The sequence below is a fragment of the Mesorhizobium sp. CA5 genome, assembly GCF_020165105.1.
In the GTDB taxonomy this organism is placed as follows: domain Bacteria; phylum Pseudomonadota; class Alphaproteobacteria; order Rhizobiales; family Rhizobiaceae; genus Mesorhizobium.
The window spans coordinates 1-57671 of record NZ_JAIUHJ010000029.1 but is presented as its reverse complement, the minus strand read 5'-3'; the positions used below and the strand labels follow the sequence as shown (position 1 = coordinate 57671).

Annotated in this window: 38 protein-coding genes and 1 pseudogene (1 of these 39 running past the window's edge); 25 read left to right on the top strand and 14 right to left on the bottom strand. The window is 61.5% G+C overall.

From position 1 onward, the window contains the following. The 3 genes in view from LB529_RS26915 to LB529_RS26905 are tightly spaced (at most 1 nt apart) and all read left to right on the top strand, a layout consistent with a single transcriptional unit that may run on beyond the window. On the top strand, nt 1-246 hold the 3' end of the coding sequence (locus tag LB529_RS26915; protein WP_095765770.1) for a glycosyltransferase family protein. Its footprint begins 969 nt before the window's first position; 246 of the gene's 1215 nt are visible here — the last part of the coding sequence; the start codon falls outside the window, past its left edge; it ends in the stop codon at nt 244-246. A gap of 1 nt (nt 247) precedes the next feature. After that, nucleotides 248-1492: a glycosyltransferase gene (locus LB529_RS26910; RefSeq protein WP_224523651.1), complete on the top strand. Its 1245-nt coding sequence runs from the start codon at nt 248-250 to the stop codon at nt 1490-1492. Next, nucleotides 1489-2637: a glycosyltransferase family protein gene (locus tag LB529_RS26905; RefSeq protein ID WP_224712785.1), complete on the top strand. Its 1149-nt coding sequence runs from the start codon at nt 1489-1491 to the stop codon at nt 2635-2637. Before LB529_RS26910 ends, LB529_RS26905 begins: the two co-directional genes overlap by 4 nt. Nucleotides 2638-2784: 147 nt before the next feature. On the opposite strand, the gene LB529_RS26900 is transcribed toward LB529_RS26905, so the two are convergent. After that, a complete protein-coding gene (locus LB529_RS26900; protein WP_411962587.1) occupies nt 2785-3459 on the bottom strand; it encodes a class I SAM-dependent methyltransferase in 675 nt (224 codons plus the stop codon). Nucleotides 3460-3618: 159 nt separating this feature from the next. Between LB529_RS26900 and LB529_RS26895 the strand changes: the two genes are divergently transcribed. The 3 genes from LB529_RS26895 to LB529_RS26885 all read left to right on the top strand — a co-directional run bounded on the left by LB529_RS26895 (nt 3619) and on the right by LB529_RS26885 (nt 7957). Then, complete coding sequence (locus LB529_RS26895; RefSeq protein ID WP_224712784.1) at nt 3619-6333, top strand: ABC transporter transmembrane domain-containing protein; 2715 nt, start codon at nt 3619-3621, stop codon at nt 6331-6333. A gap of 187 nt (nt 6334-6520) precedes the next feature. Beyond that, complete coding sequence (locus LB529_RS26890) at nt 6521-6970, top strand: cyclic nucleotide-binding domain-containing protein (RefSeq protein WP_095765767.1); 450 nt, start codon at nt 6521-6523, stop codon at nt 6968-6970. Between the two features lie 132 nt (nt 6971-7102). Next, nucleotides 7103-7957, top strand: coding sequence for an MBL fold metallo-hydrolase (locus LB529_RS26885; RefSeq protein WP_140846255.1), 855 nt, complete (start codon nt 7103-7105; stop codon nt 7955-7957). 1 nt (nt 7958) lies between these two features. Here the strand turns inward: LB529_RS26885 and LB529_RS26880 are convergent, their stop codons facing one another. Both LB529_RS26880 and LB529_RS26875 read right to left on the bottom strand, forming a co-directional pair. After that, a complete protein-coding gene (locus LB529_RS26880) occupies nt 7959-8723 on the bottom strand; it encodes a polysaccharide deacetylase family protein (protein ID WP_224712783.1) in 765 nt (254 codons plus the stop codon). After that, the gene (locus tag LB529_RS26875) at nt 8720-9808 is read right to left on the bottom strand and encodes a glycosyltransferase family 4 protein (protein WP_224712782.1); all 1089 of its coding nucleotides are present in this window, start codon (nt 9806-9808) and stop codon (nt 8720-8722) included. The genes LB529_RS26880 and LB529_RS26875 overlap by 4 nt, the downstream gene beginning before the upstream one ends. Before the next feature lie 75 nt (nt 9809-9883). Here LB529_RS26875 and LB529_RS26870 point away from each other — a divergent pair, with 75 nt between their 5' ends. The 8 genes from LB529_RS26870 to LB529_RS26835 all read left to right on the top strand — a co-directional run bounded on the left by LB529_RS26870 (nt 9884) and on the right by LB529_RS26835 (nt 20873). After that, the gene (locus LB529_RS26870) at nt 9884-11062 is read left to right on the top strand and encodes a DUF3095 domain-containing protein (RefSeq protein ID WP_224712781.1); all 1179 of its coding nucleotides are present in this window, start codon (nt 9884-9886) and stop codon (nt 11060-11062) included. A gap of 114 nt (nt 11063-11176) precedes the next feature. Next, nucleotides 11177-12520, top strand: coding sequence for a nucleotide sugar dehydrogenase (locus LB529_RS26865; protein WP_140846259.1), 1344 nt, complete (start codon nt 11177-11179; stop codon nt 12518-12520). Nucleotides 12521-12786: 266 nt separating this feature from the next. Beyond that, on the top strand, nt 12787-14127 hold the full coding sequence (locus LB529_RS26860) for an adenylate/guanylate cyclase domain-containing protein (RefSeq protein ID WP_095765761.1): 1341 nt from the start codon (nt 12787-12789) through the stop codon (nt 14125-14127). Between the two features lie 147 nt (nt 14128-14274). Further along, nucleotides 14275-16170, top strand: coding sequence for an ABC transporter ATP-binding protein (locus LB529_RS26855; RefSeq protein ID WP_224712780.1), 1896 nt, complete (start codon nt 14275-14277; stop codon nt 16168-16170). Further along, complete coding sequence (locus LB529_RS26850) at nt 16167-18065, top strand: ABC transporter substrate-binding protein (RefSeq protein ID WP_224607076.1); 1899 nt, start codon at nt 16167-16169, stop codon at nt 18063-18065. The genes LB529_RS26855 and LB529_RS26850 overlap by 4 nt, the downstream gene beginning before the upstream one ends. A 2-nt stretch (nt 18066-18067) precedes the next feature. Further along, entirely contained in the window at nt 18068-19066 is a 999-nt protein-coding gene (locus tag LB529_RS26845; protein WP_095765758.1) for an ABC transporter permease, read from the top strand. Next, nucleotides 19063-20244 (top strand): ABC transporter permease, encoded by a 1182-nt coding sequence (locus LB529_RS26840; RefSeq protein WP_224712779.1) that lies wholly within the window; start codon nt 19063-19065, stop codon nt 20242-20244. The genes LB529_RS26845 and LB529_RS26840 overlap by 4 nt, the downstream gene beginning before the upstream one ends. A 149-nt stretch (nt 20245-20393) precedes the next feature. Continuing rightward, complete coding sequence (locus tag LB529_RS26835; RefSeq protein ID WP_140846271.1) at nt 20394-20873, top strand: class I SAM-dependent methyltransferase; 480 nt, start codon at nt 20394-20396, stop codon at nt 20871-20873. Nucleotides 20874-20904: 31 nt separating this feature from the next. Here the strand turns inward: LB529_RS26835 and LB529_RS26830 are convergent, their stop codons facing one another. Further along, complete coding sequence (locus tag LB529_RS26830) at nt 20905-22320, bottom strand: adenylate/guanylate cyclase domain-containing protein (protein WP_224631129.1); 1416 nt, start codon at nt 22318-22320, stop codon at nt 20905-20907. Nucleotides 22321-22350: 30 nt separating this feature from the next. Here LB529_RS26830 and LB529_RS26825 point away from each other — a divergent pair, with 30 nt between their 5' ends. From LB529_RS26825 to LB529_RS26815, 3 genes are all read left to right on the top strand, one after another. Then, nucleotides 22351-23334: a hypothetical protein gene (locus LB529_RS26825; RefSeq protein WP_224712778.1), complete on the top strand. Its 984-nt coding sequence runs from the start codon at nt 22351-22353 to the stop codon at nt 23332-23334. 74 nt (nt 23335-23408) lie between these two features. Then, nucleotides 23409-23933 carry a GNAT family N-acetyltransferase gene (locus LB529_RS26820; RefSeq protein ID WP_224712777.1) on the top strand — a complete coding sequence of 175 codons (525 nt, stop codon included), beginning with the start codon at nt 23409-23411 and terminating at the stop codon, nt 23931-23933. Between the two features lie 195 nt (nt 23934-24128). Then, nucleotides 24129-25514 (top strand): hypothetical protein, encoded by a 1386-nt coding sequence (locus LB529_RS26815; protein ID WP_224712776.1) that lies wholly within the window; start codon nt 24129-24131, stop codon nt 25512-25514. A gap of 10 nt (nt 25515-25524) precedes the next feature. On the opposite strand, the gene LB529_RS26810 is transcribed toward LB529_RS26815, so the two are convergent. Continuing rightward, the gene (locus LB529_RS26810) at nt 25525-27297 is read right to left on the bottom strand and encodes an adenylate/guanylate cyclase domain-containing protein (RefSeq protein ID WP_224712775.1); all 1773 of its coding nucleotides are present in this window, start codon (nt 27295-27297) and stop codon (nt 25525-25527) included. A 242-nt stretch (nt 27298-27539) separates the two neighbouring features. On the opposite strand from LB529_RS26810, the gene LB529_RS26805 reads away from it, so the two are divergent. Both LB529_RS26805 and LB529_RS26800 read left to right on the top strand, forming a co-directional pair. Further along, nucleotides 27540-30839 carry an adenylate/guanylate cyclase domain-containing protein gene (locus tag LB529_RS26805; RefSeq protein ID WP_224712774.1) on the top strand — a complete coding sequence of 1100 codons (3300 nt, stop codon included), beginning with the start codon at nt 27540-27542 and terminating at the stop codon, nt 30837-30839. Nucleotides 30840-30857: 18 nt separating this feature from the next. Further along, complete coding sequence (locus tag LB529_RS26800) at nt 30858-31538, top strand: redoxin domain-containing protein (RefSeq protein ID WP_224607096.1); 681 nt, start codon at nt 30858-30860, stop codon at nt 31536-31538. 60 nt (nt 31539-31598) lie between these two features. Here LB529_RS26800 and LB529_RS26795 read toward each other — a convergent pair whose 3' ends face one another. Further along, nucleotides 31599-34496: a glycosyltransferase gene (locus LB529_RS26795; RefSeq protein WP_411962586.1), complete on the bottom strand. Its 2898-nt coding sequence runs from the start codon at nt 34494-34496 to the stop codon at nt 31599-31601. Nucleotides 34497-34502: 6 nt separating this feature from the next. After that, nucleotides 34503-34721, bottom strand: coding sequence for a glycosyltransferase family 2 protein (locus tag LB529_RS26790; RefSeq protein ID WP_140846269.1), 219 nt, complete (start codon nt 34719-34721; stop codon nt 34503-34505). Between the two features lie 179 nt (nt 34722-34900). On the opposite strand from LB529_RS26790, the gene LB529_RS26785 reads away from it, so the two are divergent. Then, nucleotides 34901-37186, top strand: coding sequence for a mechanosensitive ion channel family protein (locus LB529_RS26785; RefSeq protein WP_224712772.1), 2286 nt, complete (start codon nt 34901-34903; stop codon nt 37184-37186). A gap of 190 nt (nt 37187-37376) precedes the next feature. Here LB529_RS26785 and LB529_RS26780 read toward each other — a convergent pair whose 3' ends face one another. From LB529_RS26780 to LB529_RS26760, 5 genes are all read right to left on the bottom strand, one after another. Continuing rightward, complete coding sequence (locus LB529_RS26780) at nt 37377-37679, bottom strand: hypothetical protein (protein WP_263482398.1); 303 nt, start codon at nt 37677-37679, stop codon at nt 37377-37379. Between the two features lie 41 nt (nt 37680-37720). Continuing rightward, complete coding sequence (locus tag LB529_RS26775; RefSeq protein ID WP_224523679.1) at nt 37721-38089, bottom strand: phage integrase N-terminal SAM-like domain-containing protein; 369 nt, start codon at nt 38087-38089, stop codon at nt 37721-37723. Between the two features lie 480 nt (nt 38090-38569). Beyond that, nucleotides 38570-39505: a helix-turn-helix domain-containing protein gene (locus tag LB529_RS29165; RefSeq protein WP_224712771.1), complete on the bottom strand. Its 936-nt coding sequence runs from the start codon at nt 39503-39505 to the stop codon at nt 38570-38572. A gap of 196 nt (nt 39506-39701) precedes the next feature. Then, nucleotides 39702-40349 (bottom strand): response regulator, encoded by a 648-nt coding sequence (locus LB529_RS26765; protein ID WP_095765745.1) that lies wholly within the window; start codon nt 40347-40349, stop codon nt 39702-39704. 5 nt (nt 40350-40354) lie between these two features. Next, nucleotides 40355-42037 carry a histidine kinase gene (locus LB529_RS26760; RefSeq protein WP_224712770.1) on the bottom strand — a complete coding sequence of 561 codons (1683 nt, stop codon included), beginning with the start codon at nt 42035-42037 and terminating at the stop codon, nt 40355-40357. Nucleotides 42038-42279: 242 nt separating this feature from the next. Between LB529_RS26760 and LB529_RS26755 the strand changes: the two are divergent. The 3 genes and pseudogenes from LB529_RS26755 to LB529_RS26745 all read left to right on the top strand — a co-directional run bounded on the left by LB529_RS26755 (nt 42280) and on the right by LB529_RS26745 (nt 44739). Beyond that, nucleotides 42280-43195 (top strand): annotated as a pseudogene (locus LB529_RS26755) (alpha/beta fold hydrolase). A 111-nt stretch (nt 43196-43306) separates the two neighbouring features. Next, the gene (locus LB529_RS26750; RefSeq protein WP_318012139.1) at nt 43307-43849 is read left to right on the top strand and encodes a hydrolase; all 543 of its coding nucleotides are present in this window, start codon (nt 43307-43309) and stop codon (nt 43847-43849) included. A 47-nt stretch (nt 43850-43896) separates the two neighbouring features. After that, the gene (locus tag LB529_RS26745) at nt 43897-44739 is read left to right on the top strand and encodes an alpha/beta hydrolase (protein ID WP_224712769.1); all 843 of its coding nucleotides are present in this window, start codon (nt 43897-43899) and stop codon (nt 44737-44739) included. Here LB529_RS26745 and LB529_RS29160 read toward each other — a convergent pair. Beyond that, nucleotides 44711-44905 carry an HWE histidine kinase domain-containing protein gene (locus LB529_RS29160; protein ID WP_318012583.1) on the bottom strand — a complete coding sequence of 65 codons (195 nt, stop codon included), beginning with the start codon at nt 44903-44905 and terminating at the stop codon, nt 44711-44713. The genes LB529_RS26745 and LB529_RS29160 overlap by 29 nt on opposite strands. 346 nt (nt 44906-45251) lie before the next feature. Continuing rightward, the gene (locus tag LB529_RS26735; protein WP_224712768.1) at nt 45252-46301 is read right to left on the bottom strand and encodes a LysR family transcriptional regulator; all 1050 of its coding nucleotides are present in this window, start codon (nt 46299-46301) and stop codon (nt 45252-45254) included. A 672-nt stretch (nt 46302-46973) separates the two neighbouring features. On the opposite strand from LB529_RS26735, the gene LB529_RS26730 reads away from it, so the two are divergent. Further along, nucleotides 46974-47609: a helix-turn-helix domain-containing protein gene (locus LB529_RS26730; RefSeq protein WP_224545078.1), complete on the top strand. Its 636-nt coding sequence runs from the start codon at nt 46974-46976 to the stop codon at nt 47607-47609. Nucleotides 47610-47844: 235 nt separating this feature from the next. Beyond that, on the top strand, nt 47845-57671 hold a 9827-nt coding region (locus LB529_RS26725), incomplete at its 3' end, for an autotransporter-associated beta strand repeat-containing protein (RefSeq protein WP_224712767.1).

The following is a 57671-nucleotide window of genomic DNA, read 5'->3' as shown; positions in this document are numbered from 1 at the left end:
CAGGAACAACTGATCCGCGCTCGGCGCGCAGCCGAACTCGGCCTCATCGAGATGCTTTTGCCGGACGAAGCCAAGGATTCCCAGCGGTTTGCCGATGCACTGGTGGCGCTACCGGACCGGCCCCGCCCATCCCAGAGCAATCCGCATCTGAGGCTGGAAGGGCTGCCTCATATTTCCGAAATCGTTGCAGAACTGCTCGATCGGCGGGCCAGCCCTCACCTTTCGGTCATTGAGGGAATGAGCTGAGTTGCAACGTCGCAAGATCGTCGTGGTTCTGAAGGGCTATCCGCGGCTGTCGGAAACCTTCATCGCGCAGGAACTGCTCGGTCTGGAGCGCGCGGGATTCGACCTGATACTCGTCGCGCTCAGGCGGCCGACCGACGCAAAACGCCACCCCGTGCATGACGAGATCAAAGCGCCCGTCCATTATCTGCCGGAATATCTGCATCACGAGCCGCTGCGCGTGGTTCGCTCGCTGTTTGCCTATCTGCTGCGGCCGGGGTTCTGGCGCGCGCTCGGATCGCTGGCTGCCGATATCCCCCGCGACTTTACGCGCAATCGCGTGCGCCGCTTCGGGCAAGCGCTCGTGCTGGCGGCCGAATGGCCGCAAGACGCGGGATGGCTGCATGCACATTTCGCGCACACGCCGGCCTCGGTGACGCGCTATGCCAGCCTGCTTCGTAGTCTGCCCTGGAGCTGCTCAGCCCATGCCAAGGACATCTGGACTTCGGCGGACTGGGATCTGGCCGGCAAGCTTTCCTCGGCGCGCTGGACGGTCACTTGCACGAAAACCGGCTTCGACCGTCTGAACGAACTCGCCAATGGCAACTCGTCCGTGCATCTGAGCTACCATGGGCTCGACCTTGATCGCTTCGGCAGTTTCGGCGAGGCGCGAAAACAGCGGGACGGCTCGGCGCCGGACGAACCGGTCATCATTCTGAGCGTCGGGCGCGCCGTTGCAAAGAAAGGTTACGATACCTTGCTGGAGGCCCTTGCCCTCTTGCCTGGCGATTTGGCGTGGCGTTTCGAGCATATCGGCGGCGGCGAGGAACTGGAACGGCTCAAGGCGCTGGCGCAAAAGCTCGGACTGGATGGACGCGTCTCCTGGAAGGGCGCGCTTGCGCAAGAGGAGGTGCTTGAGCACTACCGGTTCGCCGACATCTTCGCCCTGGCCTGCAGGATCACCGCAAATGGCGACCGGGACGGTCTGCCGAATGTCCTGGTGGAGGCGGCCAGCCAGCGGCTTGCCTGCGTGTCGACCGATATTTCCGGCGTGCCGGAGCTTTTATCGCCGGATGAAACCGGGCTGCTGGTTCCGACGGAAAACCCAATTGCCCTGGCAGAGGCGCTGGAGCGCCTGATCCGTGATCCCGTGCTGCGCGCCCGCCTCGGCGACGCCGCGGAGCAGTGCGTGCGCTGCAATTTCGACCATATGGCTAGCATTGGACAGCTCAAGGAACTGTTCGAGCGGGAGTGGCGGGCCGCCGAATGAAGCGACTGCGCGCTTTCTTCTATGTCCAGCACCTCCTCGGTATCGGCCATCTCGCGCGCGCCAGCCGCATTGCGGCGGCGCTGGTCGATGACGGGTTTGACGTAACCGTGGTGACTGGCGGAGCGTCGATCGCGGGGTTTCCAGGACTGGGTGTAAAATCTGTGTCCCTGCCACCCGTCACCTCCGGTGATGAAGGATTTTCCGGACTTGTCGACCTGCAGGGCAAACCCATCGACGATGATTTCAAGAAACGGCGTTCAGGAATGCTGCTGCAGGCATTCCTGGATTGCAGGCCTGATATCGTCATTGTCGAGGCGTTTCCATTTGGACGCCGGCAGATGCGTTTCGAACTCTTGCCGCTGATCGAGGCCATCGACGCGACGTCGCCCAGGCCGCTGCTGGTGACGTCCGTCCGTGATATCCTTCAGGAGCGCGTCAAGCCGGGCCGAAATGAGGAAACGGTTGATCTCATCAACAGGCATTTCGACCTTGTCATGGTCCACGGCGATCCGGCTTTCGCAACCATCGACAAGACATTTCCGCTGGCTGGGGCAATCAGGGCCGAGGTCACCTACACAGGGCTCGTTGCCGCGCCGCCATCGCCCGCGGCCACCGAGCGCTTCGACATTCTGGTGTCGGTTGGCGGCGGGGCTGCCGGAAGGGGCCTTGTCGGTTCCACCATCGCAGCGGCGCGGAATGCCAACAATGGCTGGAAATGGTGTTTGATCACCGGCCCCAACCTGCCGAAAGACGAGTTTGACGCGATCGCACGCGATGCCACGCCGGGCCTGTCCATCTTCCGCTTCCGCGAGGATTTTGCCAGCCTGCTGACCGGCGCCCGCCTGTCGGTCTCGCAAGCGGGTTACAACACGGTCTGCGATGTCCTGCGCGCGGGTTGTCGCTCCCTGCTCGTGCCGTTTGCAGCCGGCGGGGAAACCGAACAAACAGTTCGCGCCCTGATGCTCGAAGAACTCGGGCTTGCAACGGTGCTCATGGAAAAGGACCTGACGCCTGAAGGTTTGGCGCAGGCGATCGAACAGGCGCTTGTGGCACCGAGGCCGTCAGCGCATTGTCTCGATCTGGAAGGGGCGCGTCACTCGGCGCAAATCCTGTGCGAGCGGCATCGAACACGGTCCCTAAAATGAGGCCCGGTCTCGGAATAGGACATGATCAAGCAGATGGCGGGGCCTAAAGCGCGTCGCGCTGAACCGGATTCAGGCGCCGCGCTTTAAGTCTTTGTTTTGATGCATGTCGTTGTCCTAAAACCGCTACGCGCTTTTGGGCGAAATGCATCAAACAGTTCCAATTAGCATGAAGCGCGAATAATTTTTTGTCGGTAGTTCGCCAGAGAATCGTATCTCCCGCAGCGCCGCCATTGCTTCGAGAGCTGCAAGTGAAGCCACGCAGTTGATGTGCGTCGGCTCGCTGAAATAGTCATTTGATTGCAGCAGTACATTCGTGCCCCGCGGAAGCAGGGCAAGCCAGGCACGCAGATCGGCTATGTGCTCGCAGCTCGTATTGACTATCAGATCGGACGGCCCGGCCGCATAGTCGAGTGCGTACATATCTGCTGTTAGCGCCCGGAACCGGCCGCCGGCTTCCCGGTTGAGGGTCCGGGCAACTGGCGCGACTTCGGGATCGATGTCGATGCTATCGACTGCCGCAATATCGAAGCGGGGGTCGTTGAAAAGCATTGCCGGCAATATGCCGTACCATCCGCCCAGAACCCATATGCGCCCGAAGCGCCCGCCGCAGCTTTCGAACAGCCTGTCGAGCGCCCACATCTTGCAGGCCACCTGCTTGTGGTTGAAGGCGTTGGCGATGTCGGCCTTCGGATGTTTGGCGATGACGCGCGCCAGCCCTGCCACGAGAGGGTGGTTGACATAGGCAGCAATTCCCCGCGTGAGGTCCAAGGCCTGCTCGTGCCCGTTCATGCCGGCATTGCGCGGTTGCGTGACATCCATCATATTCGCCTTGTACGTTGGGATTTCGGGCGACACAACGCAATCTTGCCCCGCCAAGCCGCCTCGCAGGCTTCGAACATGTCGCCGGTGATGATTGCCGATGCGCCGTCCACCAGCTGATGCTTTTACTTTGTTCTTTAAACTGAAGGTCCACAGTCGCATATGGAACCCAGCCTGGCTCGCTATATCTGGACCCACACCAAGAAGCAGCAGCTCTGGATATTGGTTATCGTCTTGCTTTCGATGATCCCGTATTTCATGTCCTTTGACCTGCCGAAGTTGATTGTCAACGGCCCGATCCAAGGTCGCGGCTTCGAGCAGCCGGGCGCGACCCAGCCATTCATGAGGCTACACTATAACCTGCCGTTCATCGGAGAGGTCCAGTTCTTTCCTGGCTTTCAGCTCGACCGCACGACGACGCTGCTTGCCCTGAGCCTTGTGTTCCTCCTGCTGGTCATCATCAACGGCCTGTTCAAATTCTACATCAACACCTACAAGGGCCGCCTCGGTGAACGGATGCTGCGCCGTATCCGCTTCGAACTGGTCGATCGTGTGCTGCGGTTTCCGCCGCGTTATTTCAAGCGCGTGAAATCCGCCGAGGTGGCAACCATGGTGAAGGACGAGGTGGAGCCGCTGGGCGGTTTCATCGGCGATGCTTTCCTGCAGCCGGTGCTGCTCGGCGGCCAGGCGGTGACGGCCATGCTGTTCATCGTGGTCCAGAACTTCTGGCTCGGAATGATCGCCGCCGTGATCGTCTTGATCCAGATCGTGCTGATCCCGCGAATGCGGCGGCGGCTGATCGTGCTCGGGCGCAAACGGCAGTTGACGGCGCGCGCGCTATCGGGCCGCGTCGGCGAAATCGTCGACGGCATCGGCGCGGTTCACGTCCATGATACGTCAAACTACGAGCGCGCCGACATAGCTGCCCGGCTCGGGCTCATCTTCAAGATCCGCTTCGATCTTTACCAATGGAAATTCATGGTGAAGTTCCTCAACAATTTTCTCGCGCAGATCACGCCCTTTCTGTTCTACATGGTCGGCGGGTATCTGGTCATTCAGGGGCGGTTGGACGTCGGTCAGCTCGTGGCCGTGATCGGCGCCTACAAGGACCTGCCCGGACCGATGAAGGAACTGATCGACTGGGATCAGGACCGGCAGGATGTCCAGGTCAAATACCAGCAGGTCGTCGAACAATTCACCGTTGAGGGTCTCATTGCGCCGCGAATCGGGGCACTGACGATCGACGATCCCGGTCCGATGACCAACCCCCTGTCGGCGATCGGTCTGTCCATGGCAGACGATGGCGGTGCAATGCTCCTCGACCGTATCTCTCTCCAGGTCAAGCCCGGTGAGACGGTGGCGCTGGTCAGCACCTCAACAGGTGGAGCGGAGGCGCTTGCAGAGGCCTTCGCGCGGCTGAACTGGCCGGAAAGCGGAAAGGTCGCTTCGGGTGCCGACGACCTGCTTGAACTCCCCGAAGCAGTGACCGGCCGGCGCATGTCCTATGCCTCGTCGGACGTTTTCCTGTTCCAGGCAAGCCTCCGCGACAATCTGCTCTACGGGTTGAAGCATGCGCCGCTGACATCGGTGACTTATGACGGTGCCGCGGCGGACCAGCACCGCTGGAACATCCACGAGGCGCGCCGGTCGGGCAACCCAGACCTTGATATCCACAGCGACTGGATCGACTACGCTTCCGTCGGCGCTACGGGCCCGCACGACCTCTTTGAAGCCGTGCGCCAGGTGCTCGACGCGGTTCTTCTGTCGCGCGACATTCTGGATCTAGGCTTGCGTTCTTCGGCCGACCTCACGCGTCACACGGAGCTTGCCGGGCGGATCGTCGAACTGCGTGCGGCGCTGCGAACCCGGCTGGAACACGAAGGATTGAACGGACTGGTGGTTCCTTTCGAACCGGGCGCCTACAATAAGGAAGCAACGATCGGCCAGAACCTGCTCTTCGGCGCTGCCGCCGGCCCGGAGCTGGCCGACAGGGCTCTGGCGGCAAATCCCTATTTTGCTTCCGTGCTGAGGCAAGCCGGCCTCGATCGCACGCTCTACGAAATGGGCTTGGAGATCGCCGAACAAGCGATCGAGCTGTTTGCCGATCTGCCGCCCGATCACCAGTTCTTCCAGCAGCTCGCCTTCATGAGCGCCGAGGAGATACCCGCCTACGAAACCTTGCTGCAACGGCTCAAGAACCGTCCCTACGAGACGGTCTCGGAGAACGACCGCGCCATGATCGTCACGCTGAGCTTTGCCTATATCGAGCCACGGCATCGCTTCGGCCTGCTCAGCGACGAATTGATGAACAAGATCGTCGCCGCACGCAACCGGTTCTATGAAGGCCTGCCGCCCGAGCTGCAAAATGCGGTCGAACGCTACGATCCTGCCAAATACATTGCCGCGGCTACGGTCATGGACAATGTCCTGTTCGGGCGTCTGGGTAGCAACCATCCCGACGCGCCGGACCGCATACGCTCCATCGTCTATGACATTCTTGATGAATTGGGGCTTTATGCCGAACTGCTGGATGTCGGTTTGGACTTCAACGTCGGCGCAGGCGGCAGGCGGCTGACCGCTGGGCAGCGACAGAAGCTCGATGTTGCCCGAGCCCTGCTCAAGCGGCCCGATTTTCTCATTCTCAACCGGCCGCTGTCGGCGCTCGACCAGCGCGTACAGGAGAAGGTGCTGCGAAACGTGCTCGAGGAGGCCAGACGCGACGGCCGTTCGCCGGCAATTGTGTGGGTCGTGACGAATCCGGCAATGGCGATGATGTTCGATCGCGTTGTCGTCTTCGACTCGGGTCGTTTGGTGGAAGACGGACCACACGAGACGCTTTTGGCGGGGAGCGGTATTTTCAAGGAACTGCTGTCATAGAGCCCGGACATTCAGATGGGATCGTTCCGCCGATGGGAACTTGCTGCAAGCTCAAGAGATTAAGGTTTCCAACTGATCAGGCCGCCACGTTCGCGCGGTTCGTCCCGCTATCCGCAAGCAGAATTGATTCCATCTGGATGTCGGTTGTTCTAGTCTGGCAGACGTGAATTTTGGGAGGTTTGCGACAATGCTGCTCAAGGATGAGGTCGGAATGCTGCAACGCGTTCCCTTGTTCTCTGGCATCGAGCCGGCAAAGCTCAAGCTGCTTGCGTTCACATCTGATCGCGTAAGCTACAGCGCCGGCCAGATCCTTTTCCGGCAGGGCGACGAGGGAGACGCCGCCTATGTCATCCTTTCAGGCAAGGCCGATATTCTGGTCGATTCCGAGAGCGGACCGATAAAAGTTGCCGAACTGCTGCCAAATTCGATCGTTGGCGAGATCGCCATATTGTGCAACAGCTCCCGCACGGCCACCGTCAGAGCCGCAAGTCCGGTGGAAGCCTTGAGAATTCGCAAGGATCATTTCCTGAGGCTTATGAAGGAGTTCCCGGAAATGACCGTCGAGATGGTTCGGGTTCTCGCCGATCGCCTAAGCCATACGACCGCGGATCTGATCGACGCACGAAGCGCCAAATAACGAATGATTTGCGCCGATCCTTGCCGTCGTGATGGCACTGACCTCTCATGGACAAGGTCATCAGGAGGAAACCTGTCTCGCCTAGCAGCAGTTGTTTGGCTACGATGGCCTAGGGGACTATGAAGGGCTTGCATGGACGACGACGTTTTCCTGGTCAGGTTTTGGGGCGTCCGCGGCAGCATTTCGGTATCGGGGCCAGACTTCTCCCGCTATGGCGGCAACACGATCTGCATTGAGATGCGATGCGGCAAGCATACGCTTCTGTTCGACGCCGGCTCCGGCTTGCGGCCTGCCGGCTGGGCGCTTCGGGCGTCGGGCGTGACCGATTTCGACCTGTTTTTCACCCACTGCCATTATGACCACATCATCGGGCTGCCGGCATTTAAGCCGATCTATGACCGCAGCGTCAAAGTCAGGCTTTGGTCCGGGCATCTTGCAGGACGCATGACGACCCGACAGATGGTCGATGAGTTCATGCGGCCGCCTTGGTTTCCGGTGAGACTGGACGTCTGCAAGGCAAGCCTCGACTATTGCGATTTCGTGTCAGGAGACGTGCTTCGGCCGCGTGAAGGGGTAGTGATCCGAACCGGCAGTCTCACCCATCCCGGTGGCTGTATAGGCTATCGGGTCGAATGGGGTGGCCGCGTCGTGGCGGTGATCACAGACACCGAACATGAGTCGGGTAAACTCGATCAGGCGGTGCTCGGCCTAATCGAAGATGCCGACCTCGTCATTTACGATTGCGCCTACACCGAGGAGGAAATGGAACGCTACCGCGGGAACGGGCACTCGACATGGCAACAGGGGGTCAAGCTCTGCGAGGCGGCCCGTGCGCGGGAGCTTGCGCTGGTTCACCACGATCCGGCGCGCACCGACGAGGAACTGGACGAGATCGAGAAACTGGCCAAGAACAGGTTTGCCGGCTCTTTTGCGGCGCGGGATGGTCAGACGCTCGAATTTCCAGTCTTATCGCACAAAGCGGGCTGAGCTATTTTCCTCTGCTGGCGCTGCGCCCGATCAATGTCCTGATCGGAAGCCATGCGCAGGCTTCAGTCTGTGCGGTGACGGTGAACAGGCGTTCGAGGAAAAGCCAGGCCGATTCATCATGGACGAGATGGTGGGTGAGCAGGCCGACCGGTTCGCCGCCGTCGAATGCATGCCGCAATTGCGCGGCGACGGCCTGAACCAATAGGCCATGATCGCGGCAGCCGCGCGTGCCATGCCAATCCATGATGTCGACATTGCTGTTGATGACCGCCAGCGAAGCCGGCTTCGGCGGCCCAAAGACCGACAGTGCCAAAAATCCTATCGACCCAAGGTCGGATACCAAGCCGGCGTCGATCCTGTTCCAGGGTGGCACCAGCATCGGAACGGCACGTGCGCCGTGCAAGCCGGTTATGCGAGAGAGCCCGCGAGCCAGATCATCGAGCACCGCCTCGGGTGGCCGATGCGGCCCGAGTTCCTGCTTTTTCTGGTCCTCGGGCGCATGATTTCGGTGCGCCCAGCCATGGATGGCGACCGTGGCATGCGGCGCCTCGTCAAGCCGGACGACAAGCTTCTCATCAGTCAGGGCTGGAATGACGGCCAGAGCGACCGGAACCCCGAATTCACTGGTGAGGTCGAGCAGCCGATCAAGCGCAAGCGTCGGATCCACGGCGTCATCGTCGCGCAGCCAGAATTCTGCCTTGCGGTCCGCCCGTTGCCAGCGCGCCAGTTCTTCCACCAAGGGTTGCCAGATCGGATCGGATGTCATGAGACCGGGATCTTCGCAAGAAGTTCGGCCAGACGCGCCGCCGCCGTATCGAGCGAGCGCTCCTCGAGGATGAAACGTCTGGCTTCTGCGGCCATGATGGTTCTTTCGTCGTTACGGGCCAGAAGCCTTTCAATGGCAGAAGCGAACGCCGTCACATCGCCCGGCGGGGTGAGGAACCCGGCCTGGCCATCCCGCACGACCTCCGGCACGCCGGCGATGTCCTGAGCCACCACCGGAAGGCCGGCGGCCTGTGCTTCAAGATAGGCAACACCATAGGCCTCGCCGAAACCCGGCCAGACGTAAATTCCCCCACTGTAGAGGACATCCGGCACGGCGGTCGGCTCAATCGCGCCAAGCCATTCGATACGGTCGGCGGGCAAGCCGGCGAATTGCGCTTTAACCTCGTCACGGGCAGGCCCGTCCCCGACGACCGACATGGTCCAGCGCAGGTGACCGATCGAGCCGAGCGCTTGCGCCAGCATGCGATAGCTTTCGAGTTTGTCGCCCCGGCGCATCATGGCGATGGTAACAAGGCGCGTCGGACAACCCCGTGCCGGCATTTCACGGAATGCCGATGTGTCGATGAAGGGCGAAAGCGTGCCGAAAGTGGCGCCGGGTACCGCATCCGCCAGTCCCTGGCGGTCCCTTTGCGTGAAGCAGATGTTCAGTGCCGCCTGTTCGACGGCTCGCGTTACCAACGCTTGCGTATCACCCCACAAACCGGCGTTGCGCCGCCTCGAATAGGAGGCTTCCGCCGTCACATAGGGGACAGCAAAGGCCGCCGCCAGCTCGGGCCCGATCAGGTCGGGTGCCTTGTAATAGGGATGATAAGTGAACCAGAGATCGGGCTTGCCGTCACGATCCCAAAGCCTTGTCAACCTCGCGGCTTCCTCTCGGGCCTCGATCTTGAGCGCATCGAAACTTTTCGGCTCCGGTTCGCGTAGGTAGAAGCGCAATTCGGATGCCAGTTCGACGCTATACCCTCCATGCTCCAGCGCCTTGATCAGCGTCCGTGCCATCTGGCGATCGCCTGAGGCAACGGGATCATTGGGTGACTTCAGCGGCGCGTAGAAGGCAATTCGCATTGCCGAACCCTATCATCGGAAAGCCGGCGCAAGTCAATTTCGCAGCATGATCGACTTCACCCTTCAAGCAATGGAATGTGCTATCTGATGCCCATGGAAACAGCTGCCGCGTCCGACCCGTTTGTGGCTTCTCTGCCGGTTTTCGCAAAGTTCGAAAGCGTTGCCGATATCGACAACTATCGGCCTCTCCCCGATGACTGGGCGCTGGCCGCCGCAGACATTGTCGGCTCGACCAAGGCGATCGAGGCTGGGCGCTATAAAACCGTCAATATGGCCGGCGCCAGTGTCATTTCGGCGCTGCTGAATGCGCTGGGTCGGCAAGATCTTCCCTTTGTGTTCGGCGGCGACGGCGCGCTCGTGGCGTTTCCAGGCTCGGTCCTGGAGATCACGCGCAACGCGCTGGCGGCTGTCCAGAGATGGGTGGCGGACGAACTGGACCTGACCTTGCGTGCCGCAATCGTGCCGATAAAGGATATAAGAGCGCAAGGTCTCGACGTTCGCGTGGCGAGGTTCCAAGCCTCCGAAGCGGTCTTCTATGCCATGTTCGCCGGCGGTGGTGGCAGTTGGGCGGAAACCGAGATGAAAGCCGGGCGCTACCGCGTCGATCCTGCGCCGGCCGGCGCGCGGCCGGATCTGACCGGCCTCTCCTGCCGCTGGAACCCGATCGAAGCACGGCATGGCGACATCGTCTCGATCATAGCCATACCGGGTCCGTCGCGCGACTTGCGCGGTTTTCAGTCTCTGGTTTCCGACATCATTGCCCTTGCCGGCAGGCAGGAACGCGATGGCCATCCAGTGCCGGTGAACGGGCCGGCCTACAGTTTTTCGCCCGCCGGCTTCGATCTCGAGGCGAGGGCCGTGGCGCCGGCAGGACGGCGGTGGTTGTCGAAGCTGTGGATATTGTTCCTGCTGACGCTAGCGGCCGTTGCCGATCGATTCGGGTGGACGATCGGTCGTTTCGATCCGAAGGTCTACAAACGCGACGTGGCCAGCAATTCGGATTTCCGGAAGTTCGACGACGGCTTGAAGATGACCATCGACGTTGACTCGGACGTCTTGCAACGGATCGAGAACCGGCTGAAACAGGCGGAAGAGGCGGCCATCTGCACCTATGGGCTGCACCGCCAGAAATCGGCCTTGATGACATGCCTCGTCGCTTCGCCGCTGCAGCGCGACCACCTTCATTTCATCGATGGCGCGGCCGGCGGCTATGCGAGGGCTGCCGCAAGCCTGAAGGCGAAGGTGCCGGTTTGATGACGGCTTGCGGAAACCGATCTTCCGCAATATGCCTCGGCCATGGTCCTTGAGACCAAGTGAGCCTCGCCACGGGAACGGACAGCCTGTCCGAATTGACGGGAAAGCAGATTTTTGGACGCCTCACGATCGATATATGACCATCTTCTAAACCGGATTTCGACGCGCGCTGCACAAGTCGGCGTGATCGGACTGGGCTATGTCGGATTGCCGCTGGCGGTTGCGGTCGCACGCGCCGGCTTCCCGATTTCGGGCTTCGACATCGAAGCCCACAAGGTCGAGAGCCTGAACAACGGCCAATCCTACATCGAGGCGGTGGCGTCGACAGCCCTTGCCGGCCAGGTGGCGAGCGGACGGTTCCGCGCCACTGCGGATTTTGCGGAACTGGCCGTCTGCGAGGTCATCATCATCTGCGTTCCGACACCGCTGACGAAAAACCGTGAGCCGGATCTCTCCTTTGTCAGGAAAACGGCAGGCACCATTGCGAAGCATCTGCGTCCCGGCCAGCTGGTCGTGCTGGAATCGACCACCTATCCCGGCACCACCGATGACGTGATCAAGCCCATACTGGAAGAAACCGGCTTGCGGTCGAAGATAGACTTCTTCCTCGGCTTCTCGCCCGAACGCGAGGATCCCGGCAACCGCAGCTTCGAAGTCGCGACGATCCCTAAGGTCGTGGCAGGCGACGGCATTGAAGCGGCGACGCTCGTGCAGGCTTTCTACCAGGGCGTGGTCAAGACCGTCGTTCCGGTTTCCACCACGGCGACCGCCGAGGCGGTCAAGCTGACGGAAAACATCTTCCGCTCGGTCAACATAGCACTCGTCAACGAGTTGAAGGTCGTGCTCGGTGCGATGGACATCGACATCTGGGAGGTGATCGAGGCGGCAAAGAGCAAGCCCTTCGGCTACATGCCGTTCTATCCTGGCCCCGGACTTGGCGGGCACTGCGTTCCGATCGATCCCTTCTACCTGACGTGGAAGGCGCGCGAATACGAACTGCCGACCCGCTTCATCGAGCTGGCGGCAGAGATCAACACGGCCATGCCACGTCATGTGGTCGATGAACTGGCGAAGGCGCTGGACCGGCGCTGTGGTAAGGCGCTCAGCCGCTCGCGCATTCTCATCGTCGGGCTCGCCTATAAGAAGAATGTGCCCGATATCCGCGAAAGCCCCTCATTGCGGCTCATTGAACTCATCGAGGAATGGGGCGGCAAGGCGGAGTTCCACGATCCGCATGTTACCGAGATACCGACCACGCGGGAGCATATGGCGATCAAGGGGCGCCGCTCGGTCGAATTGACCGAGGCGGCTCTGAAGGATTTCGATGCTGTCGTCGTTGCAACCGACCACGACGCGATCGACTATCAGACGATCGCCGATCACGCCCCTCTGATCGTCGACACACGCAATGTTTTTGGCCGCCTCGGGCTGGACCGAGAGACAGTGCTAAAGGCCTGACGGCATCTGAGCCGGCGAATTTCTTGTGCGGTGTCAGGATCGTGGTTGCACTCCGTCGGCTGACTCGCCACATAACGCCACCGAATACAGATGCATTTATGCCTTCCCCTTGGCCGCAAGGATAGTCATCCGGGATATTCTTCGCCGCTTTTGCCGCCGAGGCCGGCCTTGTTGACTTCGGGTGTCTTATCGTTGGGTCGTTGACGGACTGTGTTATGGCAGATCAGAGGATAATGGTTCCGTCTTCCGACGGGTTTCGAGATAGCATGAGCACATCGTACGCAGAAATTTCCACCATTCTCATGGATAAGGTTGCCGATTGGCTGAACGAATCGGCGCTGGCGGGCAACGACCTGGAAACATTGGTAAATGGCTTTTGCGAACGGCTGGCTGCTGCCGGCCTGCCGCTGAAGCGGGTGCATTTGAGCTTCTCGATGCTTCACCCGCTCTATGACGCGCTTGGCTTCACCTGGGTTCGCGGCCAGGGCATGGAAGTGGAAGGCTTCCGCAAGGAGGCCGGTGTGCCGTCTGAGAGATTCCTGACCAGCCCATACTACCATCTGCTCAGCAATAAGCTCGACCATCTGCGACGCCGGCTCGACCCGTCGGTGGTGTCGGAGTTTCCTGTTTTCGATGACCTCCGGCTTATGGGCATCACCGATTACATGGCTTTCGTCCATCCCTTCAGCGGCAACGCCAGTCAGGGCATGATGGGATCTTGGTCGACTGACAGCGCCGCGGGCTTCAGCGACAGCATGATTTCGGCGCTGCTGCGCATCCAGAGCCATCTCGCTATCGCCACCAAGATGGCGGTGCTCACCAAGCTCGCCGACAACATGATGACCACCTATCTCGGCGGCGACGCTGGCAGGCGCGTTCTTGACGGCCAGATCAAGCGCGGCGAGGGCGATACAATCCGGGCCGCACTGGTAATGGGAGATATGCGCGGGTCGTCGAGGCTCGCCGAAACCTCCGGCCGCGAAGTCTATATCGATACGCTGAACCAGTTTTTCGACGCCGTTGCCGCACCTTTCAATCGCAACGGCGGGCAGATCATGAGTTTCATCGGTGATGGCTTCATTGCCGTCTACCCTTGCGAAAGGCACCGTTCGCAGTCCGAGATCGCCTGCCAGGCTGCGCTTGCGGCCGCGCACAAGGCCAGCGCGCGCATGATGGATCTCAACCTGCGCCGAAAGGAGCAGGGGTTGTCAGACATCAAATTCGGTATCGGCCTGCATGTCGGCAATGTGATGTTTGGCAATGTCGGGCTTAAAGACCGGCTCACATTCTCTGTCTTCGGCTCGGCTGTGAACGAGGTCCAGCGCCTGCAGACCCTGACCAAGAAATATCCGCACAGCGTTCTGGCCAGCAAAGACTTCGCCGGCTATTGCGGCGCCAACAGCTGGCTGACGCTCGGCCACGAGGAACTGGCTGGCATCAAGCAGAAGCTGATGGTGCTTTCACCCGATCTGTCGGGAGCCCTCGTACCCGATGAAGACGGTGCGCCGGAGCCGATTCACGACCGAAGATCGGACGCCGAGCAGGTCATGCTGCTTCATCGCGATGCCGCGCGGATGGCGGCGGGCGACCCGAGTAAGCTCCAGTAAACCGCCGCGATCTGGCCCGATCGCCTTTGGTAGCCAGTTTGGTCGTCGGTTCCGCCACTGGCGACCGCTTCGAATCCAAGTTGCTCTGCGCTGACAATGCGCTAGTCTCGCTTTCTGGAGAGCTGCCAGAGTGGGGCTGGTGTGAGAATGAATTCGAGTGTCGATCTGCTGCGGATCGAAGACGTTGGCATCTCTTTTGCCATCATGGGGGGGCCGTTGCATGCCGTCAGGCGCGCAAATCTTCGCGTCCTGCCCGGTAAGGTTACCGCGCTTGTGGGCGAGTCAGGTTCCGGTAAATCGGTTCTCAGCCAAGCCGTGATGGGCATTTTGCCGAACACAGCCCATGTTCGCGGCCGGATCCTGTTCTCCGATCCTGAAAAGCCCGGCACGACGCAGGATATTCTCAAGATGTCGCGTGATGGGCCCGAAATCCGGGCGTTGAGAGGCAGCCGCATCGGCAAGATCTTTCAGGAGCCGATGACATCGCTGTCGCCGCTCCACACGATCGGCAACCAAGTCAGCGAATCCCTGCAGATTCATACGCCCATGGCTCGGGCGGAGCGCAAGGCGCGGACCGAGGAAATGCTCAGCCTCGTCGGCTTTCCCAATCCCAAGCGCGCCTATGACATGTATCCCTTCGAACTTTCTGGAGGATTGCGTCAGCGCGCCATGATCGCCATGGCGCTTATCTGCCGGCCCGCCCTGTTGATCGCCGATGAGCCGACGACGGCGTTGGACGTCACCATCCAGGCGCAAATCCTGCAATTGCTGCGCGGGCTTCAGACCAAGCTGAACATGGCGATGCTGCTGATCACGCACGACCTCGGCGTGGTCGCCAATGTCGCCGACGAGGTGGTGGTCATGTACCATGGCGAGATCATGGAGGCGGGACCTGTCGAGGCGATATTCCGCCGGCCAGGCCATCCTTACCTTAAGGGCCTGATGGCAGCCGTTCCGCATTTCGACCTGAAGCCTGGCGAAAGGCTAAAGGCGCTACGCGAGGTGCCGGTGAATGTCGGAAACCTGCTCGGCAAGCAGACCGCGCCGGCATCGGAGGGGCCGGACGACATCCTGCTGTCGGTCAGGGATCTGACAAAGACCTTCACCATCCGCAAGTCCGGATGGTTCGGCGGGGATCATCAAACCTCTGTTCGCGCCGTCGACGGTGTGAGCTTCGAGATCAGGCGAGGTGAATGCCTGGGTCTGGTCGGCGAAAGCGGTTCCGGCAAAACCACCGTCAGCAAGATCCTCATGCGGGCCGTCACTCCCAGCGGTGGTTCTGTGATCTTCAACAGCCGCGAGGGACCGATCGACGTCCTGGCAGGCGAGGGAGAGGCCTTGCACATGCTGCGCGCGAAAATCCAGATGGTCTTTCAGGATCCGGTTTCGTCGCTTTCACCTCGCATGACGGTGGAGAACATCTTGAGCGAGCCGCTGGAAATCCATCAGCGCGGCAATGCCGCGTCCCGGTTAGCCATGGTCAAGAACCTGATGCAGGCAATCGGGCTCGATCCGCGCTTTATCAAACGTTACCCGCACAGTTTCTCCGGCGGGCAGCGTCAGCGCATCGGCATCGCGCGCGCGCTAGCGCTGGGGCCTGAACTGCTAATCTGCGACGAGCCGGTTTCGGCGCTCGACGTCTCCGTCCAGGCGCAGATCCTGAACCTTCTGAAGGATCTGCAGAAGGAACTGGGACTGACCTACCTGTTCATATCCCACAACCTGGCGGTGGTGGACTACATGGCAGACCGCATCGCCGTGATGTGCGGCGGGCGTATCGTCGAGCTTGCGCCGCGCGAAATCCTGCTCAGGAAACCGATCCACCCCTACACGCGCTCACTGGTCGCCGCAGTGCCTTTCCCCGATCTCGACAGGCCGATGGATTTCAAGACGCTGAAGCTCAGCGGCGCTTCCGACAGTAGCGCCTGGGGACCGCAATTCCGCGACGAGGGCAGCGACGATATGCTATCGCCGCTCGATCTTGGCGGCGGCCACCTCGTGCTGGCCCGGCGTTCGGCCGATGTCAGCGAGCTGCGCCATTGATCAGCCGGCGCACCGTCCTCGGACTCTTGGCTTCGGCATTTGTGCCGAGCACGTTGCACGCCGGCGATCTGGAGCCAGAATTTCTTCAGCCGCTGCTGAAGGCCCTGGCGCTGCCGGCACTCGCCAAACGCCTGCCCAAGAGCCCGCGCGTGGTGAACCTCGCTGCAATGGGCCGGCAGCCCGGCCAGTATGGCGGCACGCTGCGCACGATCATCGGCAGCCAGAAAGATATCCGGTTGATGACCATCTACGGATATGCTCGCCTGGTCGGCTATGACGAAAAGCTCAACCTGCAACCCGACATTCTCGAAAGTTTCGACGTGGCGGACGATCGCGTCTTCACTTTCAAGATACGGGAAGGACATAAATGGTCTAACGGCAGCCTGCTGACGCCGGAGGATTTTCGCTATTGCTGGGAAGATGTCTGGCTGAACGATGAGCTTACGCAAGGCGGGCTCCCCCCGACGCTGCTGGCGGACGGCAAGCCGCCACGCTTCGAGATCGTCGATCCGCTGACGGTCCGCTATAGCTGGGATGCGCCAAATCCCGACTTCCTGCCCAAGCTCGCTGCCGCTTCGCCGCTATCGCTTGTTCTGCCGGCCGCCTATCTCAAGCAGTTCCACAAGAAATACCAGGATCCATTCCGGCTCGCCGGCCTGATGGAGGAGAACAGGGCCAAGAAATGGACGCTCCTGCATATCCGCATGTCTCGGCAGTATCGCCCGGAGAACCCGGAACTGCCGACGCTCGATCCCTGGCAGAACCGGACCAAGCCGCCGGCCGAGCAGTTTGTCTTCGAGCGAAACCCGTTCTTTCATCGAATAGACGAGAATGGCCGGCAACTGCCCTATGTTGACCGGGTAATCATGAATGTGAGCTCGTCGGCGATCATCTCCGCCAAGACCGGTGCCGGCGAGAGCGACCTGCAATGTATGGGAATTGACTTTGCCGATTACTCCTTCCTGAAGGATGCGGAGAAGCGCTACCCGGTGAAGATGCATCTGTGGAAACGCACACAGGGTTCGCGGCTGGCGCTGCTGCCCAATCTGAATTGTGCCGACCAGGTGTGGCGTGGCCTTTTTCGTGACGTGCGCATGCGTCGCGCACTTTCGCTTGCTGTGGACAGGCGCGAGATCAATTTGGCGGTGTTCTACGGATTGGCGCAGGAAAGTGCCGATACGGTCCTGCCAGAGAGCCCGCTCTACCGGCCGGAATTCGCGAAAGCCTGGGTAGCCCATGATCCCGACCAGGCCAATGCGCTGCTCGATGAGGTCGGGCTTCAGACGCGTGACGGTGACGGCTTGCGGATACTTCCTGACGGACGCCCGGCGCAAATCATCGTGGAAACGGCCGGCGAAAGCACACTGGAAACCGACGCGCTCGAACTCATCACCGATCACTGGCGCGAGATCGGCCTCGCCCTGTTCGTCCGGACTTCGCAGCGCGACATCTTCCGCAGCCGCGCGCTTGGCGGCGAGATCATGATGTCGATATGGTCGGGCATCGACAATGGCGTGCCGACCGCCGATATGAATCCGTACCAGTTGGCTCCCACCATGGACGACCAGCTGCAATGGCCGCTCTGGGGTGCTCACTACTTGTCTCATGGCAAGGTCGGTGAGGCGCCCGATCTTCCGTCTGTCGTCGAGTTGATGGCTTTGCTCAAGCGCTGGAACGCTTCGACCGGAGCCGCTGAGCGCGCCGAAATCTGGAATTCAATGCTGTCGATCTACACCGATCAGGTGTTTTCGATCGGCACGGTGAACGGAACGCATCAGCCGATTCTGGCGTCCTCGCGGCTGCGCAATCTGCCTGACAAGGCGCTCTACAGCTACGACCCGACCGCCTATTTCGGTGTCTATATGATGGACACATTCTGGCTTGGAGAGTCCTGAGCGTGCTTCGATATATTGTCTGGCGCATCGCCGTGATGGTTCCGACGCTGCTGATCATATCGGCGCTGGTGTTCACGATCATCGAACTTCCCCCGGGCGACTATTTCGACAGCTATGTTTCCGAGCTTCGGGCTCAGGGCGAAGCGGTGGATTCCGATCGCATCCAGATGATGCGCAAGGAGTATGGTTTCGACAAGCCGCCGGTCATTCGCTACTTCTACTGGGTCGGCGGAATGCTGCACGGCGATTTCGGCTATTCCTTCGAATATGAGCTGCCGGTTCGCGACGTCATCGGGGACCGAATGTGGCTGACCGTGCTGGTTTCCTTCGTCACGATCATCTTCACCTGGCTCATCGCCTTTCCGATCGGCATGTACTCAGCCACCCATCAATACAGCTGGGGCGACTACGGCCTGACTTTCTTCGGCCTTCTCGGCCTTGCCATTCCGAATTTCATGCTGGCGCTGATCCTGATGTATTTCGCCAACATCTGGTTCGGCACGTCCATCGGCCATCTCATGGACCAGCAATATCTCGGCGAGCCGATGAGCTGGGCCAAGGCGAAGTCGATCCTCGCCCATCTCTGGATCCCGGTCTTGATCATCGGCACCGGTGGCACGGCAAGCATGATCCGGCGGCTGCGCGCCAATCTGCTCGATGAGCTACACAAGCAATATGTCGTGACCGCGCGCGCCAAAGGCCTTCATCCCTTCAAGGCGCTGGTCAAATATCCGCTGCGCATGGCGCTCAATTTCTTCATTTCAGACATCGGCTCTATTCTGCCGGCCATCATTTCCGGCGCCGAAATCACGGCGATCGTGCTGTCTTTGGAAACGACCGGGCCGATGCTGATCAAGGCGCTGCAAAGCCAGGACATGTATCTGGCAGGGTCGTTCCTGATGTTCCTCGCCTTCCTTACAGTCATCGGCGTCCTGATTTCCGACCTCGCGCTGGCGCTGCTTGATCCGCGAATTCGTTTGCAGGGCGGGAGCACCAAATGAATACGCAATCGCCGCTGCCCGCTCCGGGTGCTCCACTACAACACTACGTTTCCATTGCGCCCTTTGACCTGCAGTCGGTCGAGGCGATGACGCCTGAGCAGTCGAAAGTCTTCCAGGCGTCGCAGTTGCGGCTGATGTGGTGGAAATTCCGACGGCACCGGCTTGCCCTCATATCCGGCATATTCCTGGCAGCGCTTTATCTTGGGATACTGATCTGCGAGTTCCTGGCGCCCTACAATCTGCACACGCGCAACATGGAATACATCTATTCGCCGCCGCAGTGGGTGCACCTGTTCCACAAAGGCCAGTTTGTCGGGCCGTTCGTGTATGGCCGCGAGATGACGCTGGATATGGACACGCTCAAGCGGAACTATATGGACAAGCAGGATGATGTTCAGCGGATCCGTTTCTTCTGCAAGGGCGACAGCTACCGGTTCTGGGGCCTGATCGAAGGCGACAGGCATCTTGTCTGTCCTGCCGAAAACGGCCAGCTCTTCCTGGCCGGCACCGACAGGCTGGGGCGCGATGTGCTCTCGCGCATCATCTACGGCGCACGCATTTCACTGACAATCGGCCTGGTCGGCATCGGTTTCAGCTTCCTGCTCGGCATCGTCATCGGGGGGCTGGCCGGCTATCACGGCGGCATCTTCGACCTGATCGTTCAACGGATAATCGAAGTTCTGCAATCGATCCCCAGCATTCCGCTCTGGCTGGCTCTGGCGGCGATCATGCCGATAACCTGGAGTCCGATCCTGATCTATTTCGGTATCACCGTCATCCTCGGGCTGCTCCACTGGACCGGACTGGCGCGGGCCGTGCGCTCAAAACTTCTAGCCTTGCGTGAGGAGGATTACGTTCTGGCCGCGCAATTGATGGGCGCCTCGAGCAGCCGCATTATCCGACGGCACCTCATTCCGGGCTTCATGTCGCATCTGATCGCGACGGCGACGATCTCCATACCCGGCATGATCCTGGGTGAGACGGCGCTGAGCTTCCTGGGACTCGGCTTGCGGGCGCCGATAACCAGCTGGGGCATCCTGCTCACCGAGGCGCGCAGCGTCAGCGTGATCGCGTTCTATCCATGGCTGCTTTTGCCGATCCTCCCCGTCATTCTCGTCATCCTGGCGTTCAACTTCCTCGGCGACGGCTTGCGGGATGCCGCAGACCCCTACAAGTGACATCGTTGTATTCCGCCGCGCGGCCTGCCGACGGCTCCACCCGGAATGACGCTTGTGGGCGGCCGGTGCGTTATTGCAGGGTTCGTCATTCGCCTCTATATGCGGGCAAGCCTCGATCGGGGCTGCTGGTTCAGGACATACAATCGCATATGAGTCGCCTCGACAATTTCATCAGCCGGATGACCGCACAGCGCGACATTCTCAATCAAATCTGCCCCGAGGTGGCGAAGATGGAGGGGCTTGTGCTCGAACTTGGCCTCGGCAATGGCCGGACGTTCCACCATCTGCGCGAGCGCCTGCCCGGACGCCGGATCGTGGTGTTCGACCGCGAAGTTGGCGCACACGCCAGCTCAATTCCCGAAGCTGAAAATCTCGTGCTCGGCGATATACGCGAGACGGCGAGGAGGTTCATCGGCATCGACGCCGCTCTCGTCCATGCCGACATAGGCACCGGCTATGACGATCGCGATGCAGTGACTGCCACCTGGCTTCCCGATCTGATTGCGCGCATGCTTCGCGTCGGCGGCTTCGCGGTGAGCGGCACGCCGCTCGATCACCCGCAGCTGCAACGCCTGCCGGCGCCGACTCCGGAGCCCGCCGATCGTTATTTTCTCTGCAAGCGCGTGTGAGGGTGGAGACGGGTCTTTAGGGACCAAGTCTTCAAGGGATCGTATAGACTGCTATCTCCCGCTCAATGCCGCGCAGCGAGACCTCATGAGGCACGGGCGTCAGCGCCTTCCTTTGCAACAGATCGGCGGTGAGATTGTCGTCGACCACCGCACGAGTGGCGAAGATCGCCTGTGCATTGGCAAGATTCTGGACCCGCGAAGCAATGTTGACCGTCTGGCCGAAATAGTCCTGTCGCTCGTTCATAGACACGGCGATGCAGGGGCCGGCATGGACTCCGATCTTGAGCAGCAGATCCTCGCGCCCGCTCTTGTCGTTGAGCGCACGCATGGCATCGCGCATCCTGAGGGCCGCGGCAATCGCACGATCAGGGGTCGCGAAGGTCGCCATCACTGCATCCCCGATCGTCTTCACTACCGCGCCTGCCTCCGACGCGACGATCTCGTGCAGAACCTGGAAATGCTCGCGCACGAGATCGAAGGCCGAAAGGTCGCCCACGCGCTCGTAGAGCGCGGTCGATCCACGCAGGTCTGTGAACAGGAAAGTCAGGCTGGTGATCTTCAGGCGCTGGTCGACGGCCAGAGTATCCGTGCGATAGAGGTCGCGGAACGTCTGGTTGGTGAGCAGGCGCTTGGCGGTGAGAAAGGGCCGGCGTTTGCCCAGAAATTCATGCAATTCATGGCCCGCGATGAAAACCGCCGGCAACACACGCGTATCGGTCCTGTTTTCCAGCGAAATGCGCAACGGGCCGGGTTGCATCTCCAGCGTCTGGCTCTGGACATGGTCGCGGTCGAAGACCAAAGAGAGGCTTCGGCGCTCCTTTGTTGGTTCGCCCTTCACGTCGATGAACTGCGCCGAATGGGTGACCGGCTCGAAGACGATGACGAATTCGGACGGAAGTTGGATGGGCAGAACCGCCTTTTCACCCGGCGCAAGCTCGATATCCTCCAGCGAGAAGGCTTCCATCTTCTTCGTGAAATCCTCATCCGGCACATCGATGCCGGACGCCCAGTAGATCTGGCGGAAATATTCCACCAATGGCAGTTCGTGCGGATTGTGGGCGGCAATCCTGCGCATGCGGGGACTGACGGTGAACGTCACCTCGACCATCTCGTCCAGGGTCGGCGCATAGCCCTGGGAACACAGCGCGCAGGTGTATTCGTCCTTCTGCAGGGTTTTCAGCGTGGCGTTGGTGTCGAGCACGCCGCCACAACCGGGGCACAGAACATTCCAGGAAATGTCAAAGATGCCCACCCGCGCCGCATGGAGAAAGGCGCCCATGGTGCGCTCCTCGTCGAGGCCATGCTTGCTGGCGAAGGCTAGAACATTGATGCGGCAAAGTTCGCGGTCCTCGCCCTCGGCGATGATCCGCTTGATCGCGTCGATTGCCAGAGGATCGACATCTGCCGATTGCCGCAGAAGCGAGAACAGGTCCTGAGCTTCGTTCATCGTGCAGGCTCCGGAAAATGCGCCCGAGGCATGTTGACCGGATCGCTTTTTGGTCCGAGCGCCGCATTTTACTTCGAAACGGGCCGTGCGGCTATTCGAATAGACAAGTCCTTTCCAATCGGCCGATTTTCACCGGTCGCAAGCGGCACTATGATAGTCCACGGGCATTCACCCTGGGGACTCTCTCCCATGCCGACATCCGACAATCCGCCATTTCCCGCGGCCCTGCGCCTTTTTTCGGTGGCGGTCATCATCGTCCTGATCGTGGGCGCGGGCCTGTTTTTCGCGCCTGTGCTGGTCAAGCCGAGGTGGCCTTGGGCCGTCACCCCGTTCAATGCCCGCTTCCTCGGAGGCTTCTACACCGCCGAAATGGTCGTGATGGCGGCGCTGCTGTTCTGGAACCGCTGGTCGCCCGGCAGGCTCGTGCTGGTCATGGCCTTCATCTTCACGGTCATCGTCTCGGCGGCTTCGTTCATCAATCTCGGCTATTTCAACTTCGAGCGCAAAGCGCCGTGGCTGTGGTTTTTGGTCTATCTTGCCTCGGCCGCGGTATCCGGGCTGTTCCTGTGGCGGGCCAGGGCCCGTCCTTCGGTAAAAGGCGTGGCCTTAACCCCCGCATGGCGCGGCTACATGTCAGCGGAAACGGCGATCCTTGGGCTATACGGCGTCGGCATGTTGCTGTTTCCCCGGGTGGTCAGCAGCAGTTGGCCATGGCCGGTCGATCCCTTCCACGCCCAGGTCTACAGCGCCATCTTCCTCGCCGGCGCCGGCGGCGTATATCTCCTCTGGAAAAACGCGCCGCGCGAGGAACTGCTGGTGCTAGGCCTGGCGCAGTTTCTGGTTGGCCTGCTTGCCATCCTCGGCCTCTTCATCACCGACGCTGCAGTGCACCGGATCGGCTGGACGGCGACCGGGACATTGTGTTGGCTCGCCCTTTTCGGCTGGATCGGTCTCAGCGGCGTCTTCAAACTCTACGCTGCCTTGCGCTATTTTAGCTCGCAATCGGCATCATAGCTTGCAGACACGGCTGGATTTCCAGGTGAGGTCCGGTGCATCGTGCAGGGCCGATTGCCTTCGCCGGGAACGCCATGACCAGCACGACCTCGCCATCCTCCAACAAAATCCAGCCGCAGCTCCGATCTGTCCGGCCAAGCGATGCGGAGGCACTTTGCGCTATCTTCAACATGCCGGGCTTCCGCCGGGGCACGTTCAGAATGCCTTTCGAGATGGTGGAGCAGGTGGAGCGGCGCATCGCCAAGGCCGGCCAGGAAACCACTTGGATCGTTGCGGAGTTGGACGGCAAGGTCGTCGGCCATGGCAGCTTGGTCGTGCAGGGTTCGCCGCGCCGTTCGCATATCGGCGAGATCAATATCGGCCTTGACGATGCCTTTATTGGCAAGGGCATTGGCTCTGCCATCCTTGACGCGCTGCTTGACGTGGCCGACAACTGGCGGGCCCTGAAGCGGGTCGAATTGACCGTCTATGCCGACAACGAACCGGCTATCCGTCTTTACACGAGCCACGGCTTCGAGATCGAAGGTCGGCATGTGAAGGCCGGTTTTACCGACGGGCGGTACCACGACCTCCTGAGCATGGCCCGGCTGCGGTTCTGAGATCCGCTGTTGGCCTTGGCCGTGCAGCCGATCGGACATTTTGTGCCGAGTCGGCGAACGGGTGATTGCTGATGGAGAACTCCGTGGGATACGGTCAATTTCGTCTTACACCATTTGATCGCGTTGCGTGGGCCGAGCGCGTCCAGCAAGTCTGGTTCCCTTGGCCTCTGCACCGCAAGCGGCTGACGGGAACCAATGACCGCCGTCTTTGACCCGACCCCTACGCCTCCGGTGGAAATTCTGGCTTTGCTGTCGCCACTCTGCCCGGAAGTCGTGCGTGACATCGAGCAGAACTGGAATGCACCGGTTTCCGACTACGCCCGCCATCTGTGGCGGCCGGTGGCAAGGCCCACATCCGGCCCCGCGATCGCTGCCCGCTCGATCCTGCGCGAAGTCCTGCATCAGCGCCTCGGTGTGATTATGCAGCCTGAGGAGATCGGCAAGGCCCTCGAAGAGTTCGAGCACAGACCGGTGATTCAGTCCGGCCTGCACTGCCTGCTTCTGATGGACCGGATCACCTTCGATGCCCTCCTGATTGCTTGGCTCGGCGCGGTCGAAAACGGGCTGTCGGCCTTCTTCGGCTTCATGGGAACGACGATGACCATGGAAACAATTAGCCGGGAGGGGCCGGGATGGCTCGATGTCGGCGACGACAAGATCAACCTGTTCGGCATGGGGCGCCACAAACTGTGCCGCAAAAGTGTCTGCGTGGCCGGTCCCGTCTCCCTCAACAAGCGCGCGCTCGAAGCGGTGGGCGATGAAACGGATGCCAGCCGCTGGCTGGGCACACTGCTTGCCAGTCAAGACAAGGTGTTTGGAACCGCTGCCGATGCGCTGACAGCCTTCAACCAGGATCTGGTCGCCAATTGGGATCGATCCGGCATGGCCCTGCCGGTTTTCATTGATGATCGGCTCGCCGCGGCTGCCATGGCTCGGCATCTGGAACATGACGACAGCCTTCTGTCCAGGCTGCTCGTTGAGCCCGCAAGGCGCCAGCGTCTCGAACGTGCCTTGCAAGAGGCCGCATCGAGCCCATTTGGCAGATTCCTGCCCAATACCACGGCCTATTTCTGGGGCATCCGCGAGGAGCGCGTGCGCAAGCTCGTCCTCGAGAACGGGCACCTGATCGAGCCCGACAGGCCGCATGGTCTTTCCATCCCGTTCGAGCGGCCGTATCTCAAGCAGGCGCTGCTGGACGGCGTGCTGCTGCCGAACTTGTTCCTGATGTTCCTCGTTCTTGCCATATTGCCGCGCGTGCGGGTTGTGGGCGGATTGAGACAGATTGGCTATGTAGCGCTTTTCCACTCGATCCTGCTGGCTGCGCTAGACGAAAACGCGTCGGAAGAGCGCGATCTGGCTGCGGAGCTGCAGGTTCGGGAAAATGCCTGGGGAATGCGGGTCGTCGATGAAAAGATCTCGGTCCGCGAGCAGCTTGCCGGCCTACCCGAGGGGGCGCTCTTCCCGGAACTGCTCCGGCAATATCGTTTGCGGACATTTGCCGAGACGACCGACGACCTGAAACTCGTTCGCGAAGACGCCCGGTGGCGCAAGATCGGCCAGGCAGAGATCAAGGCGACCTGAGCCTAATCTGTCATTGCACGACACCAGCCTTGCGGAGCCCGTCCACCACGAGTTCGAAATCGGCAGGGTTCTTATAGGGCAAGACTTTGCGTCGGTATTCCAGCGAATAGTCCGGATTGACGCGAAGCACCTCCTGCCATGCCGCGCGGGCCTCGGCGAAGCGGCCCAGATGGCCGTAACTGGCGGCCAGAAGCGCGCGCGAGACGTCGGTAACAGCGTTGCGAGCCAGCCGTTGCATCAAGAGGTCAACAGCCTCTTCGTACCTTCCTAGTTGAAACAACGCCAAAGCCTGGAAGTGCAGAAGCACATCCGGAAAGTATGGATTCAAGATCTTCCCCCGGGCGAAACTCTCGAGCGCCTCCTCCGGTTTGCCCGAATAGTACAGCGCCTCGCCGAGGATGACGTGCCCTTCGGCGAAGTTCGGATTGAGGGCTATCGCGCGCTCGGCCTCGTTGATGGCCCCATCGTGCCGTCGTGTATACAGCTTGACGATAGCCAACGCCCAGTGCGCCCAGGGATCGCTCTCATCCAGCGTTACCGCTCGCGTCGCAGCCTCTTCCGCTTGCGCCATCGATTCCGGCGGCGACCCACTCCACCTGTTCAGGTAATCGAGCCCGTGCGTGAGGGCGAGGAAGGCGTGGGCAGAGGCAAATTTCGGATCAAGTTCGATGGCACGTTGCAAAAGGTCGCGGGCTGCGACGTTCGTCTCCTTCGTCAGGCGGTGCCACAGCTCTCGGCCCCGTAGGAAATAGTCATACGCCTCCGTGTTGCGCGCATACTCGGGCGCCAGCCGCTGACGGTCGCCCTCAGTCAGATTGAGCGCCAACGCGCCGACGATCTGCTGCGTCACGTCGTCCTGCACGGCGAATATGTCGGTCAGGTCGCGATCGAACCGCTCCGCCCAAAGATGGCCGCCCGAGGCTGCATCGATGAGCTGCGCGGTAATGCGCACCCTGTTCCCCGACTTGCGTACGCTGCCCTCAAGCACATGCCGCACGCCGAGCTTCGTGCCCACCTCCTGCACACGGACATTCTGGCCCTTGAAGGTGAACGACGAATTGCGTGCGATAACGAAGAGCTGCGACAGTTTGGACAGCGCGGTGATGATGTCTTCAGAGATGCCGTCGGCGAAGTAATCCTGTTCGGCGTCACCACTCATGTTGGCAAACGGCAGGACGGCGATCGATAGCTTCGGCGGCGCTGCCGTCGCCGGTCGCTCCGTCGCGGTTTCCGAGGTCGCGGCCGCCTTGGTTCCGGCGCTGCCGACTTGCAGCGAATAGACCCGGATCGGCTCGGCGATGTTCTTGAGCTGCGTGCTGCCGAGATCGCTGACCGAGAGGTCGAGCCTCGCCTTGACCTGGCGATAGGCATCCTCGGACAGGCAGATGGCACCGGGCGCCGCGACGCCCTCCAAACGGGAGGCGATGTTGACGCCGTCGCCCATCAGGTCGCCGTCGCTCTCTTCGACCACATCGCCCAGATGGATGCCGATCCTGAACTCGATGCGGCGGTCCTGCGGCACGCCGGCATTGCGCTCGACCATGCCGTTCTGAACCTCAACGGCACAGCGCACGGCATCCACCACGCTGCGGAACTCGACCAGCGCTCCATCCCCGGTGCGCTTGATCACCCGCCCGTGGTGCACTTCGATGGTCGGATCGATCAGGTCGCTGCGCAGCGCCCGCAACCTCGCCAAAGTACGATCTTCGTCCGCGCTCGCGAGCCGGCTGTATCCGACCACATCGGCAGCCAGGATTGCCGCTAGCTTACGATTCTCGCTCATGGGTCGTCTCCTCATCTCCAGGATAGCAGGAAGACGGAGGGTAAGAGGGAACTTTCGCAAGGGACGGCCAGGCAGCCGCCCGAATCGACAGCGCTCTGCCACAGAACCCACACTAATCGCTCGATGCCCATTTGCGTTGCCGCTTGCTGGTCGACGGCTATCGGTTCATCCTTGTGTGAATACCCGGCCGTGAAGTGCGTAGCTAGATCACGCCGTCACGGCCCCTGGTGAGGTCTTGTTCGATGGACTGCGCGGGCTGCGGTTTCGAGGTTGAGGACGGTTACGCTTTCTGTCCGAGGTGTGGCAGGCGCCAGCCCGTGCCATGCTCCAGTTGTGGCTACGTCTGCGCACCTGATTTCGAGTTCTGTCCGAAATGTGGGACAAGCGTCGGTGCGCCGGCAAAAGCCGTCGAACGGCCTGATCCGACACCAAGCCGGACCATTGTGCCGCCTTCTCGAACTCCGTCGCTGCTTGCAAACATCGAAAGCGAAGACGGGCTGCATCCCGTCTCTGACGCCGATCGCAGGACGGTAACGGTCTTGTTCGCCGACCTTTGCGGCTTCACCACACTCAGCGAGCAGCTCGACCCAGAGGTCATGCAAACGCTGCAGAACGAACTGTTCAAGGAATTGACAGCGGCAGTGCGAAACTTTGGTGGTTTTGTCGACAAGTTCATCGGCGATGCACTGCTTGCCTTGTTCGGTGCACCGGTCGCGCATGAGGACGATCCGGAACGCGCGCTTCGCGCCGCTCTCGACATGATGGCCCGGACGGCACGGCTCGGCGAAAGCACCTTCCACTCCGGCTCGCCTCTGTTGCTTCACATCGGCATAAACACTGGTCCGGTCGTTACTGGGGGATTGGGCATCGGTACCGCCAAATCCTATTCGGTAACCGGCGATACGGTGAATACGGCGCAACGCCTGCAATCGCTGGCCGCACCGGGTGAGGTGCTGGTTGGCGAGCTCACTCACAGGCTGACCCGGCATGCCTTTGCTTACGAGTCGCTGGGTGATGTCGTGCTTCGCGGCAAGGCTGGCAGCGTGCTCGTCCACCGACTGGATGGACCGCTTGCGGCGCCGCGTGCAGCGCGCGGGCTCGAGGCGCTCGGCCTCAGCGCGCCGATAATAGGCCGCGGTGCGGAGCTCAATAGAATGCTGGCCAGCCTTGATCAGGCGTGCGGCGGCTCGGCCCAGCTTGTCCGCCTCGTCGGAGAAGCCGGTATCGGGAAATCGCGGCTGGTGAGGGAGTTCGTCGCCCGCGTCGGCGACGAGGATCGTTTTCGCAACGTCGCCGTGCGGCAGGCCACGTGCTCGCCGCTTGGCGAACAATCATTCGGCGCTTTGGGTGCAGTGGTGCGCAGCGCTGCCGGAATGATGCAAAACGACAATGGGGACGAGATCCGGGCGAAGCTCGGAGGCTTGCTGACCGACCTCGGCCTGCAGGGCGAGGAGGCGAAGCGGCTGATGCCTTTACTCTACCATGTGCTTGGGCTTGGCGACCCCGACGCCACCTTGCAGCATGTCGAGCCCGAGCAACTGCGGCGGCAAATTCTCTACGCGGTCCGCACGATCATCGAGCGGCGGCTTGCGTTGTCGCCGCTGTTGATTGTCGTCGAAGACCTGCACTGGGCCGACGCCGTGTCGCTCGAGGCACTGCGTTTCGTGATGGACAGGTTGGAACGCACGCGGTTGATGTTGCTGGTCACGCATCGTCCGGCGCCGCACAACGACCAGCTCGACTCAAGTCGGGTCAGTCACACAGCGCTCAGGCTTTCGCCGCTCAACGGTGACGACGGACGCAGCCTGCTGGCGGCGCTTTTCGGCGAGAGCTGGGTAAACACCGCAGGAGGGCTTCCCGACCAGATCCTCGAGCGCGCGGGCGGCAACCCGCTTTTCATAGAGGAGATCGTTCGCGGCCTCATCGATCGGGGTGTGCTGGTGCGCGAGGGCCAGCGATGGCAGACTGTGGCAGGCGAAGTCGCAACCGGCATTCCCCCCACTATCCAGGCAATGCTGCTTGCCCGCGTCGACCGGCTGCCCCAAGAGGTGCGGCGGTTGGCCCAGGAAGCCGCGGTGATCGGCCCGCGCTTCGACGCGACCCTTCTGAAAGCCGTGACAGTCGATCCCGGCCGGCTGGAAGCCGGCTGCGAACTGCTTTGCGATGCCGAAATCATCGAGGAAGTCGCGGGATCAGGTTCGGTCTCATCGCAAAGCTACCGCTTTACGCAAACATTGCTGCAGGACGTGATCTATCAGAATCTGCTCCTGCAACGCCGGACCGACATCCACGGGCGGGTCGGTGCCGCCTTGGAGCAACTGTGCGGCGACAAACCGGAGCGGCTCGAGGATTTGACCGTGCTCGGCCATCATTTCGCACAGAGCGCCGAGCGGGAAAGGGGCGCGCAATACCTGCAGGCGGCGGGCGATCGCGCTCGCATGATATACGCTAACGACGACGCCCTTCGTTTCTACGAGCGAGCCATGACTGCGTTGGGCGCGGTCGGGCAAACACCGCTCAAACTGGCAATCGCAGAGCGCATTGCCGATTTGAGCGGTCCGCTAGGCCGCCGCGAGATCGCGCACCAGCACTACGAGACGGTCTTGCAGGCACATCGCGAGTCGGCCGATCGCGTCGCTTCGGCGCGCATTTTGCGCAAGATCGGTCGGCTGTTCTGGGACGTCGGCAAGCGGGACAACGCAGAATCCCGTTATGCCGAAGCGGCAGCGCTTCTCGATGGCGCGGATGCCCCGGTCGAGCAGGCGCATCTCTGGCAAGAACGTGGCCGACAGGCGTTTCGTGGCGGAGATCACGCTCTCGCGGCAAAATGGGCAGACGCGGCGCTGGATTGCGTACGCACTCTGACAGCCGAGCATGTCTCAGAGGTGGGGCGTGATGCCACTCTTGTGACCGCCGAGGCACTCAATACCAAGGCTGTTGCGCTGGCTCGCCTTGGGCGAGACCATGAAGCCGTGCGTCAGATTGAGCGCAGCATCGAATTGGCCGAAGCCGCCGGTCTCCTGGGCGCGGCCTGCCGCGGCTATACCAATCTCGGCGTGCTTTACACGACCATCGATCCGGCACAGGCGATGGAGGTCTGCCGGCGCGGTCTTGAAGTGGCACGCCGTATTGGTGATTTGGGTTTCCAGGCGCGCCTCCTCGCCAATCTGGCGGTTGCTTGCTGTACTTTTACGGATCGCTGTCCAACGGAGGGCGTGCCTGCTGCCGAGAAGGCCATCGAGATCGACCGCGCGCTCGACCAGCGCGAGCACCTGGCGGTGCCGTTGATCGTGCTTGGGCAGATCCACCAGTGCAACGGCCGTCCGGAACTGGCGGTTGCGTTGTTCCACGAAGCACTGGACGTGGCCAGCGAAACGGGCGAGCCCCAACTGCTGTTTCCGTGCTATGATGGTCTTGCAACGCTTAATCTCGACCTCGACAATCTGGCCGAGGCCGAGCGCTACTTTTCCCTGGCGCAGGGAATATGCGCCCAGCACGGGCTCGACCCGGAAGCGCTTGTGGTGCTGCCTTTTCTCGACTAGCCGGGTGGGAGGTTGAAAATGTCCGCGCGTATTGAATTGGTACCGCTTCAACCGGGCGACCGTGCGCCGAACGTGGTGCTCGACGCCATTACCCAGGAAGGCAAGATCGCGCTTGACGACTTTCGCGGACAAAAGCCGGTTCTGGTCGGCCTGTTTCGAGGTCTGCACTGTGCGTTCTGCCGGCGCCATATCGCCGCCCAGGCGCGGCTTGATCCGGAGCTGCGCGAAAAGGGGGTGGAAAGCCTGACAGTGGTCAACACGCCGATCGAACGGGCGCGTCTCTATTTCCGCTATCACCCGATGCCGAACCTGCTTGCGGCCTCCGACCCCGAACGCGCTTCACATCGTGCCTTTGGACTGCCCAATCTCGAATTCACCCAAAACGAGACAAACTGGCCGTACAAGGTCTCGATGGCAGCGGCAAAGGATATGCGGGTCGACATACCAGGCGAGTTGCCCGCTCCCATGGATCCTTTTGCGGCCAGCGAATTCCTCGACAAGAAGGACCATTACGAAGTGACCGAGGCCGACGAGCAGATGATGGCAACGGGTCACGGACAACTGATCGGTCAGTTCCTGCTGGACCGTCAGGGGGTCGTCCGCTGGAGCTTCACTGAAGTCCCAGAGGGGGGGCGATACATGTTTGGGGCGCCGAACCCGCAGGAGCTGATGTCAGCCGTGTCCCAGGTCGCCCAATAGACTTGCGACCAAGGTAGTCGGCGGACACCGACAAAAAAGCAGAAGAGGTTTGTTCACCGTTCATTCGAGTACGGCCTCGACAGTGGCAACAAAGTCGTCGAGCGAGCGATCCCCGCGAACCTCGATGCGCGGAAGGTCGATGGGGTCGCAATCGAGGTCCGCCGGCCCGTGTTTGCCGCCGAAGCCGATCCGATAGCCGCACTCTTTGGCCAGCCGGCCAAGCCGTCGGTCGGTGACAGAGAAGGGTGCCGCGAACGTCGTGGTTGGACGACCGGTCCACCGTTCGATGAACATACGAGAACGCAGGAGCTCGGCGGCCAAGTCAGAACTCGACAGACCATCGATCGCGCGATGCGTCGCCAGATGGCTTCCGAAGAACGCACCTTCGCCGGCGAGGCGTCGCACCATCCCGGCGTCCATAAGCTGCGTCGGCGGACCACTGTGGGCGTCCCACTGGGCACTTTTGCCCACCAAGTCCGTCACCAGGAATACCTCCGCGGTCAGGTCGTTCTTGCGCAAGGTCGGCCAGGCATGGTCGGCAAAGTTCTGGAAGCCGTCATCGAAAGTGATGAGCACTGGGCGGCCAACGAAAGGGTGGCGGTTGGCAATGGACCATTCCAGCTGCTCGGACATAATCGCGTGAAAGCCATTGGAACGCAGCCATGCCATCTGGCCTTCGAATGCGGCGGGCGTGCACCGAAAACGGGCGAGCGCGGCCGGACCATCATCGGCGACGCTGTGATACATAAGGACAGGGATACGCTGCCGCCGCTCGCTACGTGCGACGTCGCGGCGCAAGGCCCGTGCCCCGCCCCAAACGATATTTCGCGCGACCCCAATACCGATGGGTGCGCGGATCGGCACATGATCAATCATCGGTTCCGTCGCCACGTCGTCTGGTGACAGGCGGTGGAAGCGGTCTATGCGATAGAGCTCGGTCTGGATCGATTGCTCGAGGACGAGGCCTTCAGTCGCTGCCAGCGTCTCTGAGATCGCTTGTGCGCCGAAAGTGTTCCAGTCGAAGCCCGTCCTTTCAACATTGTCACGGAGTACGAATGCGTGTGCGCTGATGAAACTGCCGCCAGGCGCCAACGCCTCAACAAATTTCTTGGCGATACGCCGCAACTCGGCGAGATCATCCAGGTAGTAGAGCACTTCCGAACAGACGATCAGATCCATCCCACCTGGCAGCGTGTCCGCCGAGAAATCCAGCACACCGAATTCAACATTCGGCTGATCGCTGCATCGCGCGCGCGCCCGCCCGATGGCTATGGCGGAGATGTCAGTTGCGGTCAAATGGCCGACTCGCGGCGCTAGTTGGCGCGTGAAGTGGCCCTCCGCGCAGGCCAGCTCGAGAGCCCGTCCGATGGGACCGGCAGGCAGAATTTCGAGCTGCCGCTCATATTTTTCCTGCTCATAGGGCGAACGATAGTTCCAGGGATCCTCGGTCGCGAAACGGCGATTCCAGAACGACGTGCGATCAGTATCGTGGTCATCCGCGGCCGGTTTACGGCGCGGTGCTGCAAGTGGCTCTAAAGGTTCGGCGCTCGACCGAACCAGCCCCTGCGCTTCCGCGGCCAATCGCGCCAGTTTGCCGAAGTGGCTGTCCGGATCAGACGGATGCTCCGCCATGGGCAACGACGCCTCGGCTGCAGACAGGTTTGAATTGTCGGCAACGCCGCTCTGCGAGGCCAGCTTAATCCAATGGCTCCTTGTCACTTTCCCGAGCGCGCCGAACTGCACGCGGGCCTCGATCCGGCCGTCCACCATCAGATAGGCATAAATTTGGTCGATTCCTTCCGGCAATTCTATCGAGATCGGATTTCGAGCGTCGACGCGAATTCCCAGTGTCCGTGCCAGTCTGCGCGGCGCGGCGAGATCGTCGAAGTCGAGAAGCATTTGCTCAAGGTGATACTGGACGCGGCGACCCGCAGCGGGATCGTCCCAGATCTTGCCGAATTCGATGATCAGCTCGGTGAGAGAGCCGCCGAACCTCTCCCATCTGGCAGCCAGTTGCGTTGGCACCGATAGGCTTCCTACCAAAAGGCCATCGAAGACCACCTTGGCGACCTCACGCGCCCACTTACGTCCTGCCGGGAGCGCGCGCAGGGACTGCGGGTTGATCGAGTGCGAGCCGCCGCCGCAATCCGACGCGGCGTTCCACAGTGCGAACCACGCGAGTGCCTGGGAAGCGGTGCGGCCGTTCGCCTCGATCGCTCCATTGGCGTGAGCCGATGCTGGGTGTTTGACCCTGGGATCAGGAGAAAAGCCGCGGGCGATCACGATTTCCGCATCTGCTAGCATCTGCGTCGAATTGCGGGAGAGCGAGTTGGGGCTGACGCTATAGAAAGCGAGCGGCTCGTCGACCATCACCCAACGTTTGCCTAGACGTGCGAGGCGCTGCCACAGATCCCAGTCCTCGCAGGTGCGCAGCGACACATCGAAACCGCCCAACTCGACAATTGTCTCCCGGTCGACCAGCAGCGCGTGAGTGCGAATGGCACACCGGCGGGCGAAAGTTTCGAAGGGCTGGATCGCAACCTCAGTTGAGATGCTCGACGGGGTGAGTTCGCCATCGGGCATCACGCGCCGAGAACCGCAATAGGCGGCCACTGCATCGGGCGTGGTTTTCAATGCGGCCAGCATTTTCGCAAGGAAGCTGGCATCCACCCAATCGTCCGCGTCCAGAAACATGAGCCATTGGCCGCGCGCTGTCGAAATCCCGCTATTGCGCGCGCCGGCGGCGCTATCCGCGCAAGACCTCAACGCCCGAAATCGGGCATCGTGCTCCGCATAACCGGCAATGATAGCGGGGGTGCGGTCCGTGGAGGCGTCGTCGACGATGATCGCCTCCCAATCCACTATTTCCTGATCGAGAAGGCAATCGAGCGCGCGCGCCAGCGTTACCTCCGCGTTGTGCGCAGGAACCACGATTGAAACCAAAGGATTAGACGCCACGCCGTCCTACCCGCGCCTAGTTCGAAGGTGGAACAGGATGCGTTGGTCTTTCTCGGCGCAGGCCGTCACAATCGACGCCGATCCGTCCGTCGACCCATCATCCATCACGACTATATCCAGTACCTGGTAGGTCTTCCGGCGGATGCCGGCAAGCGTTGCGCCGATGGTTTTCTTGGCATCGAACATCGGTATCACACCGCCTGCGGTAGCATTGTCCTGGATCATCGAGCTTTCGTTTTCTTCGGCAAGAGTCGGCGAATGTCAAAAACGTGCCCGGCGCAACGGTCTAGCTCGGAACGATGAAGTCTTGCACCACAACTTCGGCTTCTTCAAGGTAGGAGTAATGGGGGACATAGACGTCGTTACCTGCCGATTTGAGGGAAGGTTAAACCACGATGCCACTCATGAATCGACGATTGGGAGCCGGGTATCTGGCGCGCCCGGCACGACATTTCGGAGATCTGACGGCACTGCTGGCGGTGATTGCCGGGCCGCTCGTCCTTGGGATCGCCCTCTTGTTGGCCGGTCCGGTACAGGCACAGGCGCCGGCGGCCGTCCCGCCTGAAAAGATCAAACAGCTGTTCGAGCTTCTCGACGATCCGTCAGTGAAGGCCTGGGTGGCCGAACAGCGAAAGCAGGGCTCCGGGCCGACGGGAGCGCCTGCCGAGGCGGGAGCTTCGCCGGCCGACATATCGTCCGACCCCGCGGCCGCACCGGGCCAGATGAATACGATGGCATCCTCGACGCTCGATCGGATCAAGCATCATATCGAAAGAATTGCGCGAACCGTGCCCTTACTGCCAGGTCAGTTCGCGCGCGTTCGCACGGAGACCATGGACGATATGTCAAGCAAGGGCTCTGCCGGCGTATTCATGCTGATTGCGATCTTCATCGCCGCCGGCGTGGCGCTCACCTGGGCAATGTACAGGCTCACCCGTCCGTTTCGTCTTTGGATCATCGCGCAGTCGAAGGATACGCCGATTGGGCGAGCCAAGAAGATTGGCGGCCGCACGCTTTATTCCAGCCTGCTGATCGTATCGTTCGCGCTGGGCAGCGCCGGCGCGTTCATGTTGTTCGACTGGCCAATGCTTATCCGCGAGATCGTGCTGACATTTCTGATGGCTGCGGTCGTTACGGCGGGTGTGCGCATGTACCTCGCAGCCATGCTCGTCCCTTCCTTCATGAAAGTCGAGAACGCCGTCGAGGTTCGTGCTTTGCCGATCACCAACGAAACGGCCGACCATTGGTTCTATTGGCTACCCCGGATCGTCGGCGTCTTCGCCTTCTTCGGCGCGGCGTTTATCCTCTTGCCGGGTCTCGGCATCGATCGGGACGGAATGCTGGTCCTGTCAACGGGCGCCGATTTCGTACTGCTGTTGCTCTTGCTGCTTGCGGTTTGGCGTCGACCAAGAACACAGCGAGACGGTGCGCACCAAAGCGGCCACACGGCAGCGACATGGCTATTGACTGCTTATTTCGTCGTTCTGTTCCTGCTGCGCATCGCCGGCCTCAATATATTATTCTGGTTTACCTTCGCCGCATTCTTCCTGCCTTTGGCGGTCGTGCTGACGCAGCGCGGGGTCAATTTCGTCCTGCGGCCGGGTTCGGAGGATGCTGGCCGGCCTACGATCCCGGCGGTGACGATCGCTGTCATCGACCGCGGAGTCCGGATGATCTTGATCCTGGCGGCGGCTTATTTTCTCGCGCGTGTCTGGGGCCTGGACATGCAGTCGATGCGGGACAGCGATACGACGACCACGGTCGTATTGCGCGGCCTGATCAATGTCGTGGTCATTGCCCTCGCAGCCGATTTCGGCTGGTCGATCATCAAAGCTTTGATCGAACGAAAGCTGGGCATCGAAACACCGCACCCTGTGATCGGCGACGAGGACGTCCCGATCCTCGATCCGCAGCAGGCGCGGCTGCACACGCTCTTGCCTATCCTCCAGAACATTCTGCTCGCATCGATCATAGTGATGGCGGTGCTTATGATGCTCGCCTCGCTGGGTATCCAGATTGGCCCGCTGATCGCTGGCGCTGGCGTCGTCGGCGTCGCGGTGGGCTTTGGGGCACAAACCATCGTCAAGGACATCATTTCGGGCGTGTTTTTTCTGCTCGATGATGCGTTTCGTGTCGGCGAATATATTTCCTCGGGCAATTACAAGGGTACTGTGGAAAGCTTTTCGCTGCGCTCGGTGAAGTTGCGCCACCATCGTGGTCCGCTGTTCACGATACCTTTCGGTGAACTCGGGGCAGTTCAGAACCAGAGCCGTGACTGGGTTATCGACAAATTCAATATCACCGTCGGCTATGACACCGATATCGACTTCGCCCGCAAGCTAATCAAGCGGATCGGGCTCGAACTGGCGGAAGATCCCGAGTTCAAACACTGGGTGCTCGAACCGATCAAAATGCAGGGCGTACAGGAGTTCGGCGAGTACGGCATCGTATTGAGGGTCAAGGCCACAACCAGACCGGGAGGCGCCTTCAACATGAAACGCAAATTCTATGTACGTCTCCGCCAGGTCTTCAAGGAGCAGGGCATCGAACTCCCATTCCCGACCGTCCACGTCGAGGGGCTGCAGAACCCACATGGGAACGCGCCGTTGGAGATCACACCCGAGTTGAAAGTGGCCGTCGCGCAGTCGCACACCAATCGGCGCAGAAAAAAAGCCAGCACAACGGAGTAGGAAAGCTGTGACACCTGCGAGTCACAGTACAGCTTTCCGCGTATCGCCCGTGGCAGGGATACTCTTTCTTTCCGTGTCCCTCGGACCGATCATTGCCGCATTCGGTGATGTTTCGAAAGAGGCTGGAGGAGAAATGAGCCCAGTTCAAGCAGGTCGACGGCAAGTTCGTCCTGCCGGCCGCTTCAGCACCTCATGCACCCAGTTCCGGATCGAGCGCCGAGGTTGGTTCGTCGTGGACGCGGTGGGTCATGTGGACCTTGGCGGGCATCTCCAGCGCCAGCTCCTTCGCTTCCCTGGCGGGAAGCCCGCGCACCTTGCGCACGGCGATCGCGACGTTCTCCGTCACCGAAAGATGCGGCCAGAGATTAGACAGCTGGAAGACCATTCCCATTTCGGCGCGTTGCGGGGCGAACGGCGATCGTTCATCGGCCGGCCGCGGTTGACGCCGATCCGTTCGCCATCGAGATGGATTTCCCGGCGCTCGGCTCCTCAGGCAGCGCAGGCAGGTGGCCTTGCCCGAGCCCGAGGGGCCGATCAGCGCGATCTCTGGCCGGCGGCCATCTCGAAGTCGATGCCTTTCAACACTTCCATCTGCTCGTAGCTCTTGCGCAGGCCCGTCGCCAGATCGGGACGATCGACCGTATGTGTGAAGAAGAAGCGCAGCGCCGACACGATGCTGTTCATCCTCGGCACGGGAACACCGTCGTCCTGCTGCTCGATCTGGAACCGGCGCAGGTCGTCGGTGGTCGCTGTGTCTGGTGAACGCCCGAGGAACGTCGCCAGGCGTCCGATGTCGCCCAGATAGTTGCGCTGCGTCTCCCGTGAGAAACGCCGCATGTTCATGTCGTCGATCAGCCGCTGACGAAGTGGACTGATAGGTGCATCAAGAACAGGATAGGGCATGGTCAGGCTCCTTGTTGAAGAAGCCCGTGATGCTCTGCCGCTGCCGAACCACCCTCAATGCGAGCGCGACGCCGGCTCGTGATCTCTACCTCACCCCACGCGCCCATCCCGCGCAGCGGGTTCGTTCTTCGGGCTTCAATTCGGTCACCTCGAACATTCATTGGGAGGGCAGTCCCTTGAGGCTAGCGGACGACGATTGGTGAAGCTCGGAATGCGGCGATAACGCGGTAAGCACTCGTTTTGGTCTGCCGAAATGACAAACAAGGAAGCGGTGACTTCTTCCGAATATCTGCGCCATTTCAGACTTCACAGCCACGATCAAAACCTGACGACCAGCGAATGTCGGTTTCAGTGGCTGGCCGTCTCCGCAAACACTTTCATCATAAATCAATAACCGTCCCGGTCTAACCGGGGCGGCCTTATTGTTTGATCGATACGCGATCGAGCAAGTTAGGACGCCCAGGCGCGATGTATCGCGCCTTAGGCAGCGGCAAAATCGGATTCCTGTGTCGGATGGCTCCTGCGCCAAGCCCCGGGTGAGTAGCCAGTGATCGTTCTGAAGGCACGCGTAAAATGGCTCTGATCGGCAAATCCGTTGGCAAGTGCCACTTGAGCCAGCGCGTCGCTTGTTTGAAGCAGCGCTTTTTGTGCTTCTCGTATCTTCGCGGCAAGATACCAGCGATGCGGCGACATTCCTGTAGAAGCCTTGAAAGCACGAGCAAAATAGCCCTCGGAAAGTCCGATCATATCGGCCAAGTCCTTTAAAGGGATGGCTCTGGGTAGACTCTGCTCCATGAGCACGGTCACTCGGCGGAGCCGTGCGGGGGCAAGTCCACCCCGTTTTTCCTCCTGCCGTCTCAAGCCGAACAGATTGTACGATATCGCCAGGGCGAGGCTATCTCCATAGAGGCGATCATCTGGGTGGGTGTGAATGCAGGCATCGGCCAGCAATTCAACCAGAGCCAGGAGGCGGTTGTCGTGGAACATTACACGCGGCGTAAGGCGGGATGTAAACTCGAAGGCTTCACCGAAGTGTACCGCCAGTTCAGGAAGATCGAAATCGACGACCAGCCGGCGGATGTAGTGGCACTGTCGGGTAAACTGCCAGAGAGGTACCCCGGCTGGCACGAAGGTGAGATGTCTGACAGCCCCTCCCGCGGAGGGAGGCATGGACTGGGTCGGGCAGAAGGGCGTCAGAAGCATTTCCGCGCGGCCGCCGATCTGCTCCAGGATCGCGGTCAGTCGCGGCCGGTTTGACCCTAGGTCCTCCAGATGCCGACCGGGACCATGCAGGTGGGCGACTTCGACACTAACGCCGGTCAAGCATCGCATCTGTCTGTGCGCAACCCTTTTCTCGGCGGCTGCCATGAAGCCCGTCGTCGTTTCGCCTAAACGATCGGTCGTTTGACTGTTCACCGGTTGTCCCTCGCGGCAGCACAACGTCCCTGCAATGCCGATAGGATGCACTTCGCGGAGGTCTCGCGAAATTGGTGAAGCGGTGGAATTTCCGATACTTCCAATGGCCCGGCGTCGACTCATACTTTCGAACGAAGCCCGCAAGCGCAGCCGGGACGCCGACAGAAGCGCGAGAAGACCTTGAGCCTGTGATCTGCTAAAGCTGAACCAGACCCCGCCGGCTGGCGACGGAGATCGCTTCGGTCCGGCTTAGAACATTGAGCTTGTTGAAGATGCTGCGTAAATGCGACTTCACAGTCGTTTCGCTGATGTGCAGATTTAGGCCGATCTCCTTGTTCCCCTTGCCTTGCGCCAGCAGCGTCAGCACGTGCATCTCGCGGCCGCTGAGTTCTTCGCTGCTGACGGCAGCTGCAAGCTTTGCGACCAGCAGCGATGGGATACAGATTTCGCCTGCATGAACCTTACGAATGCAGTCGAGTAGATCTTCCCGCTGAGCGTCCTTCAGCAGGTAGCCACGGGCACCGGCTTTGATGGCGCGGGAAATCTCATGGTCCGTGTCGAAGGTCGTCAAAACGACAACGCGCGCAAAAGGATCCTGCTGCCTGATTTCGCCCATTGCCGCGACACCGTCGAGAACCGGCATACGCAGGTCGAGCAGCACGACGTCAGGATGCTGCTGTCGCCAAAAATCGACGGCATCACGGCCGGTTGCGGCTTCCGCGACAACCAGCATGTCCGGCTGACGGCCGATAATTGCCGCCAGACCTTCGCGCACTGTTACGTGGTCGTCAGCAATTAGAACCCTGATCTTGGCGGCTGGCGTGTTTTCGGGAGCAATGCTCATGACGTTCAAGCCTTCTGCGATGGCAAGGTGATGCGCACGGCCGTGCCCTTCGCCGCTGAGCTTTGAACAACGAGCCGACCGCCTATTCTTTCGACCCGCTCCCTGATTCCAAGCAAACCGTATCCATCATTCTTGCTCGAAGGATCAAAGCCGCGTCCGTCATCGGTCAGATCAAGGCAGACTTCTCCCGGTAGAAAGATCAGCTTGGCGACAACCAGTTTCGCCCGTGCATGACGCAAGGCGTTCGTAAGGATCTCCTGGCCGATACGAAACAGATTCTCTTCCGAATCGGGAGGCAGTGATCGTGGTGCGCCAAGCACCGCGAAATCCAGTTTCAGGCTCGTTCCTGCCGTCATCTTCGTGAATAACTCCGCCAGCGCTCCGCTGAGATTGCTGTCGGCCAATGCCTGCGGACGCAACGCGTGTACTGAACGCCGGGCTTCGTTAAGACTTTCGCGAGCCAGGCGGCGGGCGCGGTCCAGATGCTCTCCAGCTTCCGCAGAAAGCCCCCGCAGGTTTGCGTCCTCGGCGGCTTCCAACTGCACGATCACGCCCGTCAGCCCTTGGGCAAGAGTGTCGTGTATGTCGCGAGCGATGCGATTGCGTTCCGCGATCACGGCCGTTTCGCGGGTCTGAGTGGAAAGGCGCGCGAACTGGATCATCAGCATCACTTGGTTGGCCAAAGCCTGAGCAAGGTCCATCTCCTCCGTGCCAAACACCCGTTTCTCGACAAAGCGAAGACCGATCGCCCCTTCAAGATGGCCAGCGACGAACATTGGCACCAGCAACACAGTGATAATGCCCATCGGCAGCAGACGATCGCGCAGGGAAAATGCCGGGACCGTGCGGATGTCTTCAATGAGGCTGGGCTTACCCGTACGAAAGACCTCCGGCCAAGGCCAGCGCTCTTCCATCGGCAGCCACTTGTCCATTCCGGCGAACCGCGGATCGGCGCTGGTTACCACCCGGCCCTCTTCGAAGGCCATCTCGATGCCTATCATTCCAGTCGCGGGATCCCGTCGCCAGACGCTGATGCTATGAGCTCCGAATTGCTCGGTGATGATGCGCAGCACGTGTTCCACCAACTTGTCGGCGACGGGTTCCATCGCCAGTGCATCGAGCGTGCTCTTGAGTGCCTCGGCCTGGCCACGCGATACATTTTCTGAAGCACTGAGCGCCTGCTCTACGCGTTTACGCTCTTCGATGTCCGTATTCGTGCCGTACCATCGAATCACGGCGCCCGACTCGTCGAGTAGCGGCGCGCAGCGCAATAAAAACCATCGATACGCGCCGTCGAACCGGCGCATCCGCGCTTCATGCTCGTCTGGACGTGTCGACTTGATGATCTCGCCCCAATGTTCGATCAGGCCGGGGAGATCCTCCGGATGGATGACGCTTACCCAGTTCCAGCCCAACCCCTCCTCCATGCTGAGCCCGGTGTAGGCACACCATTGGCTGTTCAGAAATTCGACCGAACCGTCCGCTCGGCCGAACCAGATCAATCCGGGTGTCGTATCAGTCGCCAGCCGGAAGCCCGCCTCCCACTGCCGCCGGTCCGCATGGATACGAAGTGCCTCGTTCTCTTCGGTGAGCTGGGCTGAAATCTTCCGGCTGGCATCGAGCTCGCTCCTCGCATGGGCCAGTTCTTGCTCGAGCAGTTTCAGCTTCGCGCCAGCATCGTCAACCATTCCCCCAATTCTGTCCATGACGCGCCCTCGACTGTGGGACAGCAGCCTATCCACCCTTGGTTTCGCTCGGAACGAAAAAATCGTCCGCGCGCAGGGGCGGCGCGAGAAAAGGGCTGCTTCCTTCAATCCAGGTCAGATTCGGGCAATCCAATAGGAGCACGGAAACCTATTGTTCCCGAGGCCAGGTCGTCGGCCGGGCCGACACAGCTCGGTTCACATGCTCAAAGCTTCGGGAGAACAACATGCTCAAGATAGTGATAGCGGCGTTAGGCGTGATGCTTCTTACGTTGCCGGCGTCGGCTCGGATTGTCCCCTTTCCGTCTGAATTTAAGGCGCAGTCGATCGACACCAACGGCACCAGCCTTTACGTCCGAGTTGGCGGCAAGGGGCCTGCGGTGCTCTTGCTGCACGGCTTTGGCGACAGCGGCGACATGTGGGCGCCGCTCGCCGCCAGGCTGATGAAGGACCATACCGTAATCGTGCCGGACCTGCGCGGGCATGGGGCTCTCGGCCCATCCAGATACCGGTTACACCAAGAAAAACCAGGCGCTCGACATTGCCGGCATCCTGGATCATCTGAAGATCGACAAGGTGGATCTCGTCACCCACGACATCGGCAACATGGTCGGCTATGCCTTCGTCGCCCAGTATCGCGACCGCGTCACACACTGGGCCGTCATCGATGCGCCGCTGCCGGGCATCGGCGATTGGGAAAACATCATCCGCTTGCCGCTCTTGTGGCACTTCAACTTCCGTGGCCCCGACATGGAGCGATTGGTTGCGGGCAGAGAGCGCATCTATCTCGATCGCTTCTGGAATGAGCTGTCGGCGAACCCCAAGGCCATCGATGAAGCGACCCGTAAGCATTATTCGAAGCTCTACGCCCGACCGCGTGCCATGCACGATGCCTTCGAGCAGTTCGCCGCGTTCAACCAGGATGCGGCCGACAACAAGGAATTCGTCGAAAAGGGCGGCAAGGTTGCCATGCCGGTGCTGGCGTTGGGTGCAGAAAAATCCTTCGGCGCGGGTCAGGCGGATGTTCTGCGCTTTGTCGCAACCGATGTGACCGCCGGGATCATACCCGGCTCCGGACATTGGATCATGGAGGAGAATCCCGACGCCACGATAAAGCTGGTCACGGATTTTCTCGCCAGATAGCTGCCCGGCAACATGGCCAAGTACAGCACCTGAAGGCACAGACCCATGGCAAGCCGACCCACGCGCAATCCAGTCGAGGACCACCTCTTAACACCCAGCAACTGCGCCGTCGTGATCATCGACTATCAACCGGTCCAGGTAACCTCCGTAGTGTCAATGGACCGGCGGACCCTTGTCAGCAACATTGTAGCGCTGGCGAAGACGGCGAAACTCTATGATGTACCTGTCGTGTTGACGACAGTGAACGTCAATACCGGTCGCAACCAGCCTCTCATTCACCAACTGCGCGACATCTTCCCGGCCGTTGAAGCGATCGACCGCACCGCGATTAATGCATGGGAAGACAAGGACTTTGCCGACGCTGTCAGGGCAACCGGCCGAAAGAAGCTCGTTATGGCCGCTCTCTGGACCGAGGTCTGCCTGGCCTTTCCCGCGCTCGATGCATTGCGCGACGGTTTCGAGGTTTATGCAGTGGTCGATGCCGTCGGGGGCACCTCCATGGAGGCACACCGGGCCGGGCTCGAACGCATTCTGCAAGCAGGGGCGGTGCCCGTCAGCTGGGTTCAGTTCGCCTGCGAACTGCAGCGCGACTGGCTCCGCGAAAAGACGGTTCCGGCCTTCGCGGAAATCGTCTTCGCGGTCGAAGGACATTGAGCCGATATCTCCGAAAGCCTCAGCTTCGCGCTCGACGGGAGAAGAAAATGAACCAGGAAGTCCTCAACCCCGTCGATGATCGCTTCGAGAGCCGCGGCGGTTTGAAGATAGCTTTTCGGTCGTGGCGCCCATTCGCCAATCCGAACGGCGTCGCCGTTATCGTCCCCGGGTTCAATTCGCACAGCGGCTACTATGGTTGGGTGGCCGAGCAGTTCATAGGCGACGGGCTGGCCGTCTATGCCGTTGACCTGCGCGGACGCGGCAGGTCGGATGGCGAGCGCTTCTATGTCGACAGTTTCGACGACTATGTGAGCGACGTCGCGGGTGTCGTGGAGATCGCCAAGTCGCGGGAGCCCGGTCTGCCGGTGTTTCTGCTCGGACACAGTGCAGGCGGTGTGGTCGCCTGCCTCTACGCGCTGGAAAACCAAGCTGGGCTGGCGGGGCTGATCTGCGAGAGCTTCGCGTTCCAGGTGCCGGCGCCCGACTTCGCCCTTGCGGTGCTCAAGGGGCTTAGCCACATCGCGCCACACGCGCATGTCTTGCACCTCAAGAACGAGGATTTTTCTCGCGATCCGGCCGTCGTCGAGGCTATGAATGCCGATCCACTCATCGCCCATGAAACCCAGCCGACCAAAACAATTGCCGAGATGGTTCGCGCCGATGAGAAGCTCAAGGAGCAGTTCCCACTGATTAAGCTGCCCTTGCTCATCCTCCACGGCACGGCCGACAAGGCGACGAAACCGAGCGGCAGCCAACTCTTCTATGACACCGCCGGCGCCGTCGACAGGACGCTGAAGCTGTATGACGGCCATTTCCATGACCTCCTCAATGACAAGGATAAAGAGGTGGTCATGGCCGACATCAAAGGTTGGGTCGACGAACGTCTTTGAAATCGATGATCAACCTCAGGCGCCGGCGATCAGCGCCCGACTGTCCGGACATGGAGATTCGTCCCTCACTCCCAAACGGCTCGGCCTGCGACAGCAGAAGTTCGAAAACCGTCACTCCCTCCCGGTCGCCGCTAACAAGGAGATCATGCGAGCGTGACAGAGCCATGATCCGCTCACGAACCTGCCGCTCGAAAGCTGTGGGATTGTGCGCCGCTTGTTGGTTTCCCTGATCATCGAGGAATGACGCAATATTGGTTTTTTGACCCGGTGGTTGACTTCGCGCATCAACATTCGAATGCGATGCTCGTGCTCCTTCGTTGCCGTGCTATCCCGGGCGACTTTCGATGCGCCGATAATCTGCCCGGCATTTTGCGCACGGGCGATATCGTCAGCGAGCCTGGAACAATGTGAATGCCAATTCGGCGCCGATGCCGAGCGCTGTCCAAAACGACCAGGCCTCGCCGCCATGCCCGGAGGGCACCCTCAACGCCCCGAATCCAGGCCACTAGAGACTACTTGCCGTGACCTGTTGGAAATGGATCGGGTGCGGTGTGGAGCCTCGCAATGTCGTTGCCGTCCGTCGGCGGAGGCGCACCGCGGTGAGTCTCATCGTTAGAGCTCTCCTGCAGCTTCACCAGCAGGTAGCCGGGATAGCGGATGATCCGATCGAACTCTCGAGAAACGGTTTCCACGAACTTCATCACCCGGGGACTGCGGTGTCTTTGCGCTGGGTAGAGCGCATAGATGGATCGCTTCTCGGAACGCCAGTCGGGCAAGACGGGCACCAGCGCGCCTGCCGCCACTTCGTACTCAACGAAGAAATCCGGCAGGTAGCTGATCGCCGATCCTATCGCCGTGAAGTACTTCGTCATCCAATAGTCGTTGACCTTGAACTTGCCGATCGGCTTCGCCTCGGCAATGGCCTTGTCTTTGCGAAGCCGCCATCGTTCGACCACGCTGTTGCGCATGTAAACCACGCCGTTCAGCCGCTCGATGTCGGCAATGGTTTCCGGCGTTCCGTGCCGGGCCAGAAAGTCGGGGCTGGCATACAATGCGTAGGAGATGGCGCCCAGGGTTCGACGCATCAGGGCCGAGTTTGGAGGCTCGCCAACATAGATCATGCGGTCGAAATCGAAGTCCCCCACGATAAGCTTGTCGTTCGGGATGATCTTCACGTCTACATCGATGTTCGGGTTATCGCGCAGGAGGAAGTGCGCCGCAGCGCCGATGATTGCCGTCCCAAATTCGGAACTGGCAATAACACGGACACTCCCGCTGATGGACGAGTGAGCGCGCTGTGCAGCGCTGGCCGCGTTATCGCAGCTGTCGAAAATGGCCGTACAATTGTCGAGATACTCCCTCCCGGCGTCCGTAAGTTCCAGCCCTCTGCGCCTGCGCACGAACAGCTCTACCTGAAGCGCATCCTCCAATGTCTGCAAATAATGGCTGAGCGTCGACTTGGGAACGCTATAGGTGTCCGCCGCTCTCGATATGCTTCCAGCGCGGGCAATCTGAACAAAGCAGCGTATGTCCTTCAGTTCATAAGACGGATTGGCTTCCATGTTCAAAATCCCGAACGGAGGGTTCGATGATGCGATCTGTTGTCGATTAAGAGCTCAGCTTACCGTCCTCGACGCTGCCGAGAGTCAGGGATTTGGCGGCGGGAAACTGGTGCAGCGATGATCGTTTGGCAACACGGCAGATTGGCAATTTTGACGTACTGACGTGCATCTATCATGGATAGAGGATAGAGGATCGAGGCCGCCTGCTCTTCCGAATATTGCTCGTTCCAAAATCGAAAATCCGCCACTCGACCCGCGGCTGGCTCAATGTCACGCGGCTTGCTGGGATTTCACAAATGTGAATTGGATGGGAACCGGGCACTCGCAACTAACGTTGGGTTTTGACGTGGGATTAGGCGAATACATTTTAGGTGAAGCTAAAGGATGACTTGTGTTACAGGCTAAAATGGCATGACTTCTTCGGAATGCGGTCTAGATGCTGGTCCTCCTTCCGCCGATGCCGATCTGGAATCCGTACTTTCGAGGGCCGACGGCTTGGCGATAGCGACCAGGCGGGGAACAACCGCGTATTCACTGATGCCACCCGGATCGTACACGTTTCCAGCCCGCCACCATGTCGTATACATCGGCCTCGAACCCGCGCCGGGCACATGCGCGAGACTGGGCAATGGCAAGTCCGAGCGTTATGACGCTCCGGCAGGGAGCGTCATCTTGAAGCCGGCGCATCTCGAAGCTCGCCTGCATTTGTCGGAGACGCGCGAAAGTTCGATTATCGTCTACCCTGAAAACAGCCTGAAGGAACTTGCGAGACAACAGTTCGGCACTGAACAGGTCGAGTTGAAGCCTCCGCCCCTCGGCACGCTCGATCACACCGCCCTGCGTGTCGGACAATTGCTCAAGGCCGAACTTACCAAGGATCAGGGCGCCGCCGAATTTTATGTCGAGCACCTCATCGCCATTCTCGGACTTCATATCCTTCATGCCTACACATCGCGGGACAGGGAACCCGAGCAGCTCAAAGGCGGGCTGACACGAAAAGCGGCGCGCACTGTGGAGGACTTCCTGAGGGCAAACCTTGCCCGGAAAATCACCGTCGACGAGTTGGCGACGCTTGCCAATCTTTCGCCAAATCATTTCATCCAGGCCTTCAGCCGAACCTTTGGGAAGTCGCCGCATCGCTATCTTTTGGATCTGCGGCTGGATCACGCAACGCGGCTGCTTTCTGAGGGAGACGCGACCATAACGGACGTCGCCTATCTCAGCGGGTTCTCCAGTCAGAGCCATTTGACGGCTGCGATGAAGAAATATCGGGGGACAACCCCGACGCGCTTCCGCTCCTCGATCTGAAATCGTCGAACCGAGGGTCGTTCATTAAAGCTATATTAGCCTTACGGAATAACAACTTGTGCTATTCGAGTAACACTTTTGTCTAAGTTGCGCTTCACGCACCGATCGTCCGGAAGTTTTTACAAAACACCGGGCTTTTCTGAAATACGCAACGTACAGTTCATGCATTCCTCTTGCGTTGCACCCTGATTCCGTCAGGGAATATTATGATTTTCTAATGCAAGGGGGGGGATATATGGCTGGGTTGGCCTGCGGCGAGACGATCCCCGACTATGTGGAATCCGGCGATAGCGCCGGGGACCGAAGGTTGAAAGCTGACACCCCGCATCCCGGACGCGCATCCTCCCAGGCGCGGTCGGGCCGCGCGGGGCAGCCCAAGGCGAAAGACGCCATTTTCTCGCGGTTGCTGCGCGGCGGCCGCATGACCAAATGGAAAGGCGAGGCGGCGAGCTATGCGCCGAATCTTGCCCACATGATCGCATCTGCTCCTCGTCTGCGCAGCGCCGCCGTCCTGCTCACGTTCCTCACAGGCCTTGCGGCCAACCCGGCCGGCGCCGCGGATCTCTACTGGGATGCGGATGGCTCTGGGCTCCAGCTTGGCGGCACCGGAACCTGGAACACCGCGGCGCCGCCGCTCTGGAACACGACCGGCAATGCCACGGCCGGCCCGTTCGTCATCTGGAACAATGGCACTCCGGACAACGCCATCTTTGCCGGCACGGCGGGGACGGTCACGCTCGGCGCGCCGATAACGGCTGGCAGCCTCACCTTCAACGTCAGCGGCTATACCATTGCAGGCGGCACGCTGACCCTCGGCGGCGGGACGCCGACAATCACGGCAACGGGCAACGCCACCATAAGCTCCATTATCGCCGGGTCGGGGGGCCTGACCAAGGCGGGTGGCGGCACTTTGAGCCTGACTGGCGTGAACACCTTCACGGGCGGCATCACAGTCAGCGCTGGCGGATTTGCCATAAATGCCGATGCAGCGCTCGGCGCTGCCGCCAATGGTATATTCGCGGCAGCGGGCACCTCCCTGACCTTCAATGGCAGTCTCAACGCAAGCCGCGTCGTCACGCTGGGAGCGGGCGGTCAAGTGACCGTGACAGGGGCGGGTGCGGCGGCGGCTCGTTATACCGGCAGCGGCGGGATCGTCGCAGCAACGCTGACGAATGCCGCCAATGACTATACCGGCCCCACGACGCTGAGGAGCAGCAGCAGCGTCTCCTTTTCTTCGATTGGCAATCTAGGCCAAGCAAGCGCATTGGGCGCACCCACGACCGCCGCGAATGGAACCGTGCTCATCATGACCGGCTCGGGCGGTGACCAGTACGGGGACAGCGCCAGCTATACTGGCGGAGCGGCCAGCACCGACCGCGGCTTCGAGCTGCGGCCTGGTCCGATCAGTGGCGCAACCCTTACCTTCCGCAATTCGGGCAGCGGAATGCTGACCATTAACGGCGGCATTGCGCTCACCAGCGCCGGCAGCAACAGCGGCAGCAACTCGGTTAGCTTCTCCGCCGATTCTGCCGATCTCCAGCTCCTCGGGGTGATCAGCAGCAGCAGTGGTCGATTCGTTAACTTCACTGGCACCAGCAATGCCAGGACCATCACACTGGGTGACGCCAATACTTTCGGGGGCACGGCCGGAATCGGTGCCGTCACAGTTAAGGCCGGTACGCTGGCGAATGCGGGCGTAAACAGCTCGCTCGGGGCGGGTGCCTCGATAAGCTTGGGCAACGGCAGTGTTCTCAGTTATACCGGCGGTGCAGTTGGTCTTGACCGGACGTGGTCCGTGTCGGGCACGGCGACACTGCAGAGCGACGGTACGGGAGCGCTGACTCTCAATGGCGCGACGACGCTCGCCGCCGGCTCCACCTTCACGCTTGGGGGCAGCTACACCGGATCCGACAATACGGTCTCCGGGGTGATCTCCGGCTCAGGCGGTCTCGCCAGCATTGGCAACGCGACCTGGGTGCTCACCGGCGCCAATACCCGCACGGGCGCCATCACCGTCAACGGAGGAACGCTGCGTGCGGGCAGCGCCTCAGCCTTCGGTACGATAACCGGCATAACGACCAATGGCGGCACGCTGGACCTAAACGGGTTCAACATGTCCGCGACCTCGCTTGTGGGCACGGGCGGCGCGGTCGCGATGGGGAGCGGCAACCTTACCGTCAGTCTGGGCACCGGGGTCAGCAACACCTATGGTGGCAGCATCACCGGCACCGGCGGCAGCCTGACCAAGCTCGGCGCAGGCACGCTGACGTTGACGGGCGCCAGCACCTACACGGGCGCAACAACGATCGGCGGCGGAACCCTGGCGCTCGACTTCTCGCCGGCCGGAGGGCCAACCAGCAATATCATCTCGGCGTCTTCCGCCCTCGTCATGAACGGTGGGACGGTCAAGGTCACCGGTGCGGCAGGCGAGACTAATCTTCAGAGCTTCGGCGGCCTCACGATCACGACGGGCAACAACACAGTGAGCGCCACCTCCGGCACCGGCGGCAGCACCACTGTCAGTCTCGGGGCCATCACCCGCACGGGCGGCCTCGCCAATTTCGTCCTGCCTACAGTAGGCGCGGTCACTACGACCGGTCCCGACCGGGCGCTTGGCGGCTGGGCGACTGTCAACGGCTCGGACTATGCCAAGGTGGTGGGGGGCAACATCGTTGCCTTCACCGCGGCCGACTACGTCAACCAGGACAATGCCAGCCTGTGGCAGACCAACCAGATCCTAAGCGACGCCGGCGGAGCGGCGAACACGCCCTTCTTCAACACGGTCGGCGCCAGCATCCAGATCGGGGGGCTCCAATATACCGCGGCCGCGAACTCGACGGTGACCGTGGCGAGTGGCCAGACCCTCGGCATTGACGGCACCATCATCGTCGCGCCCTCGGTGGGCGCGGCTAACCAGACCATCACCGGCGGCTCGATGACGGGCACGCTCGGCGGCGGCGTGCTGGGCGTCCAGCAGAACGGTACCGGCACCTTTACCATTGCGTCGACGATCGTAGACAACACGGGCGCGGTAGGCTTCAGCAAGGCCGGGACGGGCAAGGTGGTGCTGTCCGGTAGCAATACCTATACCGGCGCCACCACCGTGAGCCAGGGTACCCTCTCGATCAACTCGGTCGCCAATGGCGGTCTCGCCAGCGCCATCGGTGCTTCGACGTCCGCTTCATCGAACCTGATGATCCAGGGCGCCACACTGGAATATACCGGGACGGGCGCCTCCACCGATCGCGGCTTCACCATCGCACGCGCCGGCGCCATCACATCGAGCACGATCAAGGTCACGAATGCCGCCGCCAACCTGACCTTCTCCGGGCAGGTGGTGAGCCCCGATGGTGCGGATTTCATCAAAGACGGTCCCGGCACGCTGACGCTTGCCGGGAGCAACAACAGCTATACCGGCACCATCACCGTCAACAGTGGCACGCTTGCGGTGACCACCCTCGCCAATGGCGGGACCAACAGCTCCATCGGCGCGTCCAGCAACGCCTCGTCCAACCTGGTCCTGCAGAACGGCGGGAAGCTGGGTTATATCGGCACCACCGCCAGCAGCGACCGCGGCTTCACACTTGGTACGGGCGGCGGCGGCATCGATGTCGCGCAGGCGACCACGACCCTGACTGTGAGCGGGGTGGCCACTGGCGCGGGCAGCCTCACCAAAACGGGCTCCGGCACCTTGGTGCTGTCGGGCACGAACACCTATACCGGCGGCACCACGGTGAGCGCCGGCATCTTGCGCGCCGGATCGGCCCAGGCCTTCGGCGGCGACGCCGCCGGAACGGGCGCTGGCGCCATGACTGTGGCCAGCGGTGCGACAGTGGACCTCGCCGGCAACAGCGTCTTCGTCGGTGGGCTCAATGGCGCCGGCAACGTCACCCTGGGCTCGGGGACCCTCAAGATCAACAGCAACGGCAATTTCACCGGCACGATCGGCGGCACGGGCGGGGTCAGCATAACTGGCGGAACACAGACCTTCAGCGGCTGCGGCAACACCTATGCCGGGGCCACCACGCTGAGCGGCAACAGCGTTCTGAACGTCGGCTGCCTGGCGAATGGCGGCGAGCTGAGCGACATTGGGACCTCCGGCAGCGCCTCGAGCAATCTCGTCTTTAGCAATGGCGCCCTGAACTATACCGGCGGGACGGCATCGACCAATCGTGGCTTCATGCTCCAGGGAGGAACGGGCGCCATTGGTGTGGCGAACGCCGCCACCATGCTGACCTTCAGCGGGCTGGCCACAGGTCTCGGTATGCTCCGCAAAGACGGTCCCGGTACGCTGATATTGTCCGGCACCAACGATTACAGCGGCGGAACGACGATTACCGGCGGCATCTTGAGAGCCGGTTCGACCAGCGCCTTCGGCACGGGCGCCATGACGGTGAACAGTGGCGCGACGCTCGATCTCGCCGGCAACAACAACACGGTGCTCGGGCTCAACGGCGGCGGCAGCGTGACTCTCGGATCGGGCACGCTGACCCTAAGTGACGGGTTCAACCTCACTTTCAGCGGCGCGATGAGCGGCGCCGGCGGGCTCGTGAAGAACGGCACGCGCACGCAGACGCTCTCCGGCTGTAGCAGCAGCTACGACGGCGGCACAACGATCAATGGGGGCGTTCTTGCGGTCACCTGCCTGAACAATGGCGGCATCGCAAGCTCGATAGGCGATTCCAGCGCTGCGGCAACCAACCTGGTGCTCAATGGCGGCACGCTGCAATATATCGGCGCCGCCGGCAGCACGGACCGCCAGTTCACGCTTGGGGCCAGCGGCGGCACTCTCGATGCCTCCGGCACAGGCGCGATCAATTTCACCAGCACGACGCCGGTCACATTGTCGGGAACGGGCAACCGCACGCTCACGCTCGCCGGCAGCAACACGGCCAACAACTCGCTTTCTGCCCGCATCGACGATCCATCCGGGGGCGTCACGTCGCTGACGAAGTCCGGTGCCGGCACGTGGGTCTTGAACAACACGACCAGCACCTATACCGGCGTCACCACGATCAGCGGCGGCGTGCTTGCGGTGAGCAAGCTGGCCAACGGCGGCCAGGCGAGCTCGATCGGGCAGTCGTCGAACCTGGCATCCAACCTCGTGATCGGCAGCGGCTCGACGCTACGCTATACGGGCGCTGGCGACGAGACGGATCGCCTGTTCACATTGCAGACCGGCATCAGCTTCATCGAGTCCTCGGGCACCGGCGCGATCGTCTTCAAGAACACCGGTTCGGCCGCCTATACCGGCAGCGGCAACCGCACGCTGGCGCTGGGCGGCACCAATACCGGGCTCAACACGATGGGCGGCACCATCATCGATGGCCCCGGCGGCACGACCACACTCGCCAAGAACGACAGCGGCACCTGGGTCCTCACCGGCAACAACACCTTCACCGGCAACACGGTCGTCAATGACGGTAATCTGATCATCGGCAATGGTGGCACCAGCGGCAATGCCGGCGCAGGCAACGTCATCGTCGCCAACGCGACCTCCACGCTGTCCTTCAACCGCTCCGACAGCTTCAGCTTCACGGGCACGCTGAGCGGTGCCGGCAACATCGCCCAAATCGGCACCGGCACGACAATCCTCACTTCGGCAACAAACGCGATCGGCGGCAGCACACGGATCGACGCCGGCACATTGCAGGTGAACGGCAGCCTGACGAGCAGCGGGGGGATTACGATCAACGCTGGCACGCTGCAGAGCAACGGAGGGGGCGCCTCCATAACCACGCCGACGATCACGATGAACTCCGGCTCGAAGCTCAACGTCGGCGGCGGCACGGTCCAGGCAGCCGGTGGCACGCAGACGCTGTTCACGGGCGGGACCGGCGGCGCCACGATCAACTTCACTGGCGGCACGTTGCTCGGCAACGGCACGCTGGGCGGAGGCGGCAACATTGTCAATCTCGCCGCCGGTTCGCTCAATACCGGCGCAGCCGCATTGAATCTCGGCAGCGGCAACGACACTTTCCTGTTGAGCGGTCTTGCGACGATCGCCGGAGTCGGGGTGGACGGCGGCGGCGGCTCCGACACGCTGCAGGTGACCACAACCTTCAGCCGTACGCTCAATGGCGCTCAGATTACCGGTTTCGAAAGCTTGAACAAGCAAGGCGCCGCCACCCTCACGCTGACGGGCGATCACAGCTACACGTCCGGTACGACGATTTCGGCCGGCACGCTGCAGATCGGCAATGGCGGGGTGGCCGGCGCGCTGGCGACGCCGAATGTGACCAACAACGGCACGCTCGCCTTCAATCTGAATAACAATTATACATTCGACAGCGCCATCTCCGGCAGTGGCGTGGTCAACAAGCTCGGCACCGGCACCACCACGCTAACCGGAACCAACACCTATATCGGCGCGACGAACGTCAATGCCGGGACATTGCTGATCAACGGCAACCAGTCGGGTGCTATCGGCCAGACTACTGTCGCGAGCGGGGCGACGCTCGGCGGCACCGGCACGATCGGCGGCAGCGTCACCGTGGCCGACGGCGGCACGCTCGCTCCCGGCGGCGCGGGCAATGCGCCCGGCACGCTCACCATCGGCGGCAACCTGACGCTCAACAACACGTCGGCCGTCAACGTCAATTTCGGCCAGGCGAACGTGCCGGGCGGACCGCTCAACGATCTCATCAATGTCGGCGGCAACCTGACGCTCGACGGCACGCTCAACATCACGCAGACGCCGGGCGGCACCTTCGGGCCAGGCGTCTATCGCATCCTCAACTATGGCGGTTCGCTGACGAATAACGGACTGAACGTCACGTCACCCGATTATTTCGTGCAGACCGCGGTCGCCAACCAGGTCAACCTCGTCAATTCCGCGGGGCTGACGCTCAGCTTTTGGGACGGCAATGCCGGCCCCCATTCCAACGGTGCGGTGGATGGCGGCAGCGGCACCTGGCGGGCGGCCGGCGACCAGAACTGGACCGATGCCAGCGGCACCTTCGCCGCGCCCTTCGCCAACGCCAGCTTCGCCATCTTCCAGGGTGCCGCCGGGACCGTCACGGTCGACAACACGAATGGCCAGGTGCAGGCGGCGGGCATGCAGTTCGCCACCGGCGGCTATCTCATCCAGGGCGGCGACGTCGCTTTGGTCGGGCCGCAATCGACTATCCGCGTCGGCGACGGCACTGCAGCCGGTGCGGCCTATGTGGCGACGATCACCTCGAACCTCACCGGAAGCAGCCAGCTGCTGAAGACGGAGCTCGGCACGCTGGTGCTGTCCGGCACCAACAGCTACAGCGGCGGCACCGCGATCAATGGCGGCACGGTTCAGGTCGCGTCGGACGGCAATCTCGGCGCGGCTGCCGGCGGTCTTTCGCTGAACGGCGGCACGCTGCACACGACGGCGGATATTACTTCTGCCCGCGCCGTGACCCTCAATGTCGGCGGCGGCACCTTCGACACCGACAGCGCGACCAAGCTGACGCTGACCAACACCGTGAGCGGCGCCGGGACCTTGACCAAGGAGGGTGGCGGCACGCTGGTTCTCAGCGGCGCCAACAGCTACCAGGGCGGCACCGTCATCAATGGCGGCACGGTCCAGATCACCGCCGATGCCAATCTCGGCGACGCAGCCGGCAAGGTCACCTTCAATGGCGGCACGCTCTACCAGCAGGGCGCGGCCAGCATCGTCGCCAGCCGCGACGCGACGCTTCAGGTGGGCGGCGGGACGTTCCAGGTCGACAGCACTGTGCAGTGGGAAGGCGCGATCGACGGCGCGGGCGCGCTCACCAAGACCGGCGCTGGCGCGCTGATCCTCGGCGCCGACAACAGCTATGCCGGCGGCACGACGATTGCGAGCGGCATCCTGATGCTGGGCACCGGCGGCACCACGGGCTCCATCTTGGGCGACGTGGTCGATAACGGTACCCTCAGCTTCAACCGCTCCGACCTCTATACCTTCGGCGGCACGATCTCGGGCAACGGCGGCGTCACCCAGGACGGGACCGGCAACACCGTGCTCACGGCCGACAACACTTACGGCGGCAGCACCCTAATTGTCGGCGGCGGCGGGCTCTATATCGATGGCGACCAGAGCGCAGCGACCGGGCTGACCAACGTCAACAACGGCACACTGGGCGGCAATGGTATCATCGGCGGCGATGTGTTCGTCGATGTCGCGGGGACATTGGCTCCTGGTGCGCTTAGCCCGACGCCCGGCACGCTCACCATCCACGGCAACCTCGAACTGGCCGACGGCTCGAACCTTGATTACTCGTTCGGCCAAGCCGGCGTGGTCGGCGGCGCCTACAACGACCTCACGGTCGTCCACGGCAATCTGGCGCTCGACGGCACGATCAACGTGACGGAAGCGCCCGGCGGCAATTTCGGCCCGGGTATCTATCGCGTCATCAGCTACGACGGCGCTCTGACTGACAACGGGCTTGATACCACGTCGAGCGATCACGTGGTGCAGACCTCGGTCGCAGGCCAGGTGAACCTGGTCGACATCAGCGCGATGACCCTCAACTTCTGGGACGGCGATGCCGGGCCGAAGGCCAATGATGGCGTTGACGGCGGCAACGGCACCTGGCGGGCGGCCGGCGACGACAACTGGACCGGCTCCGACGGCGACATAAACGCCGCCTTCTCGAACGGCAGCTTCGCAATTTTCGCAGGTAGCGCTGGCACGGTGACGGTCGACAACACCAATGGCCAGGTGCAGGCCGCGGGCATGCAGTTCGCTACCGACGGCTACTTGGTCCAGGGACAAGACATCGAGCTGGTCGGGTCACAGGCCACGATCCGCGTCGGCGACGGCACCCTGCCGGGTGCAGACTACACGGCAACTATCAATTCGAATCTCACCGGTGTGAGCCAACTGGTGAAAACTGATCTCGGCACGCTGGTGCTCGGCGGCGCCAACAGCTACAGCGGCGGCACCGCCATCCATAGCGGCACGTTGCAGGTTTCGGCTGACGCCAATCTCGGCGATGCGGCGGGCGTATTGTCATTCGACAATGGCGCGACCCTGCGAAACACCGCCGCGTTCGGCTCGGCGCGTAACGTCACGCTCAATGCCGGCGGCGGCACGTTCCAGACCGATGCCGATCTCACGCTTTCCGGCGTGGTCGGCGGCACGGGCGGCTTCACCAAGCGGGGCGGGGCGGCGCTGACGCTGACCGGCGCCAGCGCCTATGCCGGGCCGACCACGGTGACGGCAGGCGGGCTCTATATCGACGGCGACAACAGCCTGGCCACAGGGATTACTTCGGTCGGTATCGGCGCCACGCTTGGCGGCAAGGGCATTATCGGCGGCAACGTGGTGGTCGCCGACGGCGCGACACTCTCGCCGGGATCGGCCGATGGCACGCCGGGAACGCTGGCGATCGCCGGCGATCTGACGCTCTCCGGCGGCTCGATCCTCACCTACAGCTTCGGCCAGGCGAATATCGCCGGCGGGGCTCTCAACGATCTGACCACCGTCGGCGGCGATCTCGTGCTCGACGGCACGCTCAATGTCACTGTCTCGCCGGGTGGAACCTTCGGCCCCGGTATCTACCGCGTGTTCGATTACAGCGGGACCTTGACCAATAACGGGCTGTCCGTCGGCTCCATCCCGTCCTCGAACTACTTCGTGCAGACGTCCGTCGATCATCAGGTGAACCTGGTCAACGCAAACGGACTGAACCTGAACTATTGGGACGGCGATGCCGGTCCGAAGTTCGACGGCACGATCAATGGCGGCAACGGCACCTGGCAGAGCTCTTCGGGCAACGACAACTGGACCGAAGACACCGGGTCGATCAACGCAGCCTATTCGGACAGCGCCTTCGCCATCTTCGCCGGCCAGGCCGGCACGGTGACGGTGGACAACGGGCTCGGCCAGGTAACGGCCGCCGGCATGCAGTTCTCGACCGACGGTTATGTCATCCAGGGCGGCGATATCGGCCTTCTCGGGCCGCAGTCGACGATCCGGGTCGGCGACGGCACCAACGCGGGTGCGGGCTATACGGCCACGATCGCCTCGGCGTTCACCGGCAGTGCCCAGCTGGTGAAGACGGATGCCGGAACGCTGGTGCTGGCCGGCACCAATAGCTACAC

Bases quoted from the DNA above. Each gene is read 5' to 3' on its own strand.
- LB529_RS26905 (WP_224712785.1), top strand. From the start codon at position 1,489: ATGAAGCGACTGCGCGCTTTCTTCTATGTCCAGCACCTCCTCGGTATC.
- LB529_RS26900 (WP_411962587.1), bottom strand. From the start codon at position 3,459: ATGATGGATGTCACGCAACCGCGCAATGCCGGCATGAACGGGCACGAG.
- LB529_RS26895 (WP_224712784.1), top strand. From the start codon at position 3,619: ATGGAACCCAGCCTGGCTCGCTATATCTGGACCCACACCAAGAAGCAG.
- LB529_RS26890 (WP_095765767.1), top strand. From the start codon at position 6,521: ATGCTGCTCAAGGATGAGGTCGGAATGCTGCAACGCGTTCCCTTGTTC.
- LB529_RS26885 (WP_140846255.1), top strand. From the start codon at position 7,103: ATGGACGACGACGTTTTCCTGGTCAGGTTTTGGGGCGTCCGCGGCAGC.
- LB529_RS26880 (WP_224712783.1), bottom strand. From the start codon at position 8,723: ATGACATCCGATCCGATCTGGCAACCCTTGGTGGAAGAACTGGCGCGC.
- LB529_RS26875 (WP_224712782.1), bottom strand. From the start codon at position 9,808: ATGCGAATTGCCTTCTACGCGCCGCTGAAGTCACCCAATGATCCCGTT.
- LB529_RS26870 (WP_224712781.1), top strand. From the start codon at position 9,884: ATGTGCTATCTGATGCCCATGGAAACAGCTGCCGCGTCCGACCCGTTT.
- LB529_RS26860 (WP_095765761.1), top strand. From the start codon at position 12,787: ATGAGCACATCGTACGCAGAAATTTCCACCATTCTCATGGATAAGGTT.
- LB529_RS26855 (WP_224712780.1), top strand. From the start codon at position 14,275: ATGAATTCGAGTGTCGATCTGCTGCGGATCGAAGACGTTGGCATCTCT.
- LB529_RS26840 (WP_224712779.1), top strand. From the start codon at position 19,063: ATGAATACGCAATCGCCGCTGCCCGCTCCGGGTGCTCCACTACAACAC.
- LB529_RS26835 (WP_140846271.1), top strand. From the start codon at position 20,394: ATGAGTCGCCTCGACAATTTCATCAGCCGGATGACCGCACAGCGCGAC.
- LB529_RS26830 (WP_224631129.1), bottom strand. From the start codon at position 22,320: ATGAACGAAGCTCAGGACCTGTTCTCGCTTCTGCGGCAATCGGCAGAT.
- LB529_RS26825 (WP_224712778.1), top strand. From the start codon at position 22,351: ATGTTGACCGGATCGCTTTTTGGTCCGAGCGCCGCATTTTACTTCGAA.
- LB529_RS26820 (WP_224712777.1), top strand. From the start codon at position 23,409: ATGACCAGCACGACCTCGCCATCCTCCAACAAAATCCAGCCGCAGCTC.
- LB529_RS26815 (WP_224712776.1), top strand. From the start codon at position 24,129: ATGACCGCCGTCTTTGACCCGACCCCTACGCCTCCGGTGGAAATTCTG.
- LB529_RS26810 (WP_224712775.1), bottom strand. From the start codon at position 27,297: ATGAGCGAGAATCGTAAGCTAGCGGCAATCCTGGCTGCCGATGTGGTC.
- LB529_RS26805 (WP_224712774.1), top strand. From the start codon at position 27,540: ATGGACTGCGCGGGCTGCGGTTTCGAGGTTGAGGACGGTTACGCTTTC.
- LB529_RS26800 (WP_224607096.1), top strand. From the start codon at position 30,858: ATGTCCGCGCGTATTGAATTGGTACCGCTTCAACCGGGCGACCGTGCG.
- LB529_RS26790 (WP_140846269.1), bottom strand. From the start codon at position 34,721: ATGATCCAGGACAATGCTACCGCAGGCGGTGTGATACCGATGTTCGAT.
- LB529_RS26785 (WP_224712772.1), top strand. From the start codon at position 34,901: ATGAATCGACGATTGGGAGCCGGGTATCTGGCGCGCCCGGCACGACAT.
- LB529_RS26775 (WP_224523679.1), bottom strand. From the start codon at position 38,089: ATGCCCTATCCTGTTCTTGATGCACCTATCAGTCCACTTCGTCAGCGG.
- LB529_RS26765 (WP_095765745.1), bottom strand. From the start codon at position 40,349: ATGAGCATTGCTCCCGAAAACACGCCAGCCGCCAAGATCAGGGTTCTA.
- LB529_RS26760 (WP_224712770.1), bottom strand. From the start codon at position 42,037: ATGGTTGACGATGCTGGCGCGAAGCTGAAACTGCTCGAGCAAGAACTG.
- LB529_RS26745 (WP_224712769.1), top strand. From the start codon at position 43,897: ATGAACCAGGAAGTCCTCAACCCCGTCGATGATCGCTTCGAGAGCCGC.
- LB529_RS29160 (WP_318012583.1), bottom strand. From the start codon at position 44,905: ATGGCTCTGTCACGCTCGCATGATCTCCTTGTTAGCGGCGACCGGGAG.
- LB529_RS26735 (WP_224712768.1), bottom strand. From the start codon at position 46,301: ATGGAAGCCAATCCGTCTTATGAACTGAAGGACATACGCTGCTTTGTT.